The sequence below is a fragment of the Pseudoalteromonas sp. PS1M3 genome (assembly GCF_016865405.1).
In the GTDB taxonomy this organism is placed as follows: Bacteria; Pseudomonadota; Gammaproteobacteria; order Enterobacterales; family Alteromonadaceae; genus Pseudoalteromonas; species Pseudoalteromonas marina.
The window spans coordinates 3,459,325-3,516,995 of the sequence record NZ_AP022624.1 but is presented as its reverse complement, the minus strand read 5'-3'; the positions used below and the strand labels follow the sequence as shown (position 1 = coordinate 3,516,995).

48 protein-coding genes (2 of these 48 only partly in view) are annotated in these 57,671 nt (G+C 40.4%); 23 read left to right on the top strand and 25 right to left on the bottom strand.

The window, feature by feature from the left end; genetic code table 11:
• From PS1M3_RS16385 to PS1M3_RS16365, 5 genes are all read left to right on the top strand, one after another.
• On the top strand, positions 1-20 hold the 3' portion of the coding sequence (locus PS1M3_RS16385) for a hypothetical protein (RefSeq protein ID WP_203985535.1). 412 nt of this gene lie to the left of the window's left edge; 20 of the gene's 432 nt are visible here — the last part of the coding sequence; the start codon falls outside the window, past its left edge; the stop codon is at positions 18-20.
• Positions 21-132: 112 nt separating this feature from the next.
• Positions 133-483: a hypothetical protein gene (locus PS1M3_RS16380; protein ID WP_203985532.1), complete on the top strand. Its 351-nt coding sequence runs from the start codon at positions 133-135 to the stop codon at positions 481-483.
• On the top strand, positions 468-1,208 hold the full coding sequence (locus PS1M3_RS16375; protein ID WP_203985530.1) for a hypothetical protein: 741 nt from the start codon (positions 468-470) through the stop codon (positions 1,206-1,208). The genes PS1M3_RS16380 and PS1M3_RS16375 overlap by 16 nt, the downstream gene beginning before the upstream one ends.
• Positions 1,209-1,272: 64 nt before the next feature.
• Positions 1,273-1,794, top strand: a complete 522-nt coding sequence (locus tag PS1M3_RS16370; RefSeq protein ID WP_203985528.1) for a YcxB family protein — start codon at positions 1,273-1,275, stop codon at positions 1,792-1,794.
• Positions 1,795-1,808: 14 nt separating this feature from the next.
• On the top strand, positions 1,809-2,180 hold the full coding sequence (locus PS1M3_RS16365; RefSeq protein WP_008131888.1) for a hypothetical protein: 372 nt from the start codon (positions 1,809-1,811) through the stop codon (positions 2,178-2,180).
• Positions 2,181-2,277: 97 nt separating this feature from the next.
• Here the strand turns inward: PS1M3_RS16365 and PS1M3_RS16360 are convergent, their stop codons facing one another.
• Positions 2,278-4,167 (bottom strand): monovalent cation:proton antiporter-2 (CPA2) family protein, encoded by a 1,890-nt coding sequence (locus tag PS1M3_RS16360; RefSeq protein ID WP_203985525.1) that lies wholly within the window; start codon positions 4,165-4,167, stop codon positions 2,278-2,280.
• Between the two features lie 200 nt (positions 4,168-4,367).
• Between PS1M3_RS16360 and PS1M3_RS16355 the strand changes: the two genes are divergently transcribed.
• The 3 genes from PS1M3_RS16355 to PS1M3_RS16345 are packed head-to-tail and all read left to right on the top strand — an operon-like array spanning position 4,368 to position 8,569.
• Entirely contained in the window at positions 4,368-5,024 is a 657-nt protein-coding gene (locus PS1M3_RS16355) for an ABC transporter ATP-binding protein (protein ID WP_203985521.1), read from the top strand.
• Positions 5,017-7,452: an FtsX-like permease family protein gene (locus PS1M3_RS16350; RefSeq protein ID WP_203985518.1), complete on the top strand. Its 2,436-nt coding sequence runs from the start codon at positions 5,017-5,019 to the stop codon at positions 7,450-7,452. The genes PS1M3_RS16355 and PS1M3_RS16350 overlap by 8 nt, the downstream gene beginning before the upstream one ends.
• Before the next feature lie 7 nt (positions 7,453-7,459).
• Positions 7,460-8,569 (top strand): lipocalin-like domain-containing protein, encoded by a 1,110-nt coding sequence (locus tag PS1M3_RS16345; protein WP_203985515.1) that lies wholly within the window; start codon positions 7,460-7,462, stop codon positions 8,567-8,569.
• An 83-nt stretch (positions 8,570-8,652) separates the two neighbouring features.
• Here PS1M3_RS16345 and PS1M3_RS16340 read toward each other — a convergent pair whose 3' ends face one another.
• From PS1M3_RS16340 to PS1M3_RS16305, 8 genes are all read right to left on the bottom strand, one after another.
• Positions 8,653-9,546, bottom strand: a complete 894-nt coding sequence (locus tag PS1M3_RS16340; RefSeq protein WP_203985512.1) for a hypothetical protein — start codon at positions 9,544-9,546, stop codon at positions 8,653-8,655.
• 205 nt (positions 9,547-9,751) lie between these two features.
• On the bottom strand, positions 9,752-12,283 hold the full coding sequence (locus tag PS1M3_RS16335) for a TonB-dependent siderophore receptor (protein ID WP_203985508.1): 2,532 nt from the start codon (positions 12,281-12,283) through the stop codon (positions 9,752-9,754).
• 290 nt (positions 12,284-12,573) lie between these two features.
• Entirely contained in the window at positions 12,574-13,419 is an 846-nt protein-coding gene (locus PS1M3_RS16330; protein WP_138739943.1) for a DUF4198 domain-containing protein, read from the bottom strand.
• A gap of 35 nt (positions 13,420-13,454) precedes the next feature.
• The gene (locus PS1M3_RS16325; RefSeq protein WP_006792520.1) at positions 13,455-13,964 is read right to left on the bottom strand and encodes a DUF2271 domain-containing protein; all 510 of its coding nucleotides are present in this window, start codon (positions 13,962-13,964) and stop codon (positions 13,455-13,457) included.
• Positions 13,964-14,596 carry a PepSY-associated TM helix domain-containing protein gene (locus tag PS1M3_RS16320; RefSeq protein ID WP_203985504.1) on the bottom strand — a complete coding sequence of 211 codons (633 nt, stop codon included), beginning with the start codon at positions 14,594-14,596 and terminating at the stop codon, positions 13,964-13,966. Before PS1M3_RS16320 ends, PS1M3_RS16325 begins: the two co-directional genes overlap by 1 nt.
• A gap of 147 nt (positions 14,597-14,743) precedes the next feature.
• Entirely contained in the window at positions 14,744-15,139 is a 396-nt protein-coding gene (locus PS1M3_RS16315; RefSeq protein WP_203985499.1) for a YbaN family protein, read from the bottom strand.
• 132 nt (positions 15,140-15,271) lie between these two features.
• Positions 15,272-16,585, bottom strand: coding sequence for a porin (locus tag PS1M3_RS16310; RefSeq protein WP_039038176.1), 1,314 nt, complete (start codon positions 16,583-16,585; stop codon positions 15,272-15,274).
• Between the two features lie 106 nt (positions 16,586-16,691).
• A complete protein-coding gene (locus PS1M3_RS16305; protein WP_008131907.1) occupies positions 16,692-17,174 on the bottom strand; it encodes a MarR family winged helix-turn-helix transcriptional regulator in 483 nt (160 codons plus the stop codon).
• A 429-nt stretch (positions 17,175-17,603) separates the two neighbouring features.
• Here PS1M3_RS16305 and PS1M3_RS16300 point away from each other — a divergent pair, with 429 nt between their 5' ends.
• The 4 genes from PS1M3_RS16300 (at position 17,604) to PS1M3_RS16285 (ending at position 23,555) form a co-directional block, all read left to right on the top strand.
• Complete coding sequence (locus PS1M3_RS16300; protein WP_203985496.1) at positions 17,604-18,455, top strand: D-hexose-6-phosphate mutarotase; 852 nt, start codon at positions 17,604-17,606, stop codon at positions 18,453-18,455.
• A gap of 62 nt (positions 18,456-18,517) precedes the next feature.
• Positions 18,518-19,051, top strand: a complete 534-nt coding sequence (locus PS1M3_RS16295) for a PH domain-containing protein (RefSeq protein ID WP_203985493.1) — start codon at positions 18,518-18,520, stop codon at positions 19,049-19,051.
• Positions 19,044-20,603: a PH domain-containing protein gene (locus PS1M3_RS16290; protein WP_203985490.1), complete on the top strand. Its 1,560-nt coding sequence runs from the start codon at positions 19,044-19,046 to the stop codon at positions 20,601-20,603. Before PS1M3_RS16295 ends, PS1M3_RS16290 begins: the two co-directional genes overlap by 8 nt.
• Before the next feature lie 126 nt (positions 20,604-20,729).
• Positions 20,730-23,555: a PD40 domain-containing protein gene (locus PS1M3_RS16285; protein WP_203985475.1), complete on the top strand. Its 2,826-nt coding sequence runs from the start codon at positions 20,730-20,732 to the stop codon at positions 23,553-23,555.
• A 63-nt stretch (positions 23,556-23,618) separates the two neighbouring features.
• Here PS1M3_RS16285 and PS1M3_RS16280 read toward each other — a convergent pair whose 3' ends face one another.
• Positions 23,619-24,773 carry a lipopolysaccharide assembly protein LapB gene (locus PS1M3_RS16280; protein WP_203985473.1) on the bottom strand — a complete coding sequence of 385 codons (1,155 nt, stop codon included), beginning with the start codon at positions 24,771-24,773 and terminating at the stop codon, positions 23,619-23,621.
• 48 nt (positions 24,774-24,821) lie between these two features.
• Entirely contained in the window at positions 24,822-25,955 is a 1,134-nt protein-coding gene (locus tag PS1M3_RS16275) for a PepSY domain-containing protein (protein ID WP_008126907.1), read from the bottom strand.
• A gap of 284 nt (positions 25,956-26,239) precedes the next feature.
• Between PS1M3_RS16275 and PS1M3_RS16270 the strand changes: the two genes are divergently transcribed.
• Positions 26,240-26,854: a SemiSWEET family transporter gene (locus PS1M3_RS16270; RefSeq protein WP_008126909.1), complete on the top strand. Its 615-nt coding sequence runs from the start codon at positions 26,240-26,242 to the stop codon at positions 26,852-26,854.
• A gap of 75 nt (positions 26,855-26,929) precedes the next feature.
• Positions 26,930-27,718, top strand: a complete 789-nt coding sequence (locus PS1M3_RS16265; RefSeq protein WP_203985471.1) for a PhzF family phenazine biosynthesis protein — start codon at positions 26,930-26,932, stop codon at positions 27,716-27,718.
• Between the two features lie 65 nt (positions 27,719-27,783).
• Here the strand turns inward: PS1M3_RS16265 and PS1M3_RS16260 are convergent, their stop codons facing one another.
• Positions 27,784-30,291 carry a zinc-dependent metalloprotease gene (locus PS1M3_RS16260; RefSeq protein WP_203985469.1) on the bottom strand — a complete coding sequence of 836 codons (2,508 nt, stop codon included), beginning with the start codon at positions 30,289-30,291 and terminating at the stop codon, positions 27,784-27,786.
• 288 nt (positions 30,292-30,579) lie between these two features.
• Between PS1M3_RS16260 and PS1M3_RS16255 the strand changes: the two genes are divergently transcribed.
• Together PS1M3_RS16255 and PS1M3_RS16250 are read left to right on the top strand one after the other, a co-directional pair.
• On the top strand, positions 30,580-31,758 hold the full coding sequence (locus PS1M3_RS16255) for an efflux RND transporter periplasmic adaptor subunit (protein WP_006792503.1): 1,179 nt from the start codon (positions 30,580-30,582) through the stop codon (positions 31,756-31,758).
• Positions 31,759-31,770: 12 nt separating this feature from the next.
• A complete protein-coding gene (locus PS1M3_RS16250) occupies positions 31,771-34,914 on the top strand; it encodes an efflux RND transporter permease subunit (RefSeq protein ID WP_203985466.1) in 3,144 nt (1,047 codons plus the stop codon).
• A 70-nt stretch (positions 34,915-34,984) separates the two neighbouring features.
• On the opposite strand, the gene PS1M3_RS16245 is transcribed toward PS1M3_RS16250, so the two are convergent.
• On the bottom strand, positions 34,985-35,437 hold the full coding sequence (locus PS1M3_RS16245) for a cytochrome c (RefSeq protein WP_203985464.1): 453 nt from the start codon (positions 35,435-35,437) through the stop codon (positions 34,985-34,987).
• 225 nt (positions 35,438-35,662) lie between these two features.
• Here PS1M3_RS16245 and PS1M3_RS16240 point away from each other — a divergent pair, with 225 nt between their 5' ends.
• Together PS1M3_RS16240 and PS1M3_RS16235 are read left to right on the top strand one after the other, a co-directional pair.
• On the top strand, positions 35,663-37,993 hold the full coding sequence (locus tag PS1M3_RS16240; RefSeq protein ID WP_203985452.1) for a S8 family serine peptidase: 2,331 nt from the start codon (positions 35,663-35,665) through the stop codon (positions 37,991-37,993).
• 11 nt (positions 37,994-38,004) lie between these two features.
• On the top strand, positions 38,005-38,538 hold the full coding sequence (locus PS1M3_RS16235; RefSeq protein ID WP_203985450.1) for a hypothetical protein: 534 nt from the start codon (positions 38,005-38,007) through the stop codon (positions 38,536-38,538).
• Between the two features lie 58 nt (positions 38,539-38,596).
• Here the strand turns inward: PS1M3_RS16235 and PS1M3_RS16230 are convergent, their stop codons facing one another.
• Positions 38,597-39,067: a DUF2721 domain-containing protein gene (locus PS1M3_RS16230; protein ID WP_006792500.1), complete on the bottom strand. Its 471-nt coding sequence runs from the start codon at positions 39,065-39,067 to the stop codon at positions 38,597-38,599.
• 172 nt (positions 39,068-39,239) lie between these two features.
• On the opposite strand from PS1M3_RS16230, the gene PS1M3_RS16225 reads away from it, so the two are divergent.
• Complete coding sequence (locus tag PS1M3_RS16225) at positions 39,240-41,414, top strand: S9 family peptidase (protein ID WP_203985449.1); 2,175 nt, start codon at positions 39,240-39,242, stop codon at positions 41,412-41,414.
• A gap of 85 nt (positions 41,415-41,499) precedes the next feature.
• Here PS1M3_RS16225 and PS1M3_RS16220 read toward each other — a convergent pair whose 3' ends face one another.
• From PS1M3_RS16220 to PS1M3_RS16205, 4 genes are all read right to left on the bottom strand, one after another.
• Positions 41,500-42,981 (bottom strand): cell wall metabolism sensor histidine kinase WalK, encoded by a 1,482-nt coding sequence (locus PS1M3_RS16220; RefSeq protein ID WP_203985435.1) that lies wholly within the window; start codon positions 42,979-42,981, stop codon positions 41,500-41,502.
• A gap of 10 nt (positions 42,982-42,991) precedes the next feature.
• Positions 42,992-43,717, bottom strand: a complete 726-nt coding sequence (locus PS1M3_RS16215) for a response regulator transcription factor (protein ID WP_008129419.1) — start codon at positions 43,715-43,717, stop codon at positions 42,992-42,994.
• A gap of 87 nt (positions 43,718-43,804) precedes the next feature.
• Positions 43,805-44,527 carry a spondin domain-containing protein gene (locus tag PS1M3_RS16210; RefSeq protein WP_008129420.1) on the bottom strand — a complete coding sequence of 241 codons (723 nt, stop codon included), beginning with the start codon at positions 44,525-44,527 and terminating at the stop codon, positions 43,805-43,807.
• A 10-nt stretch (positions 44,528-44,537) separates the two neighbouring features.
• Complete coding sequence (locus tag PS1M3_RS16205) at positions 44,538-45,239, bottom strand: spondin domain-containing protein (RefSeq protein WP_006792493.1); 702 nt, start codon at positions 45,237-45,239, stop codon at positions 44,538-44,540.
• Between the two features lie 182 nt (positions 45,240-45,421).
• On the opposite strand from PS1M3_RS16205, the gene PS1M3_RS16200 reads away from it, so the two are divergent.
• Both PS1M3_RS16200 and PS1M3_RS16195 read left to right on the top strand, forming a co-directional pair.
• Positions 45,422-45,787 (top strand): DUF4870 domain-containing protein, encoded by a 366-nt coding sequence (locus tag PS1M3_RS16200; RefSeq protein WP_006792492.1) that lies wholly within the window; start codon positions 45,422-45,424, stop codon positions 45,785-45,787.
• A 69-nt stretch (positions 45,788-45,856) separates the two neighbouring features.
• The gene (locus PS1M3_RS16195) at positions 45,857-46,291 is read left to right on the top strand and encodes a YqaA family protein (protein WP_006792491.1); all 435 of its coding nucleotides are present in this window, start codon (positions 45,857-45,859) and stop codon (positions 46,289-46,291) included.
• Positions 46,292-46,303: 12 nt separating this feature from the next.
• Here the strand turns inward: PS1M3_RS16195 and folX are convergent, their stop codons facing one another.
• The 7 genes from folX to ycaO form a co-directional block, all read right to left on the bottom strand.
• Positions 46,304-46,660, bottom strand: coding sequence for a dihydroneopterin triphosphate 2'-epimerase (gene folX / locus PS1M3_RS16190; protein ID WP_008129424.1), 357 nt, complete (start codon positions 46,658-46,660; stop codon positions 46,304-46,306).
• 3 nt (positions 46,661-46,663) lie between these two features.
• Positions 46,664-47,218, bottom strand: a complete 555-nt coding sequence (folE, locus tag PS1M3_RS16185) for a GTP cyclohydrolase I FolE (RefSeq protein ID WP_010557916.1) — start codon at positions 47,216-47,218, stop codon at positions 46,664-46,666.
• A gap of 17 nt (positions 47,219-47,235) precedes the next feature.
• Positions 47,236-47,955 (bottom strand): dihydromonapterin reductase, encoded by a 720-nt coding sequence (gene folM, locus PS1M3_RS16180; RefSeq protein ID WP_010557917.1) that lies wholly within the window; start codon positions 47,953-47,955, stop codon positions 47,236-47,238.
• 135 nt (positions 47,956-48,090) lie between these two features.
• Positions 48,091-48,921 (bottom strand): ammonia-dependent NAD(+) synthetase, encoded by an 831-nt coding sequence (gene nadE / locus PS1M3_RS16175; protein WP_006792487.1) that lies wholly within the window; start codon positions 48,919-48,921, stop codon positions 48,091-48,093.
• Positions 48,922-48,989: 68 nt separating this feature from the next.
• On the bottom strand, positions 48,990-49,619 hold the full coding sequence (locus PS1M3_RS16170; protein ID WP_203985432.1) for a YceH family protein: 630 nt from the start codon (positions 49,617-49,619) through the stop codon (positions 48,990-48,992).
• Positions 49,620-49,670: 51 nt separating this feature from the next.
• A complete protein-coding gene (locus tag PS1M3_RS16165) occupies positions 49,671-53,027 on the bottom strand; it encodes an ATP-binding protein (protein ID WP_203985430.1) in 3,357 nt (1,118 codons plus the stop codon).
• A gap of 112 nt (positions 53,028-53,139) precedes the next feature.
• Positions 53,140-54,900: a 30S ribosomal protein S12 methylthiotransferase accessory factor YcaO gene (gene ycaO, locus PS1M3_RS16160; protein ID WP_203985428.1), complete on the bottom strand. Its 1,761-nt coding sequence runs from the start codon at positions 54,898-54,900 to the stop codon at positions 53,140-53,142.
• A 147-nt stretch (positions 54,901-55,047) separates the two neighbouring features.
• On the opposite strand from ycaO, the gene PS1M3_RS16155 reads away from it, so the two are divergent.
• Both PS1M3_RS16155 and PS1M3_RS16150 read left to right on the top strand, forming a co-directional pair.
• Entirely contained in the window at positions 55,048-57,330 is a 2,283-nt protein-coding gene (locus PS1M3_RS16155; RefSeq protein WP_138740657.1) for a penicillin acylase family protein, read from the top strand.
• Between the two features lie 57 nt (positions 57,331-57,387).
• A protein-coding gene (locus PS1M3_RS16150) for an MBL fold metallo-hydrolase (protein WP_006792482.1) crosses the window boundary here: on the top strand, positions 57,388-57,671 show its 5' portion. The gene runs 565 nt beyond the window's last position; only the first 284 of its 849 coding nucleotides appear in the window; its start codon is at positions 57,388-57,390; the stop codon falls past the right edge of the window.

Sequence of the window (57,671 nt, the reverse complement as noted above, 5' to 3'; positions counted from 1 at the left end):
TACCACCGCCGTTAAAATAAAAATTATGTTCTTTTTTACAACGTCGCTCAGAAAGTTTGAAGTAGCTTGGTTGAGTTTTTTACGGCGCTTTAATTGTTCGCAATGTTTAAACAAAGTTAGGAGTTACTTTTAATGAGAAAGTACGTATTTAGTCTTTTATTTGTTTTATTACTAGCCGGGTGTGATTTTGAAGTACCTGGAGCCGATGAAAGGTTTGGTACGCAAAACTTTGTATCTGCTATTTCTCTCATTGAACTACATAAAACCCGCAATGGCGCATATCCAAATACTTTAGCCGAACTGGATTTTTTAGGTGATTGGGATGGTATTTGGTTGTCCGCTGTTAAATATGAAAAAAATGATGACGGCTACAATTTATACCTTGAGAGAGGATGGGCTGGTAAGCCCTCATTAGAGTTTCCTGAGAGATTCAAGCAAGGTTTAGGTATTAAAGAAACCAATATTAAATGGGTAAAAAACTAATTACCAAGGCTGTAACAGTTGTTTATAAGGAGTTTGCATCGAACATGCGTATTATGAATTTTATTGAAAAAGCTAATAAGGTATTACTATTTATTGCTGCGTTAGTTGTAATTTTTGCTATTGGTAAGAGCCTTATTAGTGATCTTTTTAAAAGTGGCTATTCTGCGCCTAAGGTTCAGGTGATTGAACATAGCGCGGCCCTTGATGAAGAACCAAAGTTACAAAAAAATTATATTGGTCAAATCAAAGATGTTCACATTTTAGAAATCACATCTGACAAAATAGTAAATCAAAAACCTTACAGCGCTAATGCTGAGATTATTGTTACCTCAGCACTGAGTTTGAGTCGTAATGCAGTAAATTTAATGTTTACTAAAGCTGGCGAAAAAAACAAAGTGTTATTCAAAAATAACGTATTAATTGTAGGCTTTTCTCCGGTTCAATTAAAAGAAACCAGTTACCAAAGCGTTCTAAGTAAAAACATCTACTCCGTTGTACGAAACGACACGAATAAAAATGGCTTTTTAAATAGTGATGACCAAAAAGAGTTATTAGTTTCTGAATACGACGGCTCTGGCTTGAAATCCATTATGGATAATATTGAGGGCTATCAGTTAATTAGTAATAATATGATCTTAATTTATACCAAGCCGGAGAGTGAAACACTTTATTATATTTTTGATGTACTATCAGGTGAGTTAGTTAAGCTTGATACACGCTTGTAGTTAGTAATTAACTTAAACACAAAACCTAATTGTGCGCTGAAAGGCGTTTTATACGGACATGACAATGCTCAAATCTATTACTGTTACTAAAAAGAATTATACCGACTACGCTGATTTTATAATAAAAAAGTTGTGTGCGCCTAAAGATAATAAAGGTCTAGGGTTTATAAAAAATGTGATTGCATGGTTCGTGCTAACTGTTGTTTTTATGACTTTTTTTCGGGTTGAGTCTGTTCGCCTTTCTGACTTTCATTGGCCAAGTGGGTTAATTGTAGCAGTGCCATTTTTAATATTGATTGTTGTATTTTTATACAATAATCATAAGATAAAAAAGCAATCAATCCCCAATGAAAATGGCGTAATGATTGGCAATAAAACAATTGAGTTTCAAGCTGATGGTATTTGCGAAACTAATCATCTAGGACGTTACTTTTATAAATGGCAAGCAGTTGAAGCAATAGAAGAAAATAAAGGCGACTTATATATATTTGTAGACAAGCTATTGGCTTTAATAATTCCGGCTAGTGCTTTTACAAGCGAAGCCGAAAAAGAAGAGCTAAAAGCTTTAATTAAAGCCTATATCTAGTAATGTATTACTTTATGAATATTTACAAAGCTTTAGCGCTTATTTTAATGCTTATACCTATTTCATCAATGGGAAGTGAAAAACAAGCTAACACTACCGATGAACAACAAGATAAGTATCTTGAGCATAGAGCTGCTTGGGAGAAAATGCTAAAAGAGCGCTATGACAAAGAGTTAAAGCACAACCCACCAATACCGCCTTGGATTAAATTTCCAGATTATCACCCAAGCGAAATTTTTTGGAGAATGGGGGAAGGCGAAAGCTACATAAGTGACTACGTCTTTACTTATTTTAAGTACGCTTCTAAAGCTGAAATAAATGCTTATAAGATTAAATATCCAGAACCCGCAGATTGGGGAGGAATATATAAGCGTTTTGAACACTAGCTAAAGTTCGGCTATGTTTTTAGGTAACTTATGTGAGTGTGGTATTTATTAAAAGTGCTATTAACTCATGCTAATAGCACATATCAATTTTTAGACACTACTCCAAATGAGCATCATCAGGCTTTTTAGGTTTATCAGCGAGTTCTGTTAGGCCGTCTTCACAGTCGCCGCTATCGCAGGTATTTAAATCGCTTTGTGCTTGCCTGTCTTGTTGTAATACTTGCTTTAAATCTTCCATTCGTTGGCGAACGGCTACGCCGTAGCTGGCATCGTCGCCCCATAGTTCGGCAAGTTGTACAACCGCAGCGCGATCATGTTCTCTAAACAGCTTACCGGCGCGCTCGGCGTCTTGCTTGTTGTTTCCAAGTAGCTCGAGTGCTTCTACGGCTAAATTAATAGCTGAGTCGACGGTTTCTCGGTTAAAGGCATCTACTTTTAAATTAAGCAATTTGTAAGCGTGGCGACGGTCTATTGCGCGGGCAACAATTTTTAATTGTGGGTAGTTTTTGTGGGCAAGCTCAATTATTTCAATGGTTTTGTCTGGGTCATCAATGGCAACAACCAGCATTTGTGCGGTATGAGCGCCTGCAGCTTCAAGGAGTTCTTGGCGGGCGGCGTCACCATAAAATACGGTATTACCAAAGCGGCGTAGTAATTCTATTTGGCTGGGGCTGTGATCGAGTACTGTTATTTCGTAGCCTTGGGCGTGTAATAAACGGCCCATAATTTGTCCAAACCGTCCGTAGCCTGCAATAATAACGTGTTTAGCTGTGCTAATTTGCTCTGGCTTGTCGAACTCTGGCGCACTGGTATGGCTGCGCTTTTCGAGTTGTTCGTACATCATTAACAACAGCGGTGCTACTAACATGGATACGGCGACGACCAGGGTTACTAAGCTTGTTTGTTCTGGTGTTAAAATGGCCAGTGTTGTGGTTACGCTTAATAATACAAAGGCAAATTCGCCGCCTTGTGCAAGGGCTAATGCAAATAGTAAGCGCTGTTTTTTACTGATGTTAAAGGTAATGGCAAGGGCATATAAAATACAGGCTTTTACCACAATAAGTAATGCAACAAGTGCGATAACAGTTGAAAACTCACTAGCCAATAACTCAAAGTTAATAGAAGCACCTACGGTTATAAAAAATAACCCGAGAAGTAGGCCTTTAAAGGGCTCTATATCGGCTTCGAGCTCGTGCCTAAATTCACTTTCGGCAAGGACTACCCCTGCTAAAAACGTTCCTAATGCTGGTGAAAGCCCAATACTTTGCATAACAAGAGCAATAGCCACCACTAAAAATAGCGCAAAAATAGTGAATATTTCACGCATGTGAGTTTTAGCTATGTATCTAAATAATGGGGCTGATACGTATTGACCACCGGCAATAATGGCTGCGATCACGCCTACCGATACAGCAACTTGTTGCCATACTGGCCAGTTGGCAATAATAGAATGGCTGATTTCTTTAGAGCTACTTGGTGGAGCAAAGGCAAGTAATGGCAGCAGTGCCAAAATAGGAATAATGGCAATATCTTGAAATAATAAAACTGAGAATGCATTTTGGCCGGCTTCGCGCTTTAGCCAGCCTTTTTCTTCAAGGCTTTGCAGTACAATAGCGGTTGACGATAACGCGAGCATTAAACCAATAGCGAGTGCGGTTTGCCAAGGCATAGTAAAAAACCAAAAACAAAACGCAAAAATAACGGCGGCAGTTAGCACGACTTGCAGACCACCGAGCCCTAAAATTGAGTGGCGAAGCTTCCATAAGCGGGAAGGTTGCAGTTCAAGGCCAACTAAAAATAGCATCATCACTACGCCAAATTCGGCGAAATGCATTACATCTGTTTGATCGCCCACTACCCCTAATGCATAGGGGCCAATGAGTATGCCGGCAATTAAGTAACCCAGTACCGAGCCAAGGCCCACTCGCTTGGCGATAGGCACCGCCACAATAGCCGCAGCTAAGTATATTAACGCTATTTCTAACACATGCTTACCTTATTAAAGTTTAGATAATTAGCATGGCTTAGGTGCGTTTAAAATACAATGAGTTACTTAGTAAAATTGCTTTAACTGAATGATAAAATTTATTGCAATGGGCATAAATAAAGCACTTAAATGACCGAGTTGCTGTTATTGTAACGTTTAAACAAAACTAAAAATTTTGCCCCTAGGACGAGCTACATTTTATGATTTCGCTAAATAATGTGTTTTTTACACGCCAAGATGGTGGCACAAAACGACAAATAATTAATGATTTATCGTTAACTATTTTACCCGCTGCACACATTGCTTTACTGGGCGATAGTGGCTCGGGCAAAACAACATTATTAAATTTATTAGCCGGTTTACTGTCTCCTGATGCAGGAACTATTACGGTTAATGAGCAAAAAATTAGTGAATTGACTGCCAGTGAGCTTGCGCTTTATAGGCGTAAAATAGGGATTATTTTTCAGCATTATCAATTACTCAGCCCGTTAGATGTAAAAGACAACATGTGCTTTCAAGCAAGGCTTAATGGGTTATCGCCGAGCGACGATGAAGTAAATACAATGGCTAAAAAGCTAGGCTTAGAAAATAAGCTAACAGCGATGCCTGAACAGCTATCAGGTGGTGAGCAGCAACGAGTTGGAATAGGCCGTGCGCTATTAAATAAGCCCAAGCTACTATTGGCTGATGAACCGACCGGCAACCTTGATGCTGCCCGCTCACTCGATATCGTTACGCTATTAAAAAGCTTGTGTGAAGAAGAGCAAATAATACTAATTATGGTCACTCATAGTCAGCAATTGGCTAATCAATTTACTACGCAACTATTTTTAAAAGATGGCCAAATTAATGGCTGAACTTAAACTTATATTAATAACGTATATGCAGTTTTATTGCCGTCATGTAGGGCTGTTATTACTGTTTTTTATTGGTTTTAGTTTAGGTGCGGCGTTACTTACTGCAATACAAGGTTTAAACCTGGAGGCCGGTAAGCGCTACCAACAAACTACAGCGTTGATTGCAAACCCTGTGACGCATTTTATACGCCCTGTATTAGGTGAAAACAGGTTGCCCAACAGTATGTGGTCGCGCATTAGGGCCGCTGGTTTTACGCAGGTTCAACCCGTTTTAGAAGGTGTAATTGAAACCGATAAGCAGCAAAAGCTCGCACTTAGAGGTGTCAATTTATTGCAATGGCTTACACAAAATACCGACAGCTCAGCATCAGCATCAACAGCAAACAATAGTTACTCCGGTTTTGAACAGCTACTAAATACTGTTTATATCGATCCTAAATTAATGCAGCGGCTAAATTTAAAAAACAGCCGTATTAATATAAAAATGGGCGATGCCAACCGCATTTTAACGGTAAGTGAACTGCAAGGTTTAGGCATGACCATGCTGGTGGACATTAGCCTTGCTGATAAATTACTGCGCGCAAATGGGGTGACAAGTTACTTTGAAGTAAGTGGTTTAAATAGTAAACAAGCAGCTAAGTTAAACGCGTTGCTAGGCGAGCAAGCACGCCTTGAAGCTGCGCAAGAACAAGCTTTTGACGCGCTATCGGAGGCGTTTTTCTTTAATTTACAAGCGCTGGCATTGTTGGGTTATGTGGTAGGTGCGTTTTTAAGCTTTAACGCAATTAAACTGGCATACAATGCGCGCGCTCACTTACAGCAGCAAATGTGGGTGTTGGGGTGTCAACGGTCGGCGTTAATTAAGGCGCTGGCTATTGAATTAACGTTGCTTAGTTTGTTTGCAGCTGTGTTAGGTGCGATATTAGGCGCGGCACTAGCAAACGCCTTGGTTATGGATGTATCGGCCACTCTTCGAGGGCTTTACCAACTAGATAGAAGCTTTGTAGTAAACCTTGATAGCAGCATGGTTGCCAGTGGCTTTACACTCAATATTTTTGTTTTGTTAGGATTTTTAGCCAGCCAGTCGGCTCGATTAAGTACTGTTTTAGCGCGTATTAAATGGCCAATGTTAATGCTCGCCATTGCAGCAACCAGTTATTTAGCGCTAACGGCAAATACCAAAATGGGCGCCTTGTTGCTGTGTGTTTGTGTGCTACTGCTCTTTTTTGTGGTTACTCCACCGATAGTTAAAGCCGTATTTAAGCTGCCATGGCCCACACAAAACCCGATTATTCAGTGGTTAAAAGCCGATAGCATAGTGCAATTACCTGCATTATTGAGCTCAGTACTCGCTATTTTAATGGCGATGGGTGCCGCTGTAGGTATGCAAATTATGGTTGGCAGTTTTAGCGACACCTTAGATACACACCTTGAAAAACGCCTAAGCGCCGATTTGTACGTAAGGCCAGACCAAAACATTCAAGCATTAGGAACCAAACTGACTGAACTCCCAGAAGTTGAAAAGGTGGGCGTATATTGGTCAGCTAACAGTGAGCTTAAAACACCTAAAACCACGGTTGCTGTTGATGTTATGGCATTTGGTGCAACGGCCAGTTACAACCAACACCTTACTTTGTTAAACAATAAAGCACCTACATCTACAGCATTTGAAAAAAACAAAAATGGGATTGTGGGTTGCTTAGTGAATGAACCCGCCTTGCTGCAGTACTCGCTTACAGTTGGTGACGTAATAACCCTAAGGCAGCATATTAATACACTAACGTGCCAAGTACGCGCTGCCTATTATGATTACGGCGAGCAAGGTTTAAATGTGGTAGTCACTACAACAGCACTATTAAATAGCAGCTTAAGTTACACCGAGTATGGTTTATCGCTTTGGCTAAAGCCCAATAGCGACGTAGACGCCATAGCCGACTATATTCAAAAACAGCACCAATTAGATAGCCAACAAGTCATTGCCAATCAGCAGTTTAAGCGTTTTGCTAAGCAGTTATTTGGTAAAACTTTTTATGTTACTCAGGCGCTTAATATATTTATTATGCTGATTGCATTATTTGGTATGTGGGTGAGCTTTTTAACCCTGGGGCGGGGGCAATTGCAGCCTATGGCAGTATTACAAACGTTGGGTGTGACTCAACTGCAATTATTGGGTGCAAAAGTATTGCAAGCCGCACTTATTATTTTAACCACCTTGTTATTGGCTATACCTTTGGGGCTCTGCCTTGGGTGGGTATTATTAACTTACGTAATGCCCATTGCCTTTGGTTGGACCATGGCCATGACCGTTAATTGGCTGCAATTAGGTGGTTTTACTGTGCTTATATTTATTTTAGCCTTATTTGTGAGTGCGTTACCGCTAATAAAATTAACGCGAAGCGCAGTTGCCGATAATGTCGCCAAGTTATAGGACTTACATGAATAGACTAAAAGCAGCCGTTATCTTTGTTTTTATTGGCACATTAAGCGCGTGCCAGCCAGAAGTAGAGCAAATAAGTAAAAATAAACCAATGCATAGCGGATTTGCACAGCAATTTGGTGAACCTGTAAATAAACACCAAGGGCTGAGCTTTCCACGCGACCACGGGGCGCATCATCAGCAAGGTATTGAATGGTGGTACGTTACTGCTAATTTAAAGGCAGATAATGGCGACACCTTTGGTGTGCAATGGACTTTATTTAGGCTCTCTGTTGATGATAAAAACACTGCAACTGAAACGTCGCCATGGTGGAACGGGCAGCTGTATTTTGCTCACTTTGCAATACAATCAGATACCCAGCACCATGCGTTTGAAAAGTATGGTCGCTCGGGGCAAGTTAATATTACTGCGCAGCCATTTGAGGCTCGCTTAGATGATTGGCAGTTAGCAAGTAAAGAGGCAACATTTTTACCGCTTAACTTAAAGGCGCAGCAGGAAAATTACAGCGCTAATTTAGTGCTGGCTAATAGTCCGCTTGTAAAGCATGGCGAGCAAGGTTATAGCCAAAAAACTCACCAAGGGCATGCCTCTTATTATTACAGCTATCCGTTTTTACAAGCCAAAGGCAACATTACATTTGCGGGTAAAACGTATAAAGTAACCGGAGATGCTTGGTTAGACAGAGAGTGGTCTTCGGCGTTAATCGATCCGAGCCAAAATGGGTGGGACTGGTTTAGCATTCAGGCTGATGATAAAAAACAGGGTGGTTTGATGGCATTTTGTATTCGTAATGGCCAGCAAAGTTATGATTACTGCAGTGCATCGCACATTACGCAAAGTGGGGTTGTGCGCGCTATTGCAAATAATGACGTGACCTTACAGGTATTAAAAACATCTGAGCTTACAACCCAAACGGCGCAAACAACGCCAAGTAATAAAACCTACCCTATTAAATGGCAGCTTAATGTTGAGGGATTTGAGCCTATAACCATTGAAGCGCGTAACCCCGATTCACGTAATCAATTGAGTATTCTCTACTGGGAGGGGCGAATTAAAACCCAAGGTGGTTTTAAAGGTAAAGGTTATGCAGAGTTAGTTGGCTATTAGTGGGTTATAAAAGTTTTTAAAAAGAAATGCACTTAAGCGCATGCTAAGTGCATTTTATTATTTAAAGCTTGATACACCTTATCTTATTGGTTGTATTTTACAGGGCCGTTCACATTATCAATGCTTACATCGCCCGAGCCTGCTTCAGTAATAGTCAATGATTTTGCATGATTAACGCGAATATCGCCCGAGCCATCTTCAATAGTAACGTTTGCATCAACATGCTCAATGGTTAAGTCGCCTGAGTTATCTTCAACGTCTACAGCGCCATTAATATGTTGTATTGCTATGCTTCCTGACCCGTCTTCAACAGTTAATGTACCGCGCACATTATTTACACTCATATCGCCTGAGCCATCATCAATATTTGCATTGCCATTCACGTTATTAATAGTAATGCTACCTGAGCCATCGTTAAGCTCTAGGTTGCCGGCAATGCTTTGAAGCGAAATATCACCCGAGCCATCGTCTATGTTTAGGTTTTTAGCGCCATTGATTGATAAGCTGCCAGAGCCATCTTTTACATCAATATTATTTGTCATGGCGTTAATAGTTATATCGCCCGAGCCATCATCAATATCTAGCTTAAGGTTGTTAGGGACGGTGACCACTAAATTAATGCTTGGCGATTGACCGCTGTAAAAGCTAATTCCATTATTACTTGTATTTTGGGCAACAAGCTTTGCTTTAGTTCCACTCTGATCGAGTGTGAGTTCGTATTCGTCGTCAATATCGGCTGTGTAAATAGTGGCGTCAACATTAATACTGGTTGCTGTTGATGAGCCCATTATTTTAAGTGAACCTGCGCCGCTTAATACGTCTAGGTATTCAAGGTTATTGCTAGGTAATGTAAGTTGTTGTGTTTGCTTTACCGATGCAACGCTTGGCGAAATATGAAACACGCAGCCACTTAATAATAAAATACCGCTAATTAGCGAAAGTGGTTTAGCAATGGTAGATACAGTTGATGAGCTCATGGTTAGTCCTTTTAATGTGACGTTATTTTTTAATATAACAAGACTAGAGCAATAATGGGGCCTAAATTTAAGTGTTTGTTTTATAATGAATTTGGTTTTTTGCTAAAAATTAAAAGACTAATTAGTGGTTAAAATTACTAACTATTAATAAAAAGGATGCATAGCGCATCCTTTTTGTTTTAACGACTGGTTTTAATTATACAAATTAAAAGCTATAAGTAATGTTACCGTATAAAAAGCGGCCATCTAAACTGTACGGTGTATAGGGTGTGTACGGGAATATTTGGCTAAAGGTAGAGTAACCAATGTTATCGACCGTAGCTTGCGGGTATTGGTCAAATAAGTTATTGGCACCCAGTGCAAATTTCCATTCGTCATTAGGACGATATGCCACTTCTAAATCGGTTATCCATTTAGCGTCTAGGTATTCATCGCGATCGCTTGTTGTGGAAATATCAGCAACTTCACCGTAACGTGTTGCACGCAACGTTGTTTGCCATTCGTTAAAGTTCCACACGGCCGACAGATTCAGTTTGTTGTCTGGTGTGCCTTCTTCAAAACGACCTACTTCACGGCGTGCAAATACAACGTAGTCGTCACCTAAAGAGTTTAGTTGTTCAGGATTATCGTCAACGTGTGTCACTTCGGTGTCGTTAAAGTTAGCCGCTGCGTTTAAGCGCACATCGCCAAAGTTATCTAACTGAAGTAGGTAAGTTGCAACAATGTCTACGCCTTGCGTGCGCGAGTCGATTGCGTTAGTAAAGTAGCGTACGCTTTCGGTATTTAACTCACCAGCATCCGCTAAAATTTGCTGTACTGCGGCACCGCTTAAGTTTTCCGAGAGTACAATACGGTCATCAATATCAATACGGTAGGCATCAACCGTTAAGCTAAAGTTACCTTGGGTGTAAACAAAACCAGCAGTTAAGTTAACTGAGTCTTCAGCGTCTAACTGTTTTGCGCCAAGGGCTTGCGCTGCGGGTGCATCTGTTGGGAATAGGCCTACTTCAAACGCTTGGTTGTTTTCAAGTACGGTTGAAATTTGGCGATACGAGCTTTGTGCAAGCGATGGTGCACGGAAACCTGTGCTAATTGCCCCACGTAGCGATAAATTTTCGTTTACGCTGTAACGTGTTGCAAGTTTTGAGGTAAAGGTGTTGCCAAAGTCGCTGTAATCTTCGTAGCGGCTTGCTAAAACCATGTTCCAGTTTTCGCTTAGGTAGGTGTCAAACTCAACAAATAGTGCAACGTTATGGCGGCTTTCATCGGTTACGCTTTCTGGACCAAAACCCGAAAGTACCTGCGCGCCACCGGCAGCAATTGGGTTGCCATTGCTATCAAGTGCAGTAATGTAAGAGGCTTCTTCACCTTGTTCTATTTTATAGCTTTCGTGGCGGTATTCAGCACCTAGAGTAAAAAATACGTCGTCAGGTAATCCTAAATCAAGGGTTGTGCTGGCATCACCATTGACTATAAATTGGTCATAAACTAGTGCGCCGTTATCAAATTCGGTGGGGCTGGTGGCACCCAAAGACGTATTTAAGCTATTTACAACGCCCAATGCAAAGTCGTTGCGGCCATAGTTGGTACTTACATCCCATGTCCAGTCGCCTGTTTCACCTTCTAGACCTAGGGCAAATGAGTAGTCTTCAACATCGGTTTCAATTTGCGGTAAAAAGCCATCTGGGTAAAGTGCTAATACGTTACGGCTGTCTTGCGCACGGCGGTAAAAGCCACCTGAGTTACCTTCTCGTTTTGAGTAGCTACCAAATGAATACAGGTTAAGGCTGTTATCTAGCTCGTAACCCATATTGTAAAATAAAGCGTAATCTTCAAGGTCAGCTTTACCAAAACGATGGTTGTAACGTTTAATAGTAAATTCGCGCGGGTCTAGGCTGCCATCGTCAAGGCGGCTATATTGCTCGCGAGGGTCAAAACCAGAGCGTTGTGTTGGGTTGTTATCGCGGTATTCAATCGATACGTTTACAAAGCCGCTGTCTGATAATGCAAATCCAGAGTTAGCGCTAATTGTGCGTGTGGCGCCATCGCTAATTTCGCGGTCATCACCTAGGTTAAATGCAAGATCACCGTTTGCATCTGCGTAGGTGCTTTCTAAGTTCGGTGCGCCCGCCATTTGTGTATCGTATTCACCATAGGTTACGCTTACACTGCCGCCTTCAGAGGCATCCTTTAAAACAATATTAATCACCCCAGCAATGGCATCAGAGCCGTATTGCGCTGCAGCGCCATCGCGAAGTACTTCTACGCGCTTAATGGCTGATGTAGGGATCATGTTTAAATCTACCGCAGTAGAGCCTCTGCCTACAACACCCGCTAAGTTTAAAAGCGCGCCAGAGTGACGGCGTTTACCATTGATAAGCACTAAAGTGTGATCGGGCGCTAAGCCGCGCAGTACAGCAGGTTTTGCATGGTCTGTTCCATCACCTAAAGTGGCACTTGGAAAGTTAAAGCTAGGCACTTGGCTGGCAAGAACTTGGCTAATCTCAAGTTGGCCTGTGCTTGCCATGTCGCTGCTAGTAATAATATCTACTGGCACTGAGCTTTCAGCAATACTTCGCAAACTACGGCGAGTACCTGTTACTGAGATTACTTCGATATTCTCTTGTGCCTGAGTATCTTGCTCTGCTGCATTAGCTGTAACAAAAGAGCCGCCAAGAGCAGAGGTTACGGCCAGGCTAAGTGCTAATTTATTGGCTGATAAACGCTTAAAAGTCATTTATGTTCCTTAAGAACGTCGTTGTTTTGGTGAGTTTGAAAAAGGAGCGAATCATATAGAAGCGCTCAACTACGTGCAAAGATAAAAACCATCTATGTTATTCACGTTTTTAATAAGTAAGGCCACTGTTTACGTACGTTACAGACGGTTAGATCGTTACTGTTGTAATCTTGTGGCGAATGGTTGAGAAATCAATAAAAGTAAAAGAGAGATTGAAAAAAGTGATAGGCATAAAAAAGCCAAGTTAAAAACTTGGCTTAAAAAATACGTTTAAATAAATGCCAAAATAATTACTCAGGCGCTACTTCAAGCGTTGTAAATAAAGCATAACGACCTGAGTCTACGCCTTCTTCCTTTACATCAACTTCGGTGGCGGTTTCAATTAAATAGATACCCGGTGCGTTCCATATTGTTGTAAAGAAGCCGTTTTTATCGGTGGTTACTTTTACTTCGCCACGTTCGTTACGGTAGCGAGTGTCGCCTCTTAAAATATTTACTTCAATACCTTCGCCTGCAGGCTTGCCGTCTTGTAGTAATTGAAAACGCGCTTGCTCGCCTACAAATAAATCGTTTGGATGGGTTGGGCCACTTAGTTCAAGGCCTAAACCTAATAATGCAGGCTTAGATGTACCGTTACGGCTTACAAACGTGTCTACCGTTGAAATCACTTTAGTGGTGCGTACGCCTTGAGCGTTGCTAGGTAATTTAGCGTCTGTTTTTTTGCCAAATACACGTTTTCGTTTACCTTCTTCATCTTTATAAAAGGTCATGTACATTGGCTTTTGTGTCATTGCAATGTGGTAGGTGCCCTGTTCAGTTAAACTAACTGCGGCTGAGCTTTTGCGTTTTAAGTAATAAGCACGAATAGTGTCGCTAACCGGCTCGCCGTTTGGCATAAGCGCCATGAGTAATGTGTCGTCCCATTGAGCGTCTTTTTCTTTTGGCTTAAAGGCTTTATCGGGGGCAAACATTTCGTTAGAAATACTCGCATCAATCATTACATAATGCGCTTTATCGCCAGAAAGTGAGGTGTGTGATGGTAATAACCAACGGCCATGTGCGCTGGCTGATGTAGATACCAGCGCTGATAAGCTAAGTGCGCCAATTAATGCTGTTTTTAATAAATTAATTTTCATTTTTCTGTCCTTTAAATTCGAATTATAAATAGCTACTACTTAGCGTTTACGGTAACAAAACTGGTTGAAAACTCTTTTTTACCATCGATGGTAATTTTACCTGGCTTTGTTAAATCGAGTTCGAGGCGTTTGTAATCACGGCCTCCTTCTTCACGAACAACTTCAATATTTAAAAGGTATTTACCAGGTGCTACGGCGTTGCCGTCTAAATCTTTACCTTGCCAATCAATTGTATAAGTACCAGCGCGCTTAGTGGCGCCACTTATACCGTCAAAGTTAATATTGGTTTTACCTGCTTTACGCCACCATTGACGTAAGTCTTTAAACCATTCGGCTTTTTGAACCCAAAGTGCAAGCGTTGTTACGTGTTTACGCTCTGGTGTTTCTAGCCATACAGCAACGTACGGTCGATGATAAGGTTGTACGTCAAGGTCGGGTAGGGTGAGTTCAATCTCTAGCTGTGGCGTTTGTGCCTGAACCGTTGTTTGAAATAGTGCGGCAACCATTAATAATGCTGCGCTAAATACAGTACTAACTTTTAACATTAAGACACTCCTTTAATTTGTGGTACCCAGCATAAATAAATAACCAATGGCGTTGCGATGCCTAAAACGGTTATCCATATACCTGCTAAGCGTTTTTTTCTGTTTTGAAACAAAATAATCATGCCGGTAATGGCAAAGATAATCATTAATACCGCTGAAGTATCAATTACCCAGCTCCATACTTCACCGGTGTAGCGACCTTTATGTAAATCGCCAATAAGGCTTAAAAAGCCGCCTGTTTGGTAATCGAGGTTTAGCTCGCCAGTTGTAAAGTCAAGCTCAGCGTAAGCAAAACCTGCCGGAAGGGGGTAGTCGAGCATGACAAGTGCATCTTCTTTTTCCCACTCAATACTTTTCACTTTAGTAAGTGCGTACTGCGTTGCTAAATAGGCTTCTATTTCTGGGTAAAGCGTAGGTAATGTATTTAGCTGCGAGTTTGCCTTTGTTACAAGCTCAGCTGGAATAGTTGCAGTGACGTGCCCATTACTTTTATCGTTTTTAAGCCAGTCAACATGGTTAAGTACAATGCCACTAACGCAAAATAGAATGAGTAAAAAAAACAAAGCGGTAGAAATATAAATATGTAGGGCACGGCTTGTACTGTACAAAGCTCGCTTATTAATAAACGGCATAAATAATTTAATGTGATGAAATTTATTACATGATAATGATTTGCATTACTTATTACAAATTTACTTACGTAACTTTACATTATTATTTTAAATAACCTGAATTCAGGCTAAATAATTTTTATGCTAGTTAGTGCGTTTAAACGAGGTTTAGTGCTGAGGGGGTTGTGAGGGTCTTAAAATAAGGTAAATCATAACCGCAATTTCTATTGCTGCTACAAGGTATACAACCCAATTAGGTGCTGTTGAGTTAAGTAAAAGTATAAAGCCAATAAGCATACCAATAGCGGCAAAGTACTTAGCTTTGGTTGGTACCACTTTGTGAGCTTGCCATTGCTGCAAGGTAACACCATAGCGAGGATGATTAAGTAACCAATTTGCAAGTGCAGGAGATGAACGAGTAAAACAAGTGAGCGCCAAAATAAAAAATATAGTCGTGGGCATGACCGGAAGCATAATGCCTACAATGCCTAGCGCCACTAAGGTTAAGCCTAGCATTTTTAACCCTACGTTTTTATAACAGATAAGTGACGATTTTATATTCATTGACGACGCTATAGTGAGTGGCGACTAATTTAAAGTGTAGGCCAATTTTACATGTATTATAAAGCTAAAACGCTATTCCAATAAAAAAGGACATACCCAGTATGCCCTTTTTTGTAGACTAAACAGTAGTTATTAAAAATAATAACCAATGTTTATATTAAAGCGTTTTTCTGTTTCGCTGCTGTCACCGGCAATCGATCCACCAACGAAAGGTTGGTTTTTAGCATGTACAAAATCAAAGTAGGTAAACAAGCCGCCAGCGGCTACAGACACACCCGTCACGTTCATCCACGTATCTGCGCTGTTGTCAGATTTATCGTAGATAATCCCGTAATCGTTATAAAATTGTAGGCCTGTCACTGGGCCCCACTCAACTGGCATACTGTAAGCGATGTTTGCATTGGTCATGGTTGCTTCTGCGGCAATACTGTCGTAAAACGAGTAAGCACCTACGGCCATACGATCAATATTATCTATGTCGTAGTTGTATTCACCATGTTGAAGTTGAAAGTTCCATGCATCAATATTGCTATTTAGATGCATAGCCCATGCATAATAGTCGCCTGCGCGGTCATTACCGTCATGTAACCCGCCAGATAACGCAGAAAAACCTAACTCGGTTGTGCCGCCGTCATGTTCAAAATGGTAACCGTAACGGCCCGAAAACGTATTGTATTCGCCTATTTGGGTTGCAGGTTCTGCGTAAATGCCGTCTTCTGGAGCTCTTACGCCAACTACATCGTATGAATAGCGATCGCTGCGGTTGTCAACGTAGCCATCTACGCCACCAAGCTCATCGTTTTTGAAAAAGCCGAGATCTAATTGCCAGTTATCTGCAATTTTACGTTTAAACATGATGCCTAAATCGTGATCATCTTCTAAACCGATGTAATAGGTGGTGTTAAAAAACCAGTTGTGAGAATTATAAGGCCAGTTACCAAAGGGGACTTTGGTGATACCTGCTTGTACTTGCCAATCGTCTGCAAAATCGTACGCTGCATAAGCATATTTTACTGCGGTCATGTAATCAAAAAAGCGAATTTCTGCGTTAAGAATAACGTCGCCTACATCACCAGAAAAATTAAGTCTAAAAACGTCAAAATCGAAGTCGCCGCCGCGGTCTTCGTTATCGTCATCATACGATGCATAACTAAAGTTTGTACGAATAGCACCGCCGACCTTTATGCCGCTGCTTTTTTCTTTCGGAGCTTCTGCCACCACAACGTTTTGGTCAGCTTTTTTCTCGATAAGTGCAACTTGCTCTTGGTGTTTTTCGTTAATTTTTTGCTGTTTAGATTTTTCTTCAACTAGTTTTTGTTCAAGCAGCTTCATTTGCTGCTGTAGTTGTTTTAATTGACTTTGAAGCGTGTCGATATCGGTGGCGTAAGAAGTACTCGAAACACTACCTAAAATAAATGCGAGCGATAATTTTGAGAGTTTGGTCATATTAGCTGCTTCTTTTCGTTTGGTTAAAAATAAAAACCCAAGATATTAATAACACCTTGGGTTAAGAGCTTAGTACAAAACCATTATATTTTTTATTGTTCGTTTTTTATTCTTTAGGCGCTTGTGTAAGTGCGCCCACTTCAAGCAAAGGAGATGCATCTAATTTATCTGCATCCATCATGGCTGCAATACGCTGCATAGATGAAAGTAATAAAGACTGCTCCCATTCAGCCAGACCAGAAAACTTTTCTATGAAGTGTTCTTGTAATGGTTGAGGGGCTTTAAGTAGTAATTCTTTCCCTTTTTCGGTGAGGTGTAAGCTCACTCGACGTTTATCCATTTGGCTTCGAACGCGTGTGACCAGATCTCTGCTTTCAATTCTGTCGAGAATATTAGTTACGGTCGCTGGGCTTAAATTTACATTTTGCGCAATGCGGCTAGCAGTGATGCCATCAGTTTGAGACACTTCGTGCATTATAAGCAGTTGTGGGCCAGTTAAGCCGGCTGTTTTATTAAGTTGCTTTGAGTGTAAATCAATCGCTCGGATCACTTTACGTAAAGATACCAATAACTCGTCATATTTTTGCATGTGTTTATCTCGTCGAAAAGCGATGCTTTGCCATAATCGCGAAATGTTACACATCAAATAAATTGAATTCAAATTAAAAATTTAATTTTTTACTGCTGTTACTCGTTTTTATTAATTAGAGTAGAAACTAATTTACCTTAAAGCAATACCCCTTTAATTAAGGGTTTTTTAATAGGTGGGAGTGCTTAGTTAAGCATTTTAGCTACGTTTGAACTATTAAATACACGGCTCAAATTGCTTTTTTACAATTCATTTTATGCGTTTAGTGTGTAATTAGTTAAAGTATAGATTAAGTAAGTGCATGATATACAACTATCAATATGCTCACAATGATTGTCTGAATAAGCAAAAACTTATTTGCTTGGTTTATACTTTACGTTATATGTAAGAGTATTGAACGTTGTGATTATTAATATTAAAGGGAAAGGCATGAAATTATCGCCATCAGTGAGCATTGAACACACCGAGACCGGTCTTGAATTTATTAATATTGAAAGTGATTTGTGCGATGCAAAAATATTTTTGCAAGGTGGCCAAATTACGCAATTTACACCTAAAGGTAAGCAACCTCTTATTTGGGTGTCGGGTAATGAAACGTTCTCAGAAGGCATGAGTATTCGCGGTGGTATTCCTATTTGTTGGCCTTGGTTTGGGACACACGCTAACGGTGGTTGGCCCGCACACGGTTTTGCCCGAACCAGCTTGTGGCAAGCTGATGAGGTTAATGAAACTGAGGAATGTATTACTGTGAGCTTAAAACTACCCATGAAGTTGGTGAACGCTGAATATTGGCCGCATCAGTCGGCATTGAAGGTGGAATTTGTTTTAAGTGATTCGCTTGAAGTGAGATTAACCACAACAAACTTAGGCGATACGGCGTTTAGCTATACACAAGCGTTGCATACATATTTTCCAACGTCAGATATTACTAATACACACGTTGACGGCTTACAAGGCGCGCAATATATTGAATTTGCTGAAGGACCTTTTACGCAACAAGCGGTTGTTGGATTTGAACGTGAAACCGATATGGTTTACACCCAAGCCACACCTATTCAATACATAAATACGCCCGAAGGCGTTATTAAAGTTGGGCGAGCAAACTCTAGTTCGTGTGTGCTTTGGAATCCGTGGATTGAAAAATCAAAGCGCTTGTCTAATTTTGCTGACGATGAATACAAAACCATGTTATGCCTAGAAGCCGCCAATGTATTAGATGATGCTGTTACTCTTGCACCACAGCAAAGCCACACGTTGGTAACATCTATAGAATGGGCATAATAAGATATGCCTAATTAGGCTTTGTGTACGAATAAAATAATAAAAACAGTATAGGAAATAGTGTGTTTAACAATCAGCAAATAACGGATTTACCACAGCATAAAAACATTGAATTTAAAGCGCTTGCCGATAAAGCATTGCTGCATGCACAACTTAACTGGTTAGTGTTTTATATTCCTTTTAGCGCAATATTAGCCACAATTTGTTACTTCAACGAAAATTTTGCGAATAACGCGCAAACGTATTTATTAATTGGTATGCCTATTTTAATTCTCGCTTCTATGCTTTACAGCGTTGCGAGCATTAAATTGCAAGGTGTGGCTATGCGTCAGCACGACATTGCGTTTAAAAAAGGAATTATTTGGCAGCGGGTTACTATTTTACCGCTAGCGCGCGTGCAGCACATTGAAATACACCGCGGCCCTATTGAGCGAAAGCTGGGTTTAGCCAGTTTAAAATTGTATAGCGCCGGTGGTATGAGTGCCGATTTGCAGGTAAGCGGGCTTACACACACGGATTGTAAAAATATGCGCCAGTTTGTTCAAGATTACCGCCAAGAACAAACGTCTACTCAGGCTGTACCAGCCGATGAGTGACTTTACACCTCATACCACACAAACGGATGCTGGCCAGGCGCAATTGTGGCAAAAAGTATCGCCTTGGGCACTTTTGTATTTTGTTGTCCATTTTGGTGTGCGTTTTGTGCGCGACGGTATATTTAACCTATTACCGCTTGGTTTTGTATTTGTTACACAAGTAGAAAACAAACTATTCTGGGGGCAAATTGCAGCAGCAGTAGCTGTAAGTACTTTGCTTTTATACTCGGTTTTATATTACAGAAACTTTAGGTTTTGTATTTCAAGCGATAACGAAATACTACTCAATAAAGGCGTTTTTAAAAAAGAACGTTTAACGCTTAAATTTGAGCGAGTACAAAATGTAAATATTGCTGAGCCTTTTTACTTTAAACCAGTAACGCTGGTTAATTGTATTTTTGATGCGGCAGGTAGCGCGGCTCAAGAAGCTGTATTGCCGGGCGTAACCCAAGGTTACGCAGAGCAAATGCGAAAGCAAATATTTGCTTACAAGGCCCAGCAGCAACTTGAGCCAGACAGCGAAGTAGAAACAGAAGAGGCTACTGAGCAAAGTAGTTTGTTTATTTCTAACAAAGAAATAGCCAAGTTTGGTTTAATGTCAAACATGGCTATTTTAGCGCTAGCAGCCATTGCCCCACTCATAAATGTGGTAGCCGATGTGCTTGAAAAGCAATTAATCACAAAAGTAGAAGGCTTTTACGAGCAAGAGCTTGGCCTTGTAGCCAGTGCAGCGTTATTTGCTATATTCACAATGTTTGTACTTGTGGTACTTATTGCTGTTTTGCTTTCGGTGGGAATGTCGCTTATTCGTTTTTATAATTATCAGCTTTATTTTAAAGGTAAAAAGTTTAAACGAATTGCCGGTTTATTAGAGCGCCACCAGTTATCTATGAGCTTAGACAAAGTGCAGTCGATTGTCATTAAGCAAAATATTATTGCCCGGTTACTTAAGCGCTTTACCGTTGAATTTTTGCAAGCGAGTAGCGGTGGTGCAATGGCGGGTATGGCCGCTAAAAAAAATAAACAAACCTTAGTTTTACCTGTATTAAATAACGAGCAAGTAAACAGCGTATGCCAGTGGATTTACCCGTGGTTTAACAACAGCGCACTGGCATTTAAGCAGGCAGAGCGAGCACTTTGGTATAAAAACTTAGTCTTGTATGCATTGTTACCTAGTCTACTTGTTGCTGTGTTTTGTTATTTTAATGAGTTTAATTACTTTATCAGCGTGGGTGTGCTTGCTGTATTTGCAGGCTTGGTTACCTTGTCGTATCAACGTTATGGTTACTATTTACATGAAGATGATGGCCGATTTTACATGGTTGTGCGTAAGGGCATGATTGGCGTACATTACCGCGTGTTTGAACTTTATAAAGTACAAAGTGCTAGCAGCGAAAGTACCTATTTAATGCGAAGATCAGGATTGAAAAGCCTGTATATACAACTTGCTCATGGCTTTGCGTTTATGCCATACATAAAAGAGCAAGACGCTGATTTTGTGATTGATTTTACGCTTAAACAGGCTGAGTCAGACACTCGTAGTTGGATGTAATTTCTGCAAACAATAAAGTATGTGCGAAAACACATTTGCACATGCTTTATTACACTTTTTTACTGCAAACTCAGTGAGTTTAATAATACTCTAAGCATTATTGAAAATGCTACTTAAGGGATTATTGTGAAAAAGTCACTCATTGCCTCAGCTTTGTTGCTCGCTGCCCCCGCGTTCGCTGCGGATTGGCAAACCATTCATACCGAGCATTTTAATGTGCACTACAGCATTGAGCATATTGATTTTGCTAAATCGACCGCGGTTGAACTTGAAATTGTTCGCATGAAAGTGCTTGAACAACAAAATCGTGCACTCGATGAAATAGTCGATGTTGTGGTGTTTGACCCTTTAAATGCGGCGAACGGGTTTGCCTTGCCTACATCAAGCAACCCAGTAATGGCACTTTTTACTACCCCACCGCAGTCTGACACGGTGATTTCAAACAGTTCTGGTTGGCAGCAGTTACTGGTGTTGCATGAATACATTCATTTAGTGCATTTAGCCCAGCCTACACGCAACCACTGGCAGCAAAAAGTGCGCGGTTTGTGGGATATTTACGATTTAACCTACAGTGATACGCCGCGCTGGGTTGCTGAAGGGTATGCAACGTTAATTGAATCTAAAATGACCGGACGAGGGCGCTTATTTGATAATTACTCTGAGTCGATATTGCGTGAATTTGCTCAACAAGGTGCGCTACCAACCTATGGGCAATTGAATAGTGATAATGGCTTTATGGGTGGCTCTATGGCCTATTTGATGGGCAGCCGGTTTTTATATTGGCTAGAGCAAACATTTTCTGAGCAAATACTTGATAGTGTATGGACCCGAATGCAGGCGGTTAAGTCGCGTGATTTTGATGAAGCATTTGAAGGTGTGTTTGGCCAAAGCGCAGCGAAGCTATATCGCCGTTTTATTGCTGAATATACGTATAATGCCATGCAGCAAGAGCAAGGAGAGCAACCACTTGATAGTGAGCTATGGCTAGAGCTTGATTTATACGCAAGCAATCCAGCACTTTCACATGATGGCAGCAAGCTTGCAATAGTAGAGCGTGATGCCAAGCGTAATACTAAGCTCGTTATTTATAGCACCGAAGATAACACCAAAGCGATGGAGAGCTTTGAAAAGGCACAAAATGAGTTAATTAAGCAAGACCCACTCGATATACCAGATACGCCACCTAGCGTGTTTAAGCGTGAACAAAAACAAATACTTAATCAAATAAACCGGGCAGGTATAGCCAACCCTCAATGGGTAAATAGCACGACACTGTATTTTAATGCTTATAGTACTGAAGAGTCGGGCATTTATAATCGGGTGTCTGATATATTTAGCTATAACATTGAAACCGGCAACGTAGAAAAGCTAACCGAGTTTGCAGGGCTAAGACGCTTTAATGCAACAAGCGACGGTAAAGCAGTGTATGCAGAGCAAATACGTGATGGCTATTCTGAATTAGTAAAAGTTGATATCAGCACCGGCACCATAACGCCGTTGTTCAAAAAAAGCTTAAATACTGCATACGATTACCCCACGCTTAGCCCCGATAATAAAAAATTAGTTTATTTATCAGCTTCTTTAAACGAAAACTGGCAAATGTATATACAAGATGTTGATGGTGGTATTAGCCAGCCTGTACCTATGCCAAACGGGTATCAATATTTAACTCAGCCTAGCTTTAGTGACAATGGCGAATCAATCTATTTTGTTGCGGGGTTAAATAAAGCGACTGATATTTATAATTACCATATAGCCAGTAATAACCTAAAGCGTTTAACACATGGGCAAGAAGCGGTTGCTCACCCCATTGAAATGCAAGATGAAACGCTGCTTTATTTATCGATTAATGCCGACGGCCCTGATGTAAAAAGCCTAGCGAATACCAGTATAAAAACCACGGTGACCGATTTAGCTGTTAATAGCAAAGCCCCGCTATTAATGGTTAATGAGCACACATTGCCAGAGGCTAAAGTATACACGCAAGAGGCTGGCGAACAGCGCGATTATGCAATATTTGATCAGCATGCAACCTTTGCGTTGGGTTCTCAGTATTATTCTGCATCGACCAGCTTATTAAGTATGGGTATTAAAAGCAGTGATTTATTAAAGCAGCTAGACCTGCAAGCCGGTTATAGCATTGACTTAAACGATAATGCATTACATGGCGGGTTTGTAAACGCTAAATACAATGCGCTTGACGTTAAGTTTAAACTCGCTTTGTATGACTACAACTTAGATACCTCACGCCAATATCAAGCTTTAAGCCAAAGCAATTTAAATAACGAAATAGATGCTCTTGGTGGGTTTGTAGCAATGAGCTATCCACTTAAGTTTGGCCAATTAAGCTTAACCCCTGAGCTTGCTTATAACTATACCGATTACAAACAAAGCCATACTCGTTGGACGCGTGTTGGTTTTGCTCAACGTTGGCAATATGACCGCCAAACGTTTGCTATAGGACAACGTGTTAATGCTCGTTGGTACGAAGGTAAAGGTGAAAACAATTGGCAAGGTTATGATCTCGATGCGAGCATATTTGGTAAGGTGTATAACGCTCCTTTGTACATCAACTTTACACAAAAGCAGCGAGACGATGCACGCCTTGCGCTAGGCGGGTTTAACTCCAATCTTATAAACCAACACTACAATAGTGAATTTGTGCTTGCTGCTGATCTGCCTTTTTATAGTGCAACTGCCGAGCGTTACCAAGGATATGGCGGCGGAGTTACTTATAAAGAAGGTATGCCATGGCTTTATTACACTCAGCATCAATTAGATGACAGCGTTTATGCACAAAGTTACGGTTTAAAATATCAAGGTGACTTTAGCTTTGGCATGGGGCCTGCGGGTGTTAACGATTTAACATTTAATGTGGGGGTGTCGCGTGTTGAGGGCAGCAGCTTTGATGATGAAATGCGTGCATGGCTGAGCTTTTATTATTCGCTTTAAATAAATTTAATGAGCTTAGTTGAACTGTGGGTAGTAAATCGATTAACCACAGTTCAATTCAGCCTAATTTTTATACTGCAACGACAACAATTTGGCTTGATATACGTTTAACTTTTTATCGTCTCGTTCGTATTCAATTGCTTTTTTGAGAAGTCGCTTTGAACGCTCAGTTTTACCTTGCTGGTAGCGAACTTTAGCAAGCTCGAGGTACAACTCAGAGATATAGGGGGCTTTAAATAAAGCGAGCTCTAAGTGGTCTTTTGCTCGATTAATATAACCGGTTTGTAATTCGTTTTTTGCTAGAGCAAGCAGTTCATAAGGATCTCTTTCTTTGTAATTTAATTGGCTGGTTAGTTGCTCTACAAGTACAGTTTTACCAAGTTGTTTAGCTAATAGTTGATAGTTATTAACTAAATTGACGCTCGATAAATTATTGTTTATTGCTGTTTCGTAAATTACTTCTGCGTTTTTTAAATCTCCCACACGGCGATGTAACATACCCGCCATGTTAAAAAGCTCAGCATCATTCGGGGTAAATTTATTGGCTTGTAAAATAAAAGAATAAGCAGCGTTAAGATTTTCTTCAGCAAATGCTTTAGCTGCTAAGTTGCCATAAAACTTCGCAACTAAGTCGTTGTAGCTGGCGCTGCCAGAATAAAAACTACCGCGTGTAGGAAAATAATCAATCAGGGTACCTGGGCGAAAAACTTGAATAACGTTCTCTTTTTTCTCAACTTTTGGTGCATATACCATGGTTCTGAAATGATTAGCTACATAGACCATTCCACTTTCTTTTGCGTACACAGGTTCACTAGTAACTTCTTGAAAGCTGGTTTCTAGCCCCAGCGCATTTGCATAACTTTGTGTAAGAACCGCTAAACTAATACAGTTGCCGTGTGCGCGAGTCAGAGTTTGCGAAGAAGTTAATGTGTCACCATGATAACTAAAATCGCTAAGTTGGTTTTCTAAATAGTTGTAAATAATACGATCGGTTCTAACACCGTTTAGTTGCTGCTGGTCGGCATAAGCTAAAAAGCGTTTTTTTTCGGCGTTTGGCAATTCAAAAATATTCAACTCGGTGGGAGTGTCTATTTGTTTAAAGCGGGTGTGATTAATAAGCGCAGTAAGCTGGGGTTGCTCAACTGTAGGCGTTGTTGGAGTGCTTTTACATGCACTTAGAAATACCAAAAATAATGTAACTAATACTATAGATTTCATAAGCCACCTCAATGTGATTTTTAACATTACATTGAGGTGACTTTTTAATCAAGCGGTTATTGTTCGTTGTTTATTATGACGATTTTTTTGCGATTGTTTTTTACGTTTGCGGCGTGTGAACCATAAATAAAAGCCAGTAGCGCTTAGCCATAGTGGGCTTAGACCTATAAAACTCCACAGTATTTTACTTATTAGGCCAGCAAAGTAACCAAAATGAAGCTTACGAAAGCTGTCTAGCACTTTCCAGCCAAGACCTACTTGGCGTATATCCCAATTAGCAATATGCTCACCAGTGATTTTGTTATACGAAACGGTATTAGCGTATTCACTTGCCAGTGGGTTATTAGAATTTACTTCACCAAATACAGTAATGTTGTCGTCAGGTTCTAATGGCATAACCAAGTAAGTGCTGTTGAACGTGGCTATTTGTTGCTTGCTGTCATCTAAAATATCTTGGAAGGAAACATTTTTGCTATACAGGTTTTTGGTTAGGGAATGATGTTCTTCTTCAGCGTGTTCAAGTACTTCGTGATACCAAACGGCACCATTAAAATAACCACCGGTTATAGCTAAAACAATTAAAATAGGTGAGCCAATAACACCAGTCATTTTATGAATATCACTTAATACGATTTGTAATGTTGCGCGCCAACGCACGGTAAACAGGCGTTGCCAAAATTTTCTGTAAATAATGAGACCGGTTATTCCGAGCACCAATAAAAATAAAGCAAAAAAGAACCCCAAAACGGTGCCTGTTTGGCCTGGTAAGCTTTTTAAATCATTGAGTAAAAAGGTGTAATGGAGTTCTAAAAACCAATCTGTAAAATAATGGCTCGTTCCCACGGGAGTTGACAAAATATCACCAGTATATTGATTTAAATGAAATTTATACCAAATTTGCGACTCGCGCTCGATTAAGTAAACCCGATCAGCAGTATCGTCGTTAAAAATTTCCCAGCTACCAATGACATACTCAGGGTAAGCGTTCTGAGTGATGGAAATTAACTCATCCATATTCAAACGTTCAGGTTGAGTGCTAATCACAAAATGACTTTCGGGCATAAGTAAGCCATCTATCTCGCTTTTAAATACAAGCACACTGCCAGTAATACTTATTACAATTAATGGAATAATTGCAATGAGAGCAATCCAGCTATGAATTTTGAAAAGTGTTTTTCTCATGGGTTATCGTTATCTAATTCACTTATATACAAATGATATCAATTGTTATTTGTATTTAACAGTGGTTGAGTAAGTATTCGGGAAATTAATAAACTGTGCACATTACATAACATATTTTGTAAATATAAGTTTCCAGTTCCTTGAAAGGGTTTTTGCTGTTTAGTTGAGTTAAATTAACTTCACTCTACAATGCCGCGCTCACAGTAAAAACCTTTTAAAACAGATGTTTAATAAATGTTTTTATTAAGTAATTAAAGTAACCGTTATGTAACAGCGAGGTTGTTTTGGCGCACTATTTGCCTATTTTGTCTTCATTTATTTTACTTTTTAGCTTTTTACCATTGCTAAATAAAATTAGAAAAAACAGAAGTGTTTCTGGTTTATCTTTGCTGATGATGACATTTGGAGTCGCACAGAGTCTCTATTTCATAACGTATAACATTTATTTTGAGCGATACTTTATTGCTTTACCTTTTTTTGTAACAGGCGTATTAAGCGGCTTGATATTGTACTTTTTTGCCCGTTACAACGCCGCAAAGCAAGAACGGCTTCAGTTAGTGCTTATGCTTGGCTTTTCGCTTATGCCGTTTTCGCTGTTATTAAGTCCAAACTTTGATACCGCATGGGTGCTCAACGCACTTACTTATGTAGGATTGGTGATGAGCTCAGTGCGCGTAATGCCACAAACCTACAAAACGCTGCGCACAGGTGATGTAAGTAACTTAAGTGCTCGTTATTTTAGTTTGCAGTTCATAGCGGGCATTTGTGGCTTAGTTGTTGAGTTAACAAATACCACACCAAGTACTTCACACTTACTTATGTTTATCATGTTGTTGCTGACTAATGCCGTGCAGTTTGGTTGTATGCAATATTATAAAATGCGACCAGTAATGGCTTAATTATAAAAAAGTGTAGTGTTTAATTAAGTTAATTGTGGCATTTTTAACTTATGAAAAATAACCCAGTGCAAACTAATGCAATTAACTATTCACCAAATTGATGCGTTTACACACGCTTTATTTAAAGGCAATTATGCAGCTGTTATCCCACTTGAGTCGTGGTTGGATGATGACCTAATGCTAAACATAGGCGCTGAAAACAACGTATCTGAAACTGCGTTTACCTGTAGGCAAACCGATGGGCGTTTTGCTATTCGTTGGTTTTCACCTTTAATGGAAATAGACTTTTGTGGCCATGCTACTTTGGCTGCTGCGTATGTATTATGTGAAGAACATAATGTATCGCAAATTCGCTTTATCGCTGATGCAGTGGGTGAGCTGATTGTTAATAAAAACAATGATGGCAGCTTCGCCATGACATTCCCTAAACAAGCACCACAAGAGGTTAAAAACCCGCCACAGGCTCTGTTAAATGGCTTGTCTATACAACCTATTAAGGTACTTAAAAATCGTCAAGCTTACTTTGCTGTTTATGAATCGGCTAAGCAAGTAAAGAGCTTAAATACCGACTCGGCACTCTTAAAAACGCTAGCGCCACACGATGTAGTTGCCACTGCGCCTAGTGATGAATACGATTTTGTTTCTCGTTATTTTTGGCCTGCCAGCGGTGGCGATGAAGATTATGTCACGGGCTCTATTCATACAGGGCTTGCTCCATATTGGGCAAAACTGTTAGAGAAGACACAATTAACTGCCTATCAGGCATCTAGCCGAGGTGGTCATATACTGTGCGATGTTGGGGAGTCAACGGTAACTTTAACAGGCCATGCTGTTAGGTATTTAAAAGGCACAATTTACCTTTAATGGTGATAGGAATTAAGTTTATAAAAAAGGCCACAATCAATGTGGCCTTTTTTTGTTACAACTATTTACGCTTCTAGTGCTTTTGCAATTAAGCGATCAATATACTTTTTATGGGCTTTGGCTGCAGTATCTGCGCCCCATGACAGGCTTGTATCCGCTATTTCGGTTAACTGATAAAGCGCGGCTGTTTTAGCGAGGTTATCGAATTTGCTTGGTTTGCCTAAACCTGCAATTGCAATCAGTTGGTTTACATATTCAATTTGTAAATTGTGACTGATTGAGCTGGCCTCAGCGTCTTTAACAAAAATACTTGCAGTTAAATCCCCCATAAATTGATTTAAGCTATATTCGTTTCCGTATAAAGCGGTATCTGAAATACGCAGTAAAACGGCTGGGTGCAACAGCTGTGCAAGCACAGACTTTTGCATGCCCAAAATCATTTTGTGAGGTTTAGGGTCTTCATTTTTACCATAGTGATTAAACCCGCGGCGCTGTTGCTGCATGAAGTTATAAAGCGGTTGCATGCTTTGTAACACATCAGGTGCAAACACGTACTCGGCTAGAATTTCCATAGCTTGAGTTTGTTTTTCAAGCGGCACCGGGGTGAAAGGTTTGTCGGCGTTTGTATCACCTACAACGGCGCGCTCTACATAAACCCCACCAATTTGGCGAGATACAATACCCGCCTGCGATCTGTACTGACCAAATAAGCTATTAGCTGAGGTAACAAGTTGCTGGTAAGAATCACCTTCAACAGTGGCTTTATCTTTAAGCTCAGTAAACAGTTTATTAATAAGTGCCATACGGTCTGCACCATACGCTGCTGGGTTTGATGACAAATCGCCAATCATTACGCGGGGATCGATATGACGGCCCGGCGCGCGCATATCATCTGCATCGTTACCAAATGCTAAAGCATGCTCACTAGAACGCGCAAGAATTTTACTAAGGCGAGCTTGCTCGGCAGATTCATCAGCCAGCGCTACGCTGTATCCGTAGTTAATAGCCCAGTCGTCGTATGGGCCTGGTTTAGTTTGAAAAATATCACCTTGCTGCATGCCAATCGGCGCAATGTTAGCCGGTGCATAATCCATTACTGAGCCTGTTACGATACCTTGGGTTTTACTCTTATCGTGCACTTCTTTCTCATTCCACAAAATAGATGATTTCATGTTGTGGTTAAGGCCCAGTGTATGACCTACTTCATGCAGAATAAGCTGTGTTAACCCTTGGCGTATCATTTCGTTTTCTTCAATGCTATCGCCAGCAGCTAAGCCTTTTGCAAGCATAAGGTTTTGTTGAATTTCATGACCTAATGAGCAGTTTAATTCACCAGTATGTGTACTATTGCTGTGGCTCATCGCGCCTTGTGTATAAAGGGTGTCGTAAATCCAGCGATTTTTCATAAATACAAACTCAAGCATAATGTCTGAGCCCAGTATTTCGCCTGTTAGCGGGTTGGCAAGTGCAGGCCCGTAGCCACCAAATGGTGGTTTAGGCGATGAGGTCCAACGCAGTACGTTGTAATTAATGTCGCCTGCATCCCAGTCGGCATCATCAGGTTGTATTTTTACTTCTAAAGCATTTTTAAAGCCTGCTTTTTCAAAAGAGCTGTTCCATGCAAGTACAGCGTCTTTAATTGTGTCACGCCACTCTATTGGCGTGGTGTTTTCTATCCACCATGTAATTGGTTTTACAGGCTCTGAAAGTGCAGCGCTTGGGTCTTTCTTTTGTAAATCCCAGCGCTTAATAACATCTTCGTAAGGCGTCCAATCAGTTGACGTCATTTGATCAAACTGGTTTGTGAAATAACCAATGCGCGCATCGTCTAAACGAGGTTGGTAGTTGTTTTGTGGGAGTGCTACAAATGAATGCTGAACCTTCACAGAAACACTACGCGGGTCACTTACTGCGCCAGAGCCACGAACGGTTGGACTTGCATTGGTAAATACGTAATCTACGACAACGTCTAAATTATTAGGGTAAGGACGCTGTTTAATAATGCGCGATTTTTTGCTGTCTAGCTTGCCTACTTTAAAACGTTTTTTCGCATTTTTATCTGCGGGATTTATAGTAGGAGATACTTTATGAAGTGCTTCACTTAAAAATAACTTATTGACGTTAAAGGCAATTTTACCGTCTTCTTCTTTTTCTATTTTAATACTCGCAAGCACAGCTTCACTAATGTTTGCATTGCTGGCTTTTGAAATGGCACTGTTTTCGTCAAATTTATAACGAGGTGTTTTACTTATAATATCGATACGGTCGAAGTACTTTCTAAACTCAATGAGTTTGGTTTCACGGTAAGATCCACGAAAGTGTCCAGCATCAGTCACCCCATCAACTGTATGAGCAAAATAAACGAAAGGAGTATCAAGCTGCGATTCGTTAATGACCATTAAGTGCTTACCCGTTTTTTCGTCCTGATAAAGGTTAAATATACCGGCAAATTCGGTTTGACCTTTGATCATTTCACTTAATGTTTTTGGTTTTTTTTCGTCTTTTTTGTCATTGGCAAAAGCATGGCCGCTTAGAGCAATACTGAGCGCAAGAGTTAGGGTGGTTAGTTTCATAATGTCATCTTTTCGTTTGTTAATTTATTTTTACTGTACGTAATTTCAATTTGTTTCGTACAACAAATCGATGAAATAATACCTTTTTTATTTAATGTATTGATTTTAAATAGTAAAAGTTTGTAACAAAATATAATTTTATGGCTATATAATCTAATTTATAATTAAGTAATTAATTACGAGAAGTATAATTAATGCACATTTGTAACAGTTGCTTACAAATGTCACGTAATTGTTTAATTAAGCTCTGTTATTATGGCGTTAATAGAAATTTGGGGTAATTAGGATATGCAAACAAATTCACTTAGATGGGTTTTTCCATTTGTTGCGCTTGCTATAGGAGTTGTTGGTTTTAAAGCAATAAACGCTCTTGCAAATGAACAAGAAAAAAAAGCGTTAGTTGATACGCGACCTACTGTTCAAGTTGAGCCGGTTTCGGCTAACGACCATCAGGTTGTAATTAACAGCTATGGCGAAGTAAAGCCGCTGGAAAATACACAACTGTCTGCACAGGTATCGGGAGAGGTACTGAGTTGGCATCCGAGCTTTGTTGCCGGTGGGGTTGTAGCACGTGGTGAAACCTTATTTTCGATTGAGAAAGATAACTACGAAGCTGCAGTGCTTGTGGCTGAAGCTGAACTTGCTCGTGCCCAAGCGGGTTTAATTGAAGAACAAGCGCAAGCAAAAGTGGCTGAAGACGAAGCAAAACGCTTTCCAAGTAAAGCGCGTACTGATTTATTTTTACGTAAGCCTCAAGTACTTAGTGCGCAAGCAAATGTTAAATCAGCGCAAGCAGCATTAAAACGTGCGCAGCGAGATTTAGAAAACTGTGATGTTAAAGCACCTTACGATGCACTTATTGTGAGCCGTAATGTAGGTGTGGGCCAATACGTGACAATGGGCTCGCAAGTCGCTGAGCTAAACAATATAGAAACTGCTGAAGTAATTATTCCTATTGCAGGCTTTGATAGTGTGTTTTTGCCTGAACGTATTAAAGGGATTACCGCAACAGTTATTCAAAAAGGCCTTAATAGCTTTACTCGTGAAGGCGTTATTGACCGCGATTTAGGTATTGTAGATAACGCAACACGTATGAGCAGTTTAGTGGTGCGAATTGAAGACCCGTATGGCCTTAAAAATAAACAGCCAGCAATTAAATTTGGCAGTTACGTACAGGTTAATTTTGCTGGTACAACATTAAATAATATCTACCGTTTACCTCAAGCGCTTGTTAACAACCAAACCGTTTGGGTGGTAGGTGAAAACCAAACCCTTGAACCAAGAAAGGTAACGGTAATACGAGAAGAAGGCGAGTACTTCTATATTAGTAGTGGCCTAAAAGCTGACGATAAGCTGGTGGTTACGTTACCAGAATATCCTCAAAAGGGAATGGAAGTTAAAATAGCAGGTGCCCAACCGGCACCTGAAAGCTCTGATGTGAGCACCTCAAATACGCAACAGCTTTAAGGTGTAATAACAATGAGTGAATCAACACAAACAAAACAAACAGGGTTAATAGCTTATTTTGCTAATAACTCGGTTGCTGCAAACTTAATGATGTTGTTTATTATCGTAATGGGTTTTTTAAGCTACAAAACGATTCAGCGACAAATGTTTCCTAATATAGAAATTAACTATATTAACGTAAACGCTAATTACCCAGGCGCCTCTCCTCAGGAAATTGAAGAAAGTATTCTTATAAAAATTGAAGAATCACTTAAAGATATTACCGAAATAAAAAAAGGCGTGTATCGCGCATTTAGAAACGGCGGCTCTGCAAGTCTTGAAATTCATACAGACGCAGAACTGACCGATGTGCTTGATAAAGTAAAGTTGCGTGTTGACGGTATTGCTACTTTTCCAGCCGGTATGGAACCGGTCACCATAAGTCAGATTGAATTTAGACAAGATGTAATAGGCATGACACTGGTTGCAGACTTGCCTTTATTTGAGCTTAAGCCGATAGCAAATAATATTGAAGATGAATTGCTGCAATTATCTAATGTATCGCTTGTGGTCAATGATGTACCGCTTGATGAAATAGCGATTGAAATCGACCCAGATACATTACGCCAGTACAACTTAACAATTTCAGATGTTATGAATGCTGTGCGTCGTTACTCTGCTAACTTTTCGGCAGGTCAGTTAAAAACTGATGCGGGCGTTATATCAGTTCGTGTTGAAAACCAATTTTATTCAGGTGAAGAATTTAGACAAATTCCGGTAAAAATTGGCGAGTATGGTGCCAAAGTTTTACTGCAAGATATTGCCACAATTAAAGATCAATTTACTGAAGGTGAACGTTATTTTAAGTTTAATGGTGAAAATGCCGTTTATTTATCAGTAAAAGCAACGCAATCACAAAATATTATTCCGGTAGCTGAATCGGTTAAAGCGTATATTGATAAAAAGAATAAAGAGCTCCCACCGGGTGTGCGTATAGAGCCTTTAATGGATATGACGTACTACCTAAATGCTCGCTTAGATATGATGAAATTAAACCTTCTTCAAGGTGCGATTTTAGTCGCAATTATGTTGTCGTTATTCTTACGCTTTAAGTTGGCATTGTGGGTAATGATAGGTTTACCAGTGTGCTTTTTAGGCGCGATGATGGTGATGCCACTATTTGGTATTAGCATAAATATCGTTTCGTTATTTGCGTTTATCATGGTGCTAGGGATTGTGGTGGATGACGCCATTGTCATAGGCGAAGCCGCATACAGTGAAGTTGAAAAAAGTGGCGGCGGTGTAGATAACGTTGTACGAGGTGCAAAGCGTGTAGCGACCCCAGCGACATTTGGTGTACTTACTACCATTGCTGTATTTGCGCCGTTTACGCTTTCGAGCGGCCCTGAAAGTGCCTTTTTTTACGGTATTGCTGTTGTTGTTATGTTGTGTTTGGTATTTAGCTTAATTGAATCGAAACTCATATTACCTGCGCATATTGCACATACACATTTTACTCCTATTAAAAAAGGTGGCTGGCGAGATAGATTTAATACCCGCTTTTTTGGTTTTGTAAACGGCCCATATAAACGTTTTGTTTCTAAGTGTGTTGAATGGCGTTGGACTGTTTTATTTAGTTTTATTGCTTTATTAGTCGTGACTTTTGCACTAATTGCTTCAAATCAGGTGCGCACTATTCCTTCACCTAAAGTACCGCATGATTTCCCACAAATTAATATTGAAATGAATGATAACGTATCCGACATTCAAACTATTAATGCTATCCGTGAAATAGAAGCGATGGTGCTTGAGGTAGATAAAGAAACAGAGCGTCAAACAGGTCAAAAAATTATCCGCGATTTACTCGTGTTTAACCAAGGCCGCACAGAGGCGCAATTATTAGCCCCATTAGTTGATGAAGACTTACGTCCTTTCGATGCGTTTGAATTATCGCGCCGTTGGCGTGAAGCCATGCCTAATATTGCAGGTGTTAAATCGTTAACTATTCAAGACGACGTAGGCGGCGGTGGCGGCAACGGTGGTGGCGAGTTTGGTTACCTTCTATTTGGGTCTGATATCGATACATTAAACGAAGCTGGGCGTCGTTTTATTCAATTACTTCAGCAGCAAGAAGGCTTGTTTGATATAAGTTCAACCATAGATCCAGCAAGTAAAGAAGTGCAAATGAGTTTAAAACCCGTTGCATTTGATTTGGGGTTAGATCTTGCCAGCATTGCTAATCAAGTAGGTGCCAGTTTTTATGGTGGCGAAGCACAACGCGTAATTAGAAATGGTGAAGAAGTCCGTGTAATGGTTCGTTACCCTAAACTTACACGCGAAGCATTTTCATCACTTAAACATACAGTGGTGACTACACCAACAGGGCGCGAAGTGTTATTGGGTGATGTGGTTGAGCTAACCGAAACTCCCGGTATTAGCTACATTCGCCGTGAAGGTGGCTATCGAACTGTTTATGTATACGGCAGTATTGATGAAGAGCAAATTGAGCCGGGCGAAGTGGTTAAACAGGTAAAAGAAAACCTATTACCACAGCTTAAAGAAGAATACCCAAGCGTTAAATCAGAACTTGGTGGTGCTATTGAGGAGCAACAGGCGCAAGCCAATGAGCAAATGTTGTTTTTTATTGGAGGCATGATACTAGTTTACATACTGCTTGCTGTACCACTAAAAAGCTATTCACAACCGCTTATTGTAATGTCGGTTATTCCGTTTAGCTTAACGGGGGCTATTTGGGGGCACTACTGGTTTGATTTGGATATGAGCTTAATGTCTGGCTTTGGTCTTATTGCTGCAGCGGGCGTTGTAATTAATGACTCCTTGGTTATGACCGACTATGTAAACCAGGTACGTAAGCAAGGTGTTAGTGTTAAAAATGCCGTAATTGAAGCCGGCTGTGCGCGTTTTAGAGCAATATTACTCACCTCAATCACTACGTTTGCTGGTGTGTTGCCTATTATGTTTGAAACTAGCCTACAGGCTAAGTTTGTAATACCTATGGCAGTTGCGCTGGGATTTGCAGTTATGTTTGCAACCTTAATTACGCTTATTCTTGTACCTTGTTTGTACATTATATTAGGTGATATTGGGGCATTATTTAAAAACACTTACCGACGTATTTTTAAACGAAGAAGTGTAGAAGTGTCTGTTGATAGCTAATTTTTGCTAAACAATAAAAAAGGACTGAGTGTTAACACTCAGTCCTTTTTTGTTTTTATTATGTTTTTAATTAGTCTTTAAATTGCTTGTGGCAATCTTTACAACCTTTCGCCCAAGCACCAAAGGCTTTACCAATAACCGCTTTGTCGCCAGATTGGGCAGCTAGAGCAAGTTTGTCTGCGTTTGCGGCAAACGCATTGGCTTTTTCAACAAATACCGTATTTTCAGACCAAACAGCAGCTAGTGCCGATGTATCGCCTTTGTCTGTTCCTGCGTAGAAAGCTTCCCAAGGCATTTTTGAAAGCGCTGCTGCGTTATTTGCACGCATTTTGAATTGTTCTGCATCAAATGGAACCTTGCCCTTAAGCATTGCGCCCATATCGCCAATTTGAACTGATAGCATAGAAAATGCACTTTGACGGTATTCAATAGCGTCGCTTGGCTCTTTAAACGCAGAGTTTGCAGATACACTTAGCGCGCATGTTGTTAGTAACACACCCGCTAGAATCTTTTTAAATTTCATATTATTGCCCCTGTTAACTTAATATCTATCCAGTTTACATACTAGCGCTTATAACTAGTAAAGTTAATATAAAGTCGTTAATTTTTAAGCAAGCTAAGCAAATGCTAATTACCAACTTGTTACATTTATCTTTTTTATTGTTAACGAGTGTAAATGGTGCGTTGTTATTTGCTGCTCTGTTGTGTATTTTGCTTACATCATAAAAACAACTAACGAAGAGAATTTATGAAAAACAATATTTTCAAAATGTCAGCATTATCTGCTGCAATAGTGGTATCACTAGCTGGATGTGGCAGTGATAGCGATAATAAAAACTCAGTACCACAAGTATTGGATGTAGCACCTAAAGCGAGCGATGTTGCTGTTAGCGATCAAAAACAATGGATCCCTGTGACAGCTGAATTTAATGCAAGTGACCTTGATGGTGATACATTATCATTCAGCTTCACTGAAAACGGTGAAGCAGTAGTAGCTGAAGACGGTGTGTTCATGTTTAGTCATGGTGCATTAACAGTTGATGGTACGTCATTTACTTATGTGCCAGCCACAACTGAAGACGCAGTAATCGATTACACAGTGACTGCAAATGGTAAAACAGCGTCTGCACAAATTATGGTTTCAGGCACTATTGGTGACCCACTAGCAAACCAACAATGGCACTTGAACAATACAGGCCAAAAAGCTTACGCATTAAGCGATGAGATGAAGCAAGGCCTTATTGATTTATATGTTAACCAACTTGGTTTTACTGAAGAAGATGCACAAGCACGTTTTGATGAAGACTTTGCTGTAGCTGAAGCTGAAGAGCTAGTTGTTGGCGAAGATATGAATGTAGCAGCTGCTTATGCGCAAGGTGTTACAGGTGCCGGCGTAACTGCTGTTGTTGTTGACTCGGGTATGGAAATTCGCCACGAAGACTTAATCGATAACGTATTACCTAACCGTTCTTTAAACCTAGACGCAGAAACGTTAGACCGTACTGATCCTACAAGCACATCTAACAGTGGTGACCATGGGACTAGTGTTGCAGGCTTAATTGCTGCAAAAGGTTGGAATGGTAAAGGCGGCCGTGGTGTTGCACCAGATACTGGCCTAATTGGTATGAACTACCTTGGTGGTGAAAAAGTAGCGCAAACTGATTTACTTGCACACGGTTTCCCTGGCAGTGGTATTAGCACGTCTGAGAGCATTTCGGCGTTTAACCGTAGTTACGGTATTACATTCCCGACATTTATTGCCTACTCAGAGCTTGATGAAACAATAGAGTCTTACCCAAATCTTTACCTTCGTGATGGTAAAGGTGCACTAAACATGAAATCGAGTGGTAACTCTTTTGTGGATGGTGGTGCTGAAGGCTCATTATGTGAAGATAACGGCGCTAACGAATTAGGATTAACTTGTTATAACGGTGCGTTTGAGCCAAGCCAAGGCCATCCTTATTACCTAAGTATTGCAGCTGTAAATGCAAATGGTAAGCATACTAGCTACTCAACCGCAGGTGCTAACTTAATGGTTTCAGCGCCAGCGGGTGAATATGGTCGTTGGGCACCAGCGATGGTTACAACTGACCAAATGACTTGTATTAATGGTTATTCAGGCTTTAATGGCGGTTCTATCACTGCTTGGGCCGCTGCCTATGGCGAAGAGTTTGCTGCAAGCCAATATCCATTTAACTACCCAGGTCATGAAGACAATGCAAGTTGTAACTACACATCGACATTTAATGGTACATCGTCTGCTGCGCCAAATGCATCAGGTGTAGTATCGTTAATTCTTTCTGCTAACCCTGCACTCACTTGGCGTGATGTGCGTCACGTTTTAGCATCAACCAGTACTTTAATTGATGCAGATAACGAAGCTGTTAATTTAACTGTAGGTGAAGGTGAGTTTGTTGCTCATGACGGTTGGGTAGAAAATGCTGCTGGTTACAACTTCAATAACTTGTACGGTTTTGGTCGTGCTGATGCAGGTGCTGCAGTTGCAATGGCAAAAGCATACGATGCTAACTTAGGTGAGCAAGTAATCACCGAGTGGAATGGCGTAGGCTCAGTAGTTGCTGAAGATGCACTTACACTTGAGATCCCAGATAACAATGCAACGGGTTTAACACAAGAAATTGAAGTAACTGAAGAGCTTAATATTGAAGCAATGCAGTTTAAGTTTGATGTAAGCAACCCTGAAATGGGCTTTGGTTTTAGCGATGGTACACAAACATCTGCTGGTAACGATTTAGCAATTGAAGTTACATCACCAGCGGGTACGCGTAGTGTGTTATTGTCATCTAAACAAGCACTGTTTTACCCGGCATATAGCTTTACTAATGGCTGGAGCGTAGGCTATGTATTGAAAGACGCAGTTATGCTTTCAAATGCTTTCTACGGCGAGTCTACTAAAGGTACTTGGAAAATCCGCTTACTAGATACAAGTGCAGATAGCTTTGCATTGAGTGACGGTGGCGATAACGGTTTAGGTGCAATTGGTATAAGCAATAATAGCTCAGCGAGTGTTCTTGAAGGTGTATCTCTTCGTGCATTCGGTCACGCAGGTCAAGAGTAAGGATTATAAAAATGAAAGTTAATAAATTAATCGTATTAAGTGCTGCCGCGTGTATCTCATTAAGCGCAACAGCAAACACTAGCTTTGATAAAGAGCTTGAATTACCTAAAAAGCAGGTTGCCAGCTTAAAATTTGATAAAGCTGACTTTGGTTCTTATAAAGTAGAGAAAAGCTTACGTTTAGTGCCATCAAGTGTTGCTGCAGAAGAACATGTAGTAATGAAGAAAGGTGAAATGTCAGTTGTTAATGTTGCTACTGAGTCAGAATTAGTTACTAAAGGATCTTTAGTACGCAATATTCTGACTAATAACTTAAGCACACTATCAGGAAACATTACTGTTCTATTAAAAGACGGTAAAACTGCAAGTGATATTGCATCAGCAACGGGCTTAAAAGTAGTATCTGTTTTCCCAGGCACTAAGATTGCGGTTATGGCTGTAAATGATGGACAAGATATTTTAGTGGCTTCAGAGCAACTTAAAGCATCTGGTTTTTCAAAAGAAGCTAGAATTGAAGTGTTAGAAACTATCTACACTGCGCAATAATTTATTTTAAATAAATTATTTAAAGCCCCGCGTAATTAAAGGTACGCGGGGCTTTTTATTAATCGTTCATATCAATATCGGCAAATATCATCCCGCGGCGCATACTCCGAGTCGCTAAGAATACCTCACCAAGTAATGACATAAATGCACATATTAATAATGCCATAGCAGCTACAAAACAGCTGGCGATGGTAACCCCTAAATTTATGGATTGAATGTGCGACAAAAATAACAGCATAACCACTGCGCATACAAGCAAAGCGCTCAAAACACTTAAACTAAAGGCTATGTGTATACAACGGGAGCGTTTTAATAACGCACGAAGCTCAGTTGCAAGCGATTTATTAAAATCTTCATCTGTACTTACTTTTAATTTTCGTTCTAATTGACGAGCGCGGTCTGTAATACGAGCCAAGCGGTTTGATAAAACGCCAAGTGTTGCAGCAATACCCGTTATTAAAAATACAGGTGCTACGGCTGTTTGTATGACTTTAGCCATCGTTAATATATTGATTACGTCGTTATTCATTAAAAACCTTAATTAATAAAGCCCAAGGAAACTGTGTAATAACAGAGTAACTGATGAACACTATTTTAGTAAAAATTTATACTAACGTTTTTACATAGCTTCACAAACTAAATCACAAAAGGTATTAATTTTAGGTATATTTAGGTAACAAAAATAATAAGGACTTTGCCTGATGACACGTACTCCCTTTGCACTTGCTGCACTCTCGCTTGCTATTTTAAGCGGGTGTAATAAAGCCCCCGAAGAAACTCAAAAAAATACGGTTCAAGTTGAGTCAGCTCAAGCTGTAACAGCGGTTGCACCAATTGCTAAAAAAGTACCCCATGAAATGACCATTCATGGCGATACACGTATCGATAATTACTACTGGCTCAGAGATGACGAGCGAAAAGCACCTGAGATCATTAACTATTTAGAAGCCGAAAATGCGTATTCTGACGCTATGCTTGCGCATACTAAAAAATTACAAAGTAGTTTATTTGAAGAGCTTAAAGGGCGAATCCAAAAAGATGATGACTCTGTTCCGGTAAAAGACGGCCAGTACTATTACTCGTCGCAAACTCGCGGCGATAATGAGTACACTACTTACTTGCGCAGTAGTGATTTTACAGGCACCGATCAGGAAGTTATTTTAGACGTAAATGAATTGGCTAAAGGTCATGACTATTTTGCGGTGAGTGGCCTAAATGTCAGCCCAAATGACAACTTAATGGCGTATGGTGAAGATACGGTAAGTCGCCGTGTTTACAACATAAAAATTAAGGATTTAAGCACTGGTAAATTATTAGACGACACGCTTGAAGGCACCAGTGGTTATGTTGTGTGGGCGAACGACAATAAAACAGTCTATTACATCAAAAAAGACGCGCAAACCTTACTCGGGTATCAGGTTTATCGTCATACGCTTGGTACACCACAAAGCGATGACGAGCTTGTTTACGAAGAAACAGACACAAGCTATTACACAGGTATGAGCAAGAGCAAAGACGGCTCAGAAATTTATATTTGGCATAGCAGTACTGATGCATCGGGTTTGTCAGTACTTAGTGCAAATGATGTAAACGCTAAGCCTAAGCGCTTAATTGAACGTGAAGCCAACCTTGAATACAGCATTTCCAAATTAGGCAATACTTATTACATTGTCACTAATTTAAATGCCGTTAACTTTCAGCTTATGAAAGTAGATATTGATAAAGCCGATGATAAAGCAAATTGGCAAAGCGTGATCCCTGCGCGCGAGGGAATTAAACTCGAAGATGTTGAGTTGTTTGATGACTACTTAGTATACCAACAACGCGAAATGGGCCAATCAACACTGATTGCGCGTAATTTAACATCGGGCAAAGAGTTACCACTAAGCTTTAACGACAGTGCGTATACAATTAATGCGTACGGTAATAACGAATTAGACAGCGATACGCTGCGCGTTTACTACACCAGTATGACGACGCCGGGTTCATCTTATGATGTTAATTTGGCCACTGGCGAAAAAACATTATTAAAACAACAAACAGTATTAGGTGACTTTAACGCAGACAACTATGCCTCAGAGCGTATTTTTGTAACAGCACGCGATGGCGTAGAAGTACCGGTGAGTTTGGTGTATCGAAAAGAGTTATTTAAAAAAGATGGCACTAACCCATTATTGCAATACGGTTATGGTTCGTATGGTGCAACAATGGATCCGAGCTTTTCTTCTGCACGATTAACGTTGCTTGACCGCGGTTTTGTATTTGCAATTGCCCATGTACGTGGTTCGCAAATGTTAGGTCGCCCGTGGTACGAAGCGGGTAAGCTACTTACCAAAAAGAACACGTTTAACGACTTTGTAGATGTAACTAAGTCATTAGTTGAGCAAAAGTATGGTGCAAAAGACAGCATATTTGCACAAGGCGGCAGTGCGGGTGGGCTATTAATGGGTGCAGTGGCAAACCAAGCCCCTGAGCTTTATAAAGGCATGGTTGCACAGGTTGCGTTTGTTGATGTGGTTACTACTATGCTAGATGAAACGATTCCGCTTACAACTAACGAGTATGGCGAGTGGGGTAACCCTAACGAGAAAGAATATTACGATTATATGTTGTCGTATTCACCGTACGATCAAGTCAGTAAGCAAGACTACCCTAATATGTTAGTTACTACAGGCTTACATGATTCACAGGTTCAATATTTTGAGCCAGCAAAATGGGTTGCTAAGCTGCGTGACTACAAAACAGATGATAATAAACTATTATTTAAAATAGATATGGAAGCCGGACATGGCGGGGCATCTGGGCGATTTAAGCGCCTAGAAGATGCCGCGTTAAATTATGCATTTATGCTTGATTTAGCGGGTATAAAAAAATAACAAACCCTAGGGGCTGTTGATTTAATTTGCAAAGGTCAGCGGTCCCACAATTCAACTAAGTAATGAGCTAAGGCGTAACGTTAAGTTACGCCTTTTTTTGTGGCAAATTAAAGCTAAACATAGTGCCTTTGCCTAGTTCACTTTGTACATTTATTTCACTGTCCATGAGTTTTAATAGCCCGCGGCAAATAGCAAGGCCCAAACCACCTTGTTGTCGGCCGGCTTTGTTAGAATTACTAGCTTGGTAATGAGGATCAAAAATGGCATTTAACTCTTCGTGTTTAATACCCACGCCGGTATCAGAAACCTGCACAAATAATTGATTGTCATCACCGCGTTTTACACGTACAGCAATACTGCCGTCACGCGGGGTATGCCTAATGGCGTTATCGATTAAGTTACTTAAAACACGCTCAAGTTTGGCTATGTCGGCAATGACAGGAAAGTCACAAATTTCTGGTTCAACCGATAAATTAATGCCTTTTTTCTCTACGGCCAAACTAAACTTAGCAATACAATCGTAAATAAGTTCACCTAGGTTAAATGTTTCTTTGTTAATACTTATTTCGCCATTTTCTAGGTGTGCGAGTTCAAAAATTTGCTCTATTAGTTGCTTAAGTTGGCCACAGTTATTCAGTGATACTTGCAAGTACTCTTGCTGCTCTTGCGCACTTAGTTTGTCACCTGACTGATTTAACACCTCTAAAAAACCTTGTAACGAAGCCAGTGGTGTACGTAAGTCATGAGATAAGTGAGTAAGTAGTTCTTTGCGTTGTTTATCGCCTTGCTCTAGTGCTTTAAATTGCTCGTTTATACGCGTGAGCATTGCTTGAATAGTTCGGCTTAAGCTATGGACTTCATTACTTTTTTGAGTTGAATAGATACTCAGTTTTGTGTCGTTTAGGCTGTAGTTTGCAGCCTCAATATTGCTTACATCTTTTGCAAGGCGTTGAATAGGGTTTGTAAAAAATCGCAGTAAAATAAGCATCGCAATAAATAAAAAAACGAGTGCTGAGCCTAGCCATATGGCAGCCAATAATAACGAGTCGTTACTTTTTATATGCTTGAGTGAGGTGTCGTATGCCTCACCACCAATAATCACATATAAATACCCTTGCAATGTGTTGTTATTAAAAACAGGCGCCACAGAAAATATTTTTTGTTGATCAGGATTTCTTGGATTGTCGCCATAAACCGGTGTAGCACTTGGGTTAGCTATAAGGTGCTTTAATGGCGTTAAATTAATATGTGTACGCTTCACTTTTCCGGGCTCTGCGGAGTAAGTTAATATTTTGCCGTTTTCGTCTACAAAGTAAAATTCAAAGGCGGGGCCGAGTAACATTAAGGTATGAAAGAGGTTTTCAAGGGCTTCGTAATCGTATACGCCTTCTTTTATCAATGGGTTATCTTGTACTAAATGTTCAGCTAGCGCTAAATGTAAATTTTGTTCTCCATGATGTTTAGAGTTGAGTTCTAGTTGTTTACTCCAGCTATAAACCAGCGCGCAAATAAAACAAAAAATGACGGCTAACGACACTGCTAATTTTTGGTACAAAGAAAGTCTCATAATAAAAATCTTAATTAAGTTGGCTTGGATTGAGTTTGTATCCCACACCCCAAACGGTTTCTATAATAGGTGTCGATTGGTGCAATTCAAGCTTTGCGCGTAACCGATTAATATGTGAATTAACAGTATGTTCGTAACCGCTATGTTGGTAGCCCCAGACTTTATCAAGTAGTTGTTGGCGACTAAATACATGGTTAGGGTGGCGTGCAAAATACACCAGTAAATCAAACTCGGTGGCAGTTAGGTTAATTGCCTGTTCGGCCAAATACACTTGATGAGAGTCAAACTCAATGTTTAATGAGCCAACTTTAAGGGTTTGTTCACTTGCAACAGAGGGTTCATCGGTATTTTGGCTGGCGAGTAACTGTGCTCTGTGTCGAAGTTGGGTTTTTACTCTAGCTTGAAGTTCACGTGCAAAAAAGGGTTTACAAATATAGTCGTCTGCGCCCATTTCTAGGCCAATAACCCTATCCATGTCGCTACTTAGTGCGGTGAGTAAAATAACGGAGGTCGTTGGATAGTGCTCTTTTATTTTACGACATAAACTTAATCCATCCATTTGCGGTAGGTTTATATCCAGTAAAATAAGCCCGTAGGGGTGCTTGGCAATTTTTCTTAGAGCCAGCTCAGCACTTATAACATGATCCACATGTAAATTTAGCGATGTAAGCTGTGTGGTAATTAATTTACCAATTTCTCTGTCGTCTTCAACTATGAGTAATTTTTCATGACGCATTGTTTATCCTCGTAAAAAAGGGGGCTTCCGTGCGCCCCTACTTCCCCATTACAAGCTGGTATATCAAGGTTAATACTGATAAACGAATTACTGAGTGCGGGTAATAACCACTTTTGCTAATGGGTTATCAAACTTATGTTCAGGGCTAAGTACTGAACTAGATAAGCCATCTTCATTTGTAACTACACCTGGGTGTCTTGCTACAAAATTAACATCATCACGGGCTTCATTAAAACCTTCTCCGCCATCAGCAGGACCGGGTATCGTACCAGCTGCTTCTGTATTTGCTTCAGTACCTGCATCATAAGCAACAGTGGTGCGAATTAAAGAGTCACCCACGGCTAATGAAGATACGTCTAAAGCACTAAGACCGGTAAATCCATCATTTGTGTTCACCATCATAGTGGCAAGTGAAAGCTTGAGTGCTTCAAGTGAGTCTGTTGTTAATGTAATCGTAGTATTTGCGCCAGGTCCAACAGGGCCTTCGCTTGATGCATTTGCAATGGCGTTTTCTAATGCAAGTAGTTGGCTGTTGTCGCCTCCTTCAGCCATTGTTTCTAATGCAACCGATGCAGGACTACCTATTTGCCAAAGTGTGCCTTCTGTATGTGCAATAATGGCAATAGGCGATAGTGGCTGCCCTGCGGTTAAATTACTGACGGTTACATCAAATGTATAGCTTACAGGCTCAGGAGTCGGCGGTGTGACAACTTGAACAGGATCGTTACTGTCGTTGTCGCCACAGGCTGCAAGTGAAGCTGCAAGTGCAACAACCACGATGCTTTTTTTAAAGTTATTTAAAGATGCCATGATTACGCTCCTACTTAACCGTAACGGTTAGTTTAGCTACAGGGTTTAACCATCTGTGAACCGTGTTGCTTAAATCACTATTACCAGCGGTTAAGTCGTCGTCACCTAGTGTACCAGGGTGAATATGCACATTAATGTTGCTATCGGTGCTTGTTAAGCCTGCGCCACCTGTACCCGCATCACCACCTGGTGCTGCAGGAATACCTGGCGTACCAGGTGCTCCAGAACCTTCAACCACTAGCTCATTATTTTGCTCAGTGCCCGCATCGTATGCATTTAAGTAAACTGTGTAGGTACCGGCTTCGGTTGGTATTTTCCAGCTATCAAGGCCAACAAAGCCATCGTTTGTAGGTAGTAACATAGCGGTCACTGATAAGTAATCGTTACCGTCTGTCGTCATTAGTGTTGTCATGGTTGATGACGATGGTGCTAATAGACCTTCTGCTGGGTTTGCAGCCATATCGCTACCTGCTGCAGTGGCTTGTGCCATTAGCTCAGCAATGTTGCCGCCTTCAGCCATTGTTTGTAATGCGGTAGAAGCTTCAGTTGCAACTTCAAAAAGCTTATCTTCACTGTTGTGTGCTGTAACGAGTAGCGGAGTGAAGTGAATGCCTTGGGTTAGGTTGGTTATTGTTAAGTCTAACTCTGCAGCCATGGTTGACTGGCTAGCTACCGCTAAAAGAGTTGCAAGTGTAAAAGTTGAAGCTTTCATTTTTTATTTCCTGTAAGTGATGATTCGAGATAAGTATTGAACAATCGTCTCCAGAAACTCTCACAAACTTATCACTTTTTTATCACAGGGATGTAGGCTGTGATTTTTGTAAATAAATACGCCAGAAAATTTATAGACCTGTGTATAATTAAACCGCATTATAAAAATTAAAGGATTGTGTTATGGAAGAAAATCAACAGGTTAAAGTAGTAAATAAAGATGAGCGCACATGGGCAATGTTGTGCCATTTAAGCGCGTTTGCTGGATTTATTGTGCCGTTTGGTTCAATAATAGGGCCATTAATTATTTGGTTAATTAAAAAAGATGAAATGCAAATGGTCAATGAGCATGGTAAAAAAGCGCTTAATTTTCAGATAACCATGGCAATTGCCTATATTATTTGTTTTGTATTGATGTTTGTTGTGATCGGTGTAATTTTATTACCAATTGTGGCTATCTTTTCTTTTATTATGGTGGTTTTAGCGAGTATTAAAGCCAATGAAGGTAAAGAGTTTAATTATCCACTGAGTTTAAATTTGATAAAATAAGCGCTCAATTATTTATATAAACAGACCCTAGCCTAAGGCTGGGGTTTTACCTTTCCCCGCAAGGTTATTATGCTTTATCTAACGCTGTTTTTAAGCGCATTTATTTCAGCTACGCTATTGCCTAGTTCTTCAGAGGTGATCATGGTGGGAATGATCACACAAAGCCAGGTTAACCTTTGGCTTTTATGGTTGGTTGCAACACTAGGTAATGTATTGGGAAGCTGTGTTAACTACTGGTTAGGCACGCAAGTTTTACGTTTTAAACATAAAAAGTGGTTTCCGGTATCAGAACAAGGGCTTGAAAAAGCACAAAATCAGTTTAATAAATATGGCGTATACAGCTTATTGTTTGCATGGCTGCCTGTTGTTGGCGACCCATTAACAGTTATTGGCGGTATTTTTAAAGTGAGGTTTAGCGTGTTTTTACTTTTAGTAACACTTGGCAAAGGCGCACGCTATTTAGCGGTTATTGCCCTTGCCGTGGGAGTAGAAGCTCTTATTTAAGCTATACGTACGCTACTTTGTCCAATCAAGTGTTAACGATACAGAGTCAGCAAAGCGAAGCGCATGCGGTTTATCTACACGGGCTTTAGCATAATTCACACTCGGGTGTGAATGACAAACAGCAAGAATTTCAGCGACTAGCTTTTCTAGTAATAAAAAGTGTCCTTGCTCAACTAAACTAATCACCTCTTTGGTGATCACTTTATAGTTAAGTGCTTGGTCTACTTCATCGGTTTTACATGCGTTGTCGGCAGGGTAGTGAATCTCAAGGTTGATCACTACGTCTTGCTTTTTTTCACGCTCTTCAGGATTAAAACCAATAAATGTACGTAAGCGTAAGTTAGTAACATTAATAATTGCGTTGGCCATAGATTACCCTTTAATAAGCTGCAAAAATTCGTTGCGTGTTTTAGGGTCGCTTCTAAAGTTACCCAGCATTACTGATGTACGCATGCTTGAGTTTTGCTTTTCTACACCGCGCATCATCATGCACATGTGCTTAGCTTCAACAATAACGCCTACACCTTTTGCACCAGTCACTTCTTCAACGGCTTTGGCAATTTGATGTGTTAACTGTTCTTGTATTTGAAAGCGACGCGAAAACATATCAACAATACGCGCAAATTTAGATAACCCCAGCACCTTGCCGTTTGGAATATAAGCAATATGGCAGCGCCCAATAAATGGTAGCAAGTGATGCTCACACATAGAGTAAAGTTCTATATCTTGCACAAGTACCATGTCGTCTGCATCAGAGGTAAATACGGCATTATTAGTAATTTCATCAAGCGTTTGGCGATACCCTTGTGTTAGGTATTCCATTGCTTTTGCAGCACGTTTTGGTGTGTCTAATAAACCTTCGCGTTCAGCGTCTTCGCCTACGGCGGTTATAATTTTTTGGTAGCTGTCTTTTAATTCGTTATGCATAGGTGTCTCAGTGTTTTTTACTTTAAATGACGTCCGCCATCAACAGGGATAGAGCGCCCTGTTATGTACTGACTTTGTAATAGTAAATCAATGCTGTTTATAATTTCTTGGCACCCAGGTTCGATGCCCATCAATGATTTTTTAAGTGTTTTAGCGCGGTATTGTTCGTCGTCGTGCTCATTAAAAATAATAAGCGAAGGCGCAACCGCATTTACTTTTATATTTGGTGCGTATTTAGCACTAAACGATTTTGTTAGATTATCAAGTGCGCCCTTGCTTGCCGCATATGCCAAATGCTTAGGGCTTCCTGTTTCAACCACATAGTCAGTAAGGTGCACAATATCAGCCGCAGCACCGCTAACTTGCTGGTACGCTAAAAGTAAGTCAGCGCACTGCATATTAATTAAGTAGGGTGTTTTGGCATGAATGCGCATCATGTTATCAAAAAGCTTGGCGTGGTCTGGGTTATTTGCTTCACAATCCCAGCTAGACGCATTGTGTATAACAGCCTTTAAGGATTGGGTATGTGCTTTCAATGTATTAATAAACTCATTAATTCCCGCATCAGTACTGAAATCGGCATGGATACAAGTCACTCCCTGCTGCGCTAGTTTTTCTACGGCATCATGGCGAGTACGATAAGTAATAATCACTTTTTGCCCTTGGGTTAAGTAATGCTGAGCAAGGGCTAGGCCGATTCGTTGGCCAGCGCCAGTGATTAAAATGGGCGATGTCATATAATGCAGTGTTCTCTTTGGCAAGTTTTTAATAAATATTAGTACGTTAAGTGCAATGTGTACGTAATATTTGAGTAGGGCGATCAAAAAAGCAATTAAACTAGATGCTGTTAATTGCTTTTTATATCACTCATATCAATCGTAAATTGTTGGTATTGGCTGGCGTTTATGTTGCGTGCGCAGATATATACCGATTAACTTTTGCTCCACCTCTTCAGAGACAGGTTTGCCCTCTAAAAAATCATCAATTTGATTGTAACTTAAACCGAGCGCTTCTTCGTCGGTGAGGCCCGGTCGGTCGCTTTCTAAATCGGCTGTAGGGGCTTTTTCAACAAGCACTGCTGGCGCACCAAGGGCAGTCGCTAGTGCGCGAACTTGGCGCTTAGATAAACCAAAAAGAGGCGCTAAATCACATGCACCATCGCCAAATTTAGTGTAAAAGCCTGTAATGTTTTCTGCGCTATGATCGGTACCTACAACCAAGCCTTGGCTAAAACCAGCAATTTCGTATTGAGAAACCATACGTTGGCGTGCTTTAACGTTACCTTTAATAAAATCTATTTGAGCTTGCTCTGGTAATGCGTCACCGCTGCTAGTCATTGCGATTAACACTTGCTCATGTAACGCATCAGCAGCAGGCTGAATATTAACGGTCATACGCTTACTTGGCTGAATAAAATCTACCGCCATTTGTGCTTCGTCTTCATCAGCTTGCACGCCGTAAGGTAGGCGCACAGCAATAAATTGATATTTGTTGGTGCTGTGTTCTTCATTTAATTCGTTAACAGCTAATTGGCATAAACGGCCGCAAGTTGAAGAATCAACCCCGCCACTAATACCAAGCACAAGCGAGCGTGAGTGGGCCGCAACTAAACGTGCTTTTATAAAGTTAACTCGACGAGAGATCTCAGCGTTTACATCAATGGTTGGCTGAACTTTCATTTCAGCCATTATTTCGGCGCGCATTGCCGGCTCCTTGTAAGATTTTAAATGTGATACGCAATAAACTTATTATGTGATTTAGTTTTACTTATTTAAAGCCCTAAATGTGCTTTTATCTGGTTAAGTTCTGCTTTTAACTCTTCTACTTCGCGTAATAAATCGTTTAGCTCTTTATCTTTAATGGCTTCGCTAGGTAAATTAATGGTATCGCTATCAGGCGTAATTGGTTGCTCACCAAATAAATGAATATATCGGCTTTCACGTTTACCTGCTTCGCGCGGTAACTTGGCAACTTGCTCATTTTCAATTAATTTATTTAGCGCATTTTCAACTTCATCTACATTATTAAAATCAGCGAGACGAGCGCTGCGTGTTCTTAATTCACCGGGTGTTTGGGCGCCGCGTAACAGCAATAAGCAAATAATGGCACGTTGTTGTGCTGAAAACTGTAAGCTACTAAATTCGGTATTACAAAAGCGGTGGTCGTATTTATTTACTCGCCCCGAAAGTGCTTCATCAACAGTAACTAGGCGCATGTCACTAAGTTCATCTAGCGCAACTTGCACATCACTTTCGGTTAAATTAAGAACAGGATCGCGATTCGATTTTTGATTACATGCATTGGTTAACCCATTCAGTGACAAAGGATAATGCTCTGGTGTAGTGCTTTGTTTTTCTAGGAGACAACCAATAACACGTTGTTGGTGTGGTGATAACTGCATAAGTACCCTTAAAAATATTAATTGTTAATGCTAATTAGTGGTAAGCCTTATTTAACTGCCAAGCCAGTGCTGCAACTTGGGTTTTAAGGCGGCCATATCAAGCGGCTTAGTTAAGTAATCGTCCATGCCCGCAGCAATACATTTTTCTCTATCGCCTTGCATGGCATTAGCCGTTAAAGCAATAATTGATACAGCATTATATTTTTCACCTGCTCCGCCTTGTCTGATTGCCTGCGTGGCTTGATAACCATCCATTATTGGCATTTGGCAATCCATTAAAATAAGTTTATACGGGTTATTTTGTTTGGCGTTTAGTTTGCTAATTGCTTGCTCACCATTTTCAGCAATATCAAAGATCACTCCGGCCTCTTTTAACAATGCAGAGGCCACAACTTGATTTATTTTATTGTCTTCTACTAACAATAAAACGGGCTCTGATGAATCTTTAATAGGTGCTTTTGTAAGTGTATTAGTGAGTTGCGCCTGATTTAATTGCTGCTCTAAAAATTTTTCATTAGTGAGTGAATCAAACAGATCTGATGGCGTAAGAGGTTTAAAAATCATGCAGTCGACATTCATTTTAAGCGTTGATTCTTTTTGTGAATAACTCATTGGCGCCATAATTACTGATTTACATTTAAACTTTTTAATAAAGTTTTGTAAGGCGGTTGTTTGCGTTTTTGCAGCAACAGAAAAAAAGTGATAATCAACTAAAATTGCATCGTATGAATGAGTCGTCTCTTCTAAATGTATCAGCACCTCATTATAGTCATTAATAAACTCCACATGGGCCCCCCAAATCATCAGCTGTTTAGTGGCTATACTGGTATTTAAATGGCATTCATCAATAATTAAAATACGTTTGTTGTTTATTAGGTGGCTTGGTAAATCTTGCTCTTTACTTAATCTAGGCTGTATTTTTACACTAAATGAAAACGTACTGCCTTCGCCTTCAACACTGTTGACACTGACGCTTCCGCCCATTAATTCACATAGTTGTTTTACTATCGTTAGCCCAAGGCCTGTACCGCCAAATTGGCGCGTAGTTGAAGTGTCGGCCTGTGTAAATGAATTAAATAATGATGTTTGCTGGTTTTTATTAATACCAATACCAGTATCAATTACTGAGCACTCTAAAAAGGATCCATCGGTGGAGTCGTCCACTCTGGCTATAATAATAACGTCACCATTTTTAGTAAATTTAACAGCATTGCCAATCAGGTTATTAAGAATTTGCCTAAGCCTATTCGGATCACTAATTATTTCACTTACTGTAATTTGGGTTGCGTCTAAAATTAGTTTTGTATTGTTTTGCTCTACTTTTAGTGCAAACGATTCAACCACTTCACCTAATAATTTGGGGAGATTAAACTGAATACTATCAATATTAAGTTTACCCGCTTCCATTTTAGAGAAGTCTAATATGTCATTAATAATATTAAGCAATGATTCGGCAGATGATTGCGCAAGCTCTATATGATGTGCTTGTTGTTGATCTAACTTTGTTTGCTTAATTATATTTAGCATGCCTAGCACCCCATTCATAGGAGTGCGAATTTCGTGGCTCATAGTTGCTAAAAATTCACTTTTTGCTGCCACCGCTTGTTCGGCTAATTCCTTAGCTTCTACTAATTCTTGTTCTGCTTCTATGCGTTGCTGGCTTGAATGTAAACTGCCTATAAGCGTAGCCACTGTGATTAAAAAACTTTCTTCGTTTTTTGTCCACAAGCGTGTGGTTTTGCATTGCTCAGCACATATTATTCCTAATACTCCGTTGCCGGCAGGGATTGTTACGCACAGCATCGATTTTATTCCCAGTGGCAATAAGTAATATGGCGACAAAGGAGATAGCGCTGAATTATGAATAACGTCGGGAATATTAAAAACAGCTTGGTGATCAAGCATATTAAAAAAGTCAGGAAGGTGTTTTCTAAGCCAAGTAAGTTCAACGCTCTCGGCCTGTGTTAATTCGCTATGAAGTGCAAACGGTATTAACTGTGTTTGGTCTTCGTTATAAAAACGAATGCTGGCACGCTCAATTTTTAAAGCATGGCAAATAGCCTCAGTGAGTATGTCTTTTGATTGGCTAAGTTTACCGTTTAAAATGAGCTTATTAACCGTTAATGAGGCTAACGTTTCATTGTGTAGTGCTGTAAAGCTGTTTTCTAATTCAATTTTTTTACGGGTATCAATATTTTGTAGCGAACCAAAAATACGCACACATCGACCATTTTTATGTTCAGCTTCTGCGTTAACCAGTACCCATACAGCTTTCCCTTCGCCGTTTATTACCTCTAGTTCAACTTCGTAACTGTGGCCATATTTAATAGCACGTTCGAGTAGAGGTTTGATCGTTTCTCTGCTTTCGCCCTCTTTAAAATAGCTTAAATCTTCAGGCCATTGTGGCTGGGTATTGAGTGGGTATTTAAACAGTTTTTTAGTCATATCTGACCAATAAACTTGCTTGGTTTCTAAATTAAACGACCACGCACCTATTTGCGCCAAATCGCTCATGGTTTCTAGCATTCTTTCGTTTTTTTGCTGACGGTCAAGCATTTTTAAAAAGAACAAAAATGCCCATGTAAGTAACGCACAAATAATAATTATTGCTAAACGTAATGGCCAAACTGCTGAGTTGGGTGGGCTCCAGCCCTGCTTGGGTGCAACGTATAACTGCCAGCTTCCGCCTTGAAAGTTTAACGAAAATGCGAGGGGATCTTGATTTAATATTGCGGCGTCACCAAAAAAAAACTCGCCTTTATCGCCCAGCCCATTTCTGCCTTGGAGTGCAACGTTATATTTTTCTTTAAGATCTAAAATTCCGGCGTTTTTATAAATTTTATTAATATCTAGAACAACAGAAAGTAATCCCCAAAAATTTTTATCAGGCGGGGTATAGACTGGCACACGCGCTATGAGTGCCTCACCTCCTTGCACTAGCGTTAACGGGCCAGCCATTATAATTGTGTTGGTGTCTCGCGCTTTAATAGCGTCAGCGCGTTGATTTTTATTCGCCAGCAAGTTGAGGCCTAGAGCCGCTTCATTTCCTTCAAGCGGGTAAGTCATTTTAATAATCATATTGGGTGCACCGCCAATATTTCTAAGCTCTTTTGATGTATTAAAAAGGGGGGCTGCAATTTGTGCAAAGCGTTCTTGATTTAAGTTAGGCTCCGCAGAAACAGCCACGCCTAAGCCGCGTACTAACTGAATGTTAGAAATTAAAATGGCTTCTAGTTGTGCTCTATAGGTGCTTACATCGGAGAGGATTTGAAGGCGATGAGCGTCTTTCACGCGAGTGTAATTAATGCGCTCTAGTACAACACTAATAAGCAGTAGTAGTGTCATCGATAACCAAAAAGTTCGGTTATAGTTGTGCGCACTTGCTTTTTTATTGTTAGTTGGTGGCATTAGCTACTATTGGCTTGAATTTAGGCAATTCCACTATAGCTATTTATTGTGCAAATTAAAATGACGCTTATGCATAAGCGCCATTTTATTTTTATAATTAACGATCTAAATATTAAGAATCGCTTACTTCACGTGCCCAATGGTTTTGTTTAGCTACGTGGAGTTTACGGTAGCCATCAAGGAGTGCTGCGTGTTTGTTAAAGCCTTCTAGCGATAAACCCGGGAAGGTTAAACCGTTAAATAATGTACGGCCTTCAGCAATTTCAATTGCAAGCGCTACGTTGTCGCTACCAAACATTAAACCCAGTGCGTCTTGGTAGTCGGCGTATTCACGCTCGTCATCGTATTTAATTTCAAGAATGGCTTTTAAGCAGCGGAAATGGCGCATTGCCTCCTCGTTTACTTGGCCTGTATGCAGTATCCAATCAACCCAATCAATTGCTTCTTCGCTGCCTGCGGCTAAACATAGGTGCGCTTTAAGCTCACCAATACGTAGCGTATGCCAAGGTGTATCGGCATCGGTTGCAAGGCCAATAAACTCTGCTGCGCGAATAATATCGCTGTGGCCGGCTTCCTCTAAGCTATCGTAAATGTCCATCCATTGCTCAGCATCGTACTGATCAAGCGATAGGAATGCTTCACGGAATTTAGCGCCTTCGTTATTGTTACGCCAAATCAGCTCATCTACTGGGTAAATGTCTGACATGCCCGGTACTAAAATTCGACATGCATACACGTTTAAGTGCGTGTAATCCATAATGTAAATGTCGTGGTTCATGCTATGAATTAAATCTGTACAGAAGTTATATTCTTGCTCTGTTGTACCGCTGAAGTCCCAGTGTACAAAGTCAAAATCAGGCGTTGCACGGAAAAAGTCATGCGATATTAAACCGCTAGAATCAATAAAGTGCAGTTCAATGTTTTCAGGCGTTGCTACTTCGTCGTTATCAAATGTAGCTGGTTGGAACACATCAAGCTGATCAAGGCGGCGACCTTGTAAAAGTTCGGTAACCGTACGCTCAAGGGCTACTTCAAATGAAGGGTGAGCACCAAACGAGGCAAATACAGAGCCATCTGTTGGGTTAATCAGCGTTACGCTCATTACTGGGTATTTACCGCCTAGTGATGCATCGGCGATACGTAAATGAAAACCATGGCTACGCAGTTCTTCACACGCTTCGTGAATTTGTGGGTACTGCTTAACAACCTCTTCAGGCACGATTGGTAAACAAATGCCTTCAGCAATAATACGGTTTTTAATAGCGCGTTCAAATACTTCAGACAAGCCCTGAACTCGCGCTTCAAACTTGGTGTTACCTGCGCTCATACCGTTAGATACAAAAATATTACCAATCACGTTTACTGGAATGTACACGTCTTGGTTATCGCGTTGGCGCGTGTATGGCAATGTACAAATGCCGCGCTCGTTATTACCTGAGTTAAAATCAAAAAGGTGTGATGCGTTAAGTTCGCGCTCTGGATCAAAGTAATCCCACAGGCTTTCGTCCATTATGCCCTCAGGTACTTCTTCACCTTCAACTTTAAACCATTTTTCGTTTGGGTAATGAGTAAACTCGCCGTTGGCAAATTCTTCACCTAAGTAAAAGTCAGCAAAAAAGTAGTTACAGCTTAAACGCTCAAAATATTCACCAAGTGCAGAAGCAATAGATGCTTTATCAGTTGCACCTTTACCATTAGTAAACATAACACCGCAGTCGCTATCTTTTATATGAACCGAATAACAGTTAGCTACAGGGTTAAGCCAAAGCGCCTCTTCAACATTAATGTTTAGGGCTTTAAGCTTGTTTTGCATGGTAGAGATTGACGATTCTAAATCGCGGTCTTTACCTTTGATAAACGTTTTTTCAGTCATATTGATCTCAACTAGTTCTGCACGATGTGTGGAAGTGACATTATCGTGGATTTTGATGTTTATTTCATCCTTTGCGAGCAAGATCATGATTATTTAATAAATCTGTGGTTATTATATAAGCAACGCAAAGGGTGGAAGGGCAACTCAATGTATAAACTAATCAAACGCTTGTTGTTATTAATTGTAATTTTAGGGCTGAGTGGCACCGCTGTTGTGTATGGGGTACTTAGCTTAAGTTTACCTGCACTTGATGGCAACGGGCGCAGTATGGCAGTGAATGAACCCGTTAAAATTTCCCGTGATAGATTGGGCCAAGCTGTTATCAACGCTAAAAGCCGTAACGATGCCGCTTATGGCTTAGGGTATGCGCACGGACAGGACCGATTTTTTCAAATGGACCTACTTAGGCGTAATGCTGCAGGAGAGCTAAGTGAATTATTTGGTAAAGCCGCTGTTGAGCTTGATAAAAAAATGCGTTTTCATCAACTACGAAAACGTAGCCTCGCTATTTTAAATACCTTACCAGAGCGCGATAAACAGCTGTTAAAAAGTTATGCTCAAGGCGTAAACGAAGGTTTAGCCCAAGTAGGGTATGCAAGCTTTGAATATATAATTACCGGCGCAACTCAAAAACCGTGGCAAAGCGAAGACAGCTTATTAGTGATTTTTAGCATGTACTTAGATTTACAAAGCATGACATTTAATCGCGATCAAACTTTGATTCAATTAGAGCAAATATACAGTAAAAATATGGTTGATTTTTTAACGCAACCTAGCCAATACCAAGCTGCGCTTGATGGTAGTAAATTAGCCCCATTTGCAGGTGAATTACCCATTCTTGCATCGCAAACGACTCATGTTGCAAGCCACATTGAAGCCCCTCAAGAGCTTGGTAGTAATAATTGGGCCGTTACCGGAGAGCTTACAAAAACAGCTGCAGGTATGGTGTCTGACGATATGCACTTATCAATGGCGGTGCCGGTTATTTGGTACAGAGCGCAGCTTAATTACACACAAAATGGTAAACAATCTCAAATAACAGGCGTATCACTTCCTGGCACTCCTGCCATTGTAGTGGGAACCAATAATAAAATTGCATGGGGTTTCACTAACGGTTATTTAGATACTGCCGATTGGATTGCGCTAAATAGCGATAGCAAAACATGGCTTGTTGATGAGCCTATTTTATTACCTGAAGGAGGCGTTGAAACTTACTCGCTAATAATGAGCGAATACGGCCCAGTAAAATACATTAACGAAAAGCCTTATGCACTTAGTTGGGCAGCGCATCAACCTTATGCGGTTAACATGCAGCTATTAAAGCTTGAGCAAGCAGATACTGTGGACGATGCGCTCGCCCTTGCAAGTAATGTGGGTATACCTGTACAGAATTTAATGGTTGTTGATAGCCTAGGTAATGCGGCATGGAAAAATATAGGCGGTATTCCGGCGCGTACAAATGTCAGTGAGTTAAGTGTAAATGCACAGCACTACTCTGCACTTTTTGAGCAAAACGAAATTAATCGCCCATTTGTTAAAAACCCACCCAGCGGGCGATTATGGACAGGAAACTCTCGGGTTGTATCTGCCAGCGACAACGCACGTTTTGGTAATGGCGGCTACGCATTAGGTGCACGTTCAAGCCAAATTCGTGACCGTTTATTTGAAAAACAAACCTTTGCCGAGAGCGACTTTTACGCACTACAGCTTGATAACCAAGCCCGCTTTTTAATGCCATGGCATGAGTTGTTACTCAAGCAGTTAAAAACCAATGAGGTTAAAAATGCGAAGTACATCACAGAGCTTGAAAACTGGCAGCAATGCGCATGTGCTTCTTCGGTAGGCTATACCCTGGTTAAACGCTATAGAGACGAAGTTATTAACCTTGTGTTTAACCATATTGAAGTCACTCTTAATGAGCATGAGGGCACACTTAAGCCTATCAAGCGTGGGTTGGAGCCGGCGCTGTGGCAACTTATTAATAATAGACTTGCATCTTGGATTAACCCTCAATTTAATAGTTGGGACGAACAATTAGCGGGTGCTTTTGATCACACTGTAAATAAATTGAGTGAGCAATTTGGCACAAATATAAAACAGTGGCAGTGGGGTAAAGTAAATGAGCTGGTAATCGAGCATCCTTTTGCAAAACAAATCCCTTTATTGGCAAAGTTACTTAATATGCCAACCGCTGCAGGATTTGGTGACTCCTATATGCCTGCGGTGCAGGGGCAGAGTTTTGGTGCATCACAACGTTTTATTGCTCAACCAGGGCATTTAGAACAGGCTATTTTAAGCGTGCCAGGTGGCCAGTCGGGTCACCCGCTATCAGAGTTTTATAGAGCTGGTTTTAGCGACTATATTGAAGGGAAGCAAACTGCGCTATTACCACAAACGTTAATGCATCAAATCGTTATCTCACCAAAGTAGTGTGAGCCAAAATGTAAGTAATCACGTTCTATATAACTCTAACAATGGAGAACTAAAATGAAAAAATTACTACCCGCGTTAATAACAGGTTTACTACTGAGCGCATCGGCTCATGCAGACGATAACCCCGTTACCGCAGAAAAACTAAGTGAAAGTGTCTATGTACTATTTGGGCAAGGTGGCAACATTGCTGCAAGTGTGGGTGATGACGGTATTTATATTATTGACGATCAGTTTGCTAAGCTCTCAGACGATATTAAAAAAACCATCAGCGACTTAAAGCCTGGCAGCGCCGAATTTGTAATTAATACCCATCACCATGGCGACCATACCGGCGGCAA

Bases quoted from the DNA above. Each gene is read 5' to 3' on its own strand.
- PS1M3_RS16380 (WP_203985532.1), top strand. From the start codon at position 133: ATGAGAAAGTACGTATTTAGTCTTTTATTTGTTTTATTACTAGCCGGG.
- PS1M3_RS16375 (WP_203985530.1), top strand. From the start codon at position 468: ATGGGTAAAAAACTAATTACCAAGGCTGTAACAGTTGTTTATAAGGAG.
- PS1M3_RS16370 (WP_203985528.1), top strand. From the start codon at position 1,273: ATGCTCAAATCTATTACTGTTACTAAAAAGAATTATACCGACTACGCT.
- PS1M3_RS16365 (WP_008131888.1), top strand. From the start codon at position 1,809: ATGAATATTTACAAAGCTTTAGCGCTTATTTTAATGCTTATACCTATT.
- PS1M3_RS16355 (WP_203985521.1), top strand. From the start codon at position 4,368: ATGATTTCGCTAAATAATGTGTTTTTTACACGCCAAGATGGTGGCACA.
- PS1M3_RS16350 (WP_203985518.1), top strand. From the start codon at position 5,017: ATGGCTGAACTTAAACTTATATTAATAACGTATATGCAGTTTTATTGC.
- PS1M3_RS16345 (WP_203985515.1), top strand. From the start codon at position 7,460: ATGAATAGACTAAAAGCAGCCGTTATCTTTGTTTTTATTGGCACATTA.
- PS1M3_RS16340 (WP_203985512.1), bottom strand. From the start codon at position 9,546: ATGAGCTCATCAACTGTATCTACCATTGCTAAACCACTTTCGCTAATT.
- PS1M3_RS16335 (WP_203985508.1), bottom strand. From the start codon at position 12,283: ATGACTTTTAAGCGTTTATCAGCCAATAAATTAGCACTTAGCCTGGCC.
- PS1M3_RS16330 (WP_138739943.1), bottom strand. From the start codon at position 13,419: ATGAAAATTAATTTATTAAAAACAGCATTAATTGGCGCACTTAGCTTA.
- PS1M3_RS16325 (WP_006792520.1), bottom strand. From the start codon at position 13,964: ATGTTAAAAGTTAGTACTGTATTTAGCGCAGCATTATTAATGGTTGCC.
- PS1M3_RS16320 (WP_203985504.1), bottom strand. From the start codon at position 14,596: ATGCCGTTTATTAATAAGCGAGCTTTGTACAGTACAAGCCGTGCCCTA.
- PS1M3_RS16315 (WP_203985499.1), bottom strand. From the start codon at position 15,139: ATGAATATAAAATCGTCACTTATCTGTTATAAAAACGTAGGGTTAAAA.
- PS1M3_RS16310 (WP_039038176.1), bottom strand. From the start codon at position 16,585: ATGACCAAACTCTCAAAATTATCGCTCGCATTTATTTTAGGTAGTGTT.
- PS1M3_RS16305 (WP_008131907.1), bottom strand. From the start codon at position 17,174: ATGCAAAAATATGACGAGTTATTGGTATCTTTACGTAAAGTGATCCGA.
- PS1M3_RS16300 (WP_203985496.1), top strand. From the start codon at position 17,604: ATGAAATTATCGCCATCAGTGAGCATTGAACACACCGAGACCGGTCTT.
- PS1M3_RS16290 (WP_203985490.1), top strand. From the start codon at position 19,044: ATGAGTGACTTTACACCTCATACCACACAAACGGATGCTGGCCAGGCG.
- PS1M3_RS16280 (WP_203985473.1), bottom strand. From the start codon at position 24,773: ATGAAATCTATAGTATTAGTTACATTATTTTTGGTATTTCTAAGTGCA.
- PS1M3_RS16275 (WP_008126907.1), bottom strand. From the start codon at position 25,955: ATGAGAAAAACACTTTTCAAAATTCATAGCTGGATTGCTCTCATTGCA.
- PS1M3_RS16265 (WP_203985471.1), top strand. From the start codon at position 26,930: ATGCAATTAACTATTCACCAAATTGATGCGTTTACACACGCTTTATTT.
- PS1M3_RS16260 (WP_203985469.1), bottom strand. From the start codon at position 30,291: ATGAAACTAACCACCCTAACTCTTGCGCTCAGTATTGCTCTAAGCGGC.
- PS1M3_RS16255 (WP_006792503.1), top strand. From the start codon at position 30,580: ATGCAAACAAATTCACTTAGATGGGTTTTTCCATTTGTTGCGCTTGCT.
- PS1M3_RS16250 (WP_203985466.1), top strand. From the start codon at position 31,771: ATGAGTGAATCAACACAAACAAAACAAACAGGGTTAATAGCTTATTTT.
- PS1M3_RS16245 (WP_203985464.1), bottom strand. From the start codon at position 35,437: ATGAAATTTAAAAAGATTCTAGCGGGTGTGTTACTAACAACATGCGCG.
- PS1M3_RS16240 (WP_203985452.1), top strand. From the start codon at position 35,663: ATGAAAAACAATATTTTCAAAATGTCAGCATTATCTGCTGCAATAGTG.
- PS1M3_RS16235 (WP_203985450.1), top strand. From the start codon at position 38,005: ATGAAAGTTAATAAATTAATCGTATTAAGTGCTGCCGCGTGTATCTCA.
- PS1M3_RS16230 (WP_006792500.1), bottom strand. From the start codon at position 39,067: ATGAATAACGACGTAATCAATATATTAACGATGGCTAAAGTCATACAA.
- PS1M3_RS16225 (WP_203985449.1), top strand. From the start codon at position 39,240: ATGACACGTACTCCCTTTGCACTTGCTGCACTCTCGCTTGCTATTTTA.
- PS1M3_RS16220 (WP_203985435.1), bottom strand. From the start codon at position 42,981: ATGAGACTTTCTTTGTACCAAAAATTAGCAGTGTCGTTAGCCGTCATT.
- PS1M3_RS16215 (WP_008129419.1), bottom strand. From the start codon at position 43,717: ATGCGTCATGAAAAATTACTCATAGTTGAAGACGACAGAGAAATTGGT.
- PS1M3_RS16210 (WP_008129420.1), bottom strand. From the start codon at position 44,527: ATGGCATCTTTAAATAACTTTAAAAAAAGCATCGTGGTTGTTGCACTT.
- PS1M3_RS16205 (WP_006792493.1), bottom strand. From the start codon at position 45,239: ATGAAAGCTTCAACTTTTACACTTGCAACTCTTTTAGCGGTAGCTAGC.
- PS1M3_RS16200 (WP_006792492.1), top strand. From the start codon at position 45,422: ATGGAAGAAAATCAACAGGTTAAAGTAGTAAATAAAGATGAGCGCACA.
- PS1M3_RS16195 (WP_006792491.1), top strand. From the start codon at position 45,857: ATGCTTTATCTAACGCTGTTTTTAAGCGCATTTATTTCAGCTACGCTA.
- folX (WP_008129424.1), bottom strand. From the start codon at position 46,660: ATGGCCAACGCAATTATTAATGTTACTAACTTACGCTTACGTACATTT.
- folE (WP_010557916.1), bottom strand. From the start codon at position 47,218: ATGCATAACGAATTAAAAGACAGCTACCAAAAAATTATAACCGCCGTA.
- folM (WP_010557917.1), bottom strand. From the start codon at position 47,955: ATGACATCGCCCATTTTAATCACTGGCGCTGGCCAACGAATCGGCCTA.
- nadE (WP_006792487.1), bottom strand. From the start codon at position 48,921: ATGCGCGCCGAAATAATGGCTGAAATGAAAGTTCAGCCAACCATTGAT.
- PS1M3_RS16170 (WP_203985432.1), bottom strand. From the start codon at position 49,619: ATGCAGTTATCACCACACCAACAACGTGTTATTGGTTGTCTCCTAGAA.
- PS1M3_RS16165 (WP_203985430.1), bottom strand. From the start codon at position 53,027: ATGCCACCAACTAACAATAAAAAAGCAAGTGCGCACAACTATAACCGA.
- ycaO (WP_203985428.1), bottom strand. From the start codon at position 54,900: ATGACTGAAAAAACGTTTATCAAAGGTAAAGACCGCGATTTAGAATCG.
- PS1M3_RS16155 (WP_138740657.1), top strand. From the start codon at position 55,048: ATGTATAAACTAATCAAACGCTTGTTGTTATTAATTGTAATTTTAGGG.